Source organism: Microvirgula sp. AG722, assembly GCF_003269145.1.
GTDB classification, from domain to species: domain Bacteria; phylum Pseudomonadota; class Gammaproteobacteria; order Burkholderiales; family Aquaspirillaceae; genus Microvirgula; species Microvirgula aerodenitrificans.
This window is the reverse complement of the sequence record NZ_QLTJ01000005.1, coordinates 1-55,941: the sequence shown is the minus strand read 5'-3', so window position 1 is coordinate 55,941 and position 55,941 is coordinate 1. Positions and strand designations below refer to the sequence as shown.

55 protein-coding genes are annotated in these 55,941 nt (G+C 65.7%); 28 read left to right on the top strand and 27 right to left on the bottom strand.

Going from position 1 to position 55,941, the window contains the following annotated elements; genetic code table 11:
* Positions 1–47: 47 nt before the first annotated feature.
* Positions 48–1,562, top strand: a complete 1,515-nt coding sequence (gene hutH / locus DFO50_RS09170) for a histidine ammonia-lyase (RefSeq protein ID WP_112692379.1) — start codon at positions 48–50, stop codon at positions 1,560–1,562.
* On the opposite strand, the gene DFO50_RS09165 is transcribed toward hutH, so the two are convergent.
* A complete protein-coding gene (locus DFO50_RS09165; RefSeq protein WP_199489788.1) occupies positions 1,559–2,362 on the bottom strand; it encodes a glycine betaine/L-proline ABC transporter ATP-binding protein in 804 nt (267 codons plus the stop codon). The genes hutH and DFO50_RS09165 overlap by 4 nt on opposite strands.
* A 126-nt stretch (positions 2,363–2,488) precedes the next feature.
* Between DFO50_RS09165 and hutC the strand changes: the two genes are divergently transcribed.
* From hutC to DFO50_RS09130, 7 genes are all read left to right on the top strand, one after another.
* On the top strand, positions 2,489–3,202 hold the full coding sequence (gene hutC / locus DFO50_RS09160; protein WP_112692427.1) for a histidine utilization repressor: 714 nt from the start codon (positions 2,489–2,491) through the stop codon (positions 3,200–3,202).
* Between the two features lie 79 nt (positions 3,203–3,281).
* Positions 3,282–3,749: a hypothetical protein gene (locus DFO50_RS09155; RefSeq protein ID WP_051528760.1), complete on the top strand. Its 468-nt coding sequence runs from the start codon at positions 3,282–3,284 to the stop codon at positions 3,747–3,749.
* Positions 3,746–4,552, top strand: a complete 807-nt coding sequence (locus DFO50_RS09150) for a DUF2145 domain-containing protein (RefSeq protein WP_112692377.1) — start codon at positions 3,746–3,748, stop codon at positions 4,550–4,552. Before DFO50_RS09155 ends, DFO50_RS09150 begins: the two co-directional genes overlap by 4 nt.
* A gap of 203 nt (positions 4,553–4,755) precedes the next feature.
* The gene (hutU, locus tag DFO50_RS09145; RefSeq protein WP_112692376.1) at positions 4,756–6,444 is read left to right on the top strand and encodes a urocanate hydratase; all 1,689 of its coding nucleotides are present in this window, start codon (positions 4,756–4,758) and stop codon (positions 6,442–6,444) included.
* A 15-nt stretch (positions 6,445–6,459) separates the two neighbouring features.
* On the top strand, positions 6,460–7,683 hold the full coding sequence (gene hutI / locus DFO50_RS09140; RefSeq protein ID WP_112692375.1) for an imidazolonepropionase: 1,224 nt from the start codon (positions 6,460–6,462) through the stop codon (positions 7,681–7,683).
* Positions 7,667–8,587, top strand: coding sequence for a formimidoylglutamase (gene hutG / locus DFO50_RS09135; protein WP_112692374.1), 921 nt, complete (start codon positions 7,667–7,669; stop codon positions 8,585–8,587). The genes hutI and hutG overlap by 17 nt, the downstream gene beginning before the upstream one ends.
* Before the next feature lie 58 nt (positions 8,588–8,645).
* Positions 8,646–9,959: an MFS transporter gene (locus DFO50_RS09130; protein WP_028498854.1), complete on the top strand. Its 1,314-nt coding sequence runs from the start codon at positions 8,646–8,648 to the stop codon at positions 9,957–9,959.
* Between the two features lie 15 nt (positions 9,960–9,974).
* Here DFO50_RS09130 and DFO50_RS09125 read toward each other — a convergent pair whose 3' ends face one another.
* The gene (locus tag DFO50_RS09125) at positions 9,975–11,789 is read right to left on the bottom strand and encodes an extracellular solute-binding protein (protein WP_308418256.1); all 1,815 of its coding nucleotides are present in this window, start codon (positions 11,787–11,789) and stop codon (positions 9,975–9,977) included.
* Between the two features lie 93 nt (positions 11,790–11,882).
* Here DFO50_RS09125 and fabI point away from each other — a divergent pair, with 93 nt between their 5' ends.
* Both fabI and DFO50_RS09115 read left to right on the top strand, forming a co-directional pair.
* Positions 11,883–12,677 carry an enoyl-ACP reductase FabI gene (fabI, locus tag DFO50_RS09120; protein WP_028498855.1) on the top strand — a complete coding sequence of 265 codons (795 nt, stop codon included), beginning with the start codon at positions 11,883–11,885 and terminating at the stop codon, positions 12,675–12,677.
* 198 nt (positions 12,678–12,875) lie between these two features.
* Positions 12,876–14,525 (top strand): methyl-accepting chemotaxis protein, encoded by a 1,650-nt coding sequence (locus DFO50_RS09115; RefSeq protein ID WP_158537428.1) that lies wholly within the window; start codon positions 12,876–12,878, stop codon positions 14,523–14,525.
* On the opposite strand, the gene DFO50_RS09110 is transcribed toward DFO50_RS09115, so the two are convergent.
* From DFO50_RS09110 to DFO50_RS09100, 3 genes are all read right to left on the bottom strand, one after another.
* Positions 14,522–14,962 (bottom strand): DUF411 domain-containing protein, encoded by a 441-nt coding sequence (locus DFO50_RS09110; RefSeq protein ID WP_051528763.1) that lies wholly within the window; start codon positions 14,960–14,962, stop codon positions 14,522–14,524. The genes DFO50_RS09115 and DFO50_RS09110 overlap by 4 nt on opposite strands.
* 94 nt (positions 14,963–15,056) lie before the next feature.
* Positions 15,057–15,380, bottom strand: coding sequence for a hypothetical protein (locus tag DFO50_RS09105; protein WP_112692371.1), 324 nt, complete (start codon positions 15,378–15,380; stop codon positions 15,057–15,059).
* Positions 15,381–15,382: 2 nt separating this feature from the next.
* Positions 15,383–17,212, bottom strand: coding sequence for a methyl-accepting chemotaxis protein (locus DFO50_RS09100; protein WP_028498858.1), 1,830 nt, complete (start codon positions 17,210–17,212; stop codon positions 15,383–15,385).
* Between the two features lie 166 nt (positions 17,213–17,378).
* On the opposite strand from DFO50_RS09100, the gene DFO50_RS09095 reads away from it, so the two are divergent.
* The gene (locus tag DFO50_RS09095; RefSeq protein WP_028498859.1) at positions 17,379–17,735 is read left to right on the top strand and encodes a DUF423 domain-containing protein; all 357 of its coding nucleotides are present in this window, start codon (positions 17,379–17,381) and stop codon (positions 17,733–17,735) included.
* Positions 17,736–17,824: 89 nt separating this feature from the next.
* On the opposite strand, the gene rpmE is transcribed toward DFO50_RS09095, so the two are convergent.
* From rpmE to DFO50_RS09070, 5 genes are all read right to left on the bottom strand, one after another.
* Positions 17,825–18,040, bottom strand: coding sequence for a 50S ribosomal protein L31 (gene rpmE / locus DFO50_RS09090; protein ID WP_028498860.1), 216 nt, complete (start codon positions 18,038–18,040; stop codon positions 17,825–17,827).
* 121 nt (positions 18,041–18,161) lie between these two features.
* The gene (gene cysS / locus DFO50_RS09085; protein WP_028498861.1) at positions 18,162–19,535 is read right to left on the bottom strand and encodes a cysteine--tRNA ligase; all 1,374 of its coding nucleotides are present in this window, start codon (positions 19,533–19,535) and stop codon (positions 18,162–18,164) included.
* A gap of 60 nt (positions 19,536–19,595) precedes the next feature.
* Positions 19,596–19,802: a SlyX family protein gene (locus DFO50_RS09080; protein ID WP_028498862.1), complete on the bottom strand. Its 207-nt coding sequence runs from the start codon at positions 19,800–19,802 to the stop codon at positions 19,596–19,598.
* A 116-nt stretch (positions 19,803–19,918) separates the two neighbouring features.
* Entirely contained in the window at positions 19,919–20,842 is a 924-nt protein-coding gene (locus tag DFO50_RS09075) for a glycerophosphodiester phosphodiesterase family protein (RefSeq protein WP_107889701.1), read from the bottom strand.
* Between the two features lie 153 nt (positions 20,843–20,995).
* Entirely contained in the window at positions 20,996–21,541 is a 546-nt protein-coding gene (locus tag DFO50_RS09070) for a YfaZ family outer membrane protein (RefSeq protein ID WP_051528764.1), read from the bottom strand.
* 307 nt (positions 21,542–21,848) lie between these two features.
* Between DFO50_RS09070 and prpB the strand changes: the two genes are divergently transcribed.
* The 3 genes from prpB to DFO50_RS09055 all read left to right on the top strand — a co-directional run bounded on the left by prpB (position 21,849) and on the right by DFO50_RS09055 (position 25,487).
* Positions 21,849–22,727, top strand: coding sequence for a methylisocitrate lyase (gene prpB, locus DFO50_RS09065; protein ID WP_028498864.1), 879 nt, complete (start codon positions 21,849–21,851; stop codon positions 22,725–22,727).
* A 70-nt stretch (positions 22,728–22,797) separates the two neighbouring features.
* Entirely contained in the window at positions 22,798–23,946 is a 1,149-nt protein-coding gene (gene prpC, locus DFO50_RS09060; RefSeq protein WP_028498865.1) for a 2-methylcitrate synthase, read from the top strand.
* Between the two features lie 89 nt (positions 23,947–24,035).
* The gene (locus tag DFO50_RS09055) at positions 24,036–25,487 is read left to right on the top strand and encodes a bifunctional 2-methylcitrate dehydratase/aconitate hydratase (RefSeq protein ID WP_028498866.1); all 1,452 of its coding nucleotides are present in this window, start codon (positions 24,036–24,038) and stop codon (positions 25,485–25,487) included.
* 64 nt (positions 25,488–25,551) lie between these two features.
* Here DFO50_RS09055 and DFO50_RS09050 read toward each other — a convergent pair whose 3' ends face one another.
* Positions 25,552–26,133, bottom strand: a complete 582-nt coding sequence (locus DFO50_RS09050) for a helix-turn-helix domain-containing protein (protein ID WP_028498867.1) — start codon at positions 26,131–26,133, stop codon at positions 25,552–25,554.
* Between the two features lie 133 nt (positions 26,134–26,266).
* Between DFO50_RS09050 and DFO50_RS09045 the strand changes: the two genes are divergently transcribed.
* A complete protein-coding gene (locus tag DFO50_RS09045; protein WP_028498868.1) occupies positions 26,267–27,181 on the top strand; it encodes a DMT family transporter in 915 nt (304 codons plus the stop codon).
* A 176-nt stretch (positions 27,182–27,357) separates the two neighbouring features.
* On the top strand, positions 27,358–28,122 hold the full coding sequence (locus tag DFO50_RS09040; RefSeq protein WP_199489787.1) for a hypothetical protein: 765 nt from the start codon (positions 27,358–27,360) through the stop codon (positions 28,120–28,122).
* Between the two features lie 83 nt (positions 28,123–28,205).
* Here the strand turns inward: DFO50_RS09040 and mmuM are convergent, their stop codons facing one another.
* Positions 28,206–29,159 carry a homocysteine S-methyltransferase gene (mmuM, locus tag DFO50_RS09035; protein ID WP_036385624.1) on the bottom strand — a complete coding sequence of 318 codons (954 nt, stop codon included), beginning with the start codon at positions 29,157–29,159 and terminating at the stop codon, positions 28,206–28,208.
* 286 nt (positions 29,160–29,445) lie between these two features.
* Between mmuM and DFO50_RS09030 the strand changes: the two genes are divergently transcribed.
* From DFO50_RS09030 to DFO50_RS09005, 6 genes are all read left to right on the top strand, one after another.
* On the top strand, positions 29,446–29,982 hold the full coding sequence (locus tag DFO50_RS09030) for a septation protein A (RefSeq protein WP_028498870.1): 537 nt from the start codon (positions 29,446–29,448) through the stop codon (positions 29,980–29,982).
* On the top strand, positions 29,982–30,278 hold the full coding sequence (locus DFO50_RS09025) for a YciI family protein (RefSeq protein WP_028498871.1): 297 nt from the start codon (positions 29,982–29,984) through the stop codon (positions 30,276–30,278). The genes DFO50_RS09030 and DFO50_RS09025 overlap by 1 nt, the downstream gene beginning before the upstream one ends.
* A 2-nt stretch (positions 30,279–30,280) precedes the next feature.
* Positions 30,281–30,541 carry a BolA family transcriptional regulator gene (locus DFO50_RS09020; RefSeq protein ID WP_028498872.1) on the top strand — a complete coding sequence of 87 codons (261 nt, stop codon included), beginning with the start codon at positions 30,281–30,283 and terminating at the stop codon, positions 30,539–30,541.
* 23 nt (positions 30,542–30,564) lie between these two features.
* The gene (locus tag DFO50_RS09015; RefSeq protein ID WP_028498873.1) at positions 30,565–31,353 is read left to right on the top strand and encodes a peptidylprolyl isomerase; all 789 of its coding nucleotides are present in this window, start codon (positions 30,565–30,567) and stop codon (positions 31,351–31,353) included.
* Between the two features lie 79 nt (positions 31,354–31,432).
* Complete coding sequence (locus tag DFO50_RS09010) at positions 31,433–32,206, top strand: peptidylprolyl isomerase (RefSeq protein ID WP_028498874.1); 774 nt, start codon at positions 31,433–31,435, stop codon at positions 32,204–32,206.
* Between the two features lie 320 nt (positions 32,207–32,526).
* Positions 32,527–34,314: a DEAD/DEAH box helicase gene (locus tag DFO50_RS09005; RefSeq protein WP_107889700.1), complete on the top strand. Its 1,788-nt coding sequence runs from the start codon at positions 32,527–32,529 to the stop codon at positions 34,312–34,314.
* 94 nt (positions 34,315–34,408) lie between these two features.
* Here the strand turns inward: DFO50_RS09005 and DFO50_RS09000 are convergent, their stop codons facing one another.
* The 3 genes from DFO50_RS09000 to DFO50_RS08990 are packed head-to-tail and all read right to left on the bottom strand — an operon-like array spanning position 34,409 to position 36,537.
* On the bottom strand, positions 34,409–35,599 hold the full coding sequence (locus tag DFO50_RS09000; protein WP_107889699.1) for a sugar transporter: 1,191 nt from the start codon (positions 35,597–35,599) through the stop codon (positions 34,409–34,411).
* A gap of 46 nt (positions 35,600–35,645) precedes the next feature.
* Entirely contained in the window at positions 35,646–35,987 is a 342-nt protein-coding gene (locus tag DFO50_RS08995) for a DUF6616 family protein (RefSeq protein WP_112692370.1), read from the bottom strand.
* A 16-nt stretch (positions 35,988–36,003) separates the two neighbouring features.
* Positions 36,004–36,537, bottom strand: coding sequence for a MarR family winged helix-turn-helix transcriptional regulator (locus tag DFO50_RS08990; RefSeq protein ID WP_107889698.1), 534 nt, complete (start codon positions 36,535–36,537; stop codon positions 36,004–36,006).
* A gap of 259 nt (positions 36,538–36,796) precedes the next feature.
* Between DFO50_RS08990 and alaS the strand changes: the two genes are divergently transcribed.
* Positions 36,797–39,430, top strand: coding sequence for an alanine--tRNA ligase (gene alaS / locus DFO50_RS08985; RefSeq protein WP_028498879.1), 2,634 nt, complete (start codon positions 36,797–36,799; stop codon positions 39,428–39,430).
* A gap of 162 nt (positions 39,431–39,592) precedes the next feature.
* Here the strand turns inward: alaS and speA are convergent, their stop codons facing one another.
* On the bottom strand, positions 39,593–41,479 hold the full coding sequence (speA, locus tag DFO50_RS08980) for an arginine decarboxylase (protein ID WP_028498880.1): 1,887 nt from the start codon (positions 41,477–41,479) through the stop codon (positions 39,593–39,595).
* A 566-nt stretch (positions 41,480–42,045) separates the two neighbouring features.
* On the opposite strand from speA, the gene DFO50_RS08975 reads away from it, so the two are divergent.
* Positions 42,046–42,192: a DUF3149 domain-containing protein gene (locus tag DFO50_RS08975; RefSeq protein WP_084299955.1), complete on the top strand. Its 147-nt coding sequence runs from the start codon at positions 42,046–42,048 to the stop codon at positions 42,190–42,192.
* Positions 42,193–42,330: 138 nt separating this feature from the next.
* Here the strand turns inward: DFO50_RS08975 and DFO50_RS08970 are convergent, their stop codons facing one another.
* Entirely contained in the window at positions 42,331–44,220 is a 1,890-nt protein-coding gene (locus tag DFO50_RS08970) for a diguanylate cyclase (protein WP_112692369.1), read from the bottom strand.
* Positions 44,221–44,320: 100 nt separating this feature from the next.
* Positions 44,321–45,007, bottom strand: coding sequence for a Crp/Fnr family transcriptional regulator (locus DFO50_RS08965; protein ID WP_028498882.1), 687 nt, complete (start codon positions 45,005–45,007; stop codon positions 44,321–44,323).
* A 346-nt stretch (positions 45,008–45,353) separates the two neighbouring features.
* Between DFO50_RS08965 and DFO50_RS08960 the strand changes: the two genes are divergently transcribed.
* On the top strand, positions 45,354–46,529 hold the full coding sequence (locus DFO50_RS08960; protein ID WP_233495226.1) for an NnrS family protein: 1,176 nt from the start codon (positions 45,354–45,356) through the stop codon (positions 46,527–46,529).
* A 47-nt stretch (positions 46,530–46,576) separates the two neighbouring features.
* On the opposite strand, the gene DFO50_RS08955 is transcribed toward DFO50_RS08960, so the two are convergent.
* On the bottom strand, positions 46,577–46,759 hold the full coding sequence (locus DFO50_RS08955) for a hypothetical protein (RefSeq protein WP_112692368.1): 183 nt from the start codon (positions 46,757–46,759) through the stop codon (positions 46,577–46,579).
* A 31-nt stretch (positions 46,760–46,790) separates the two neighbouring features.
* Here DFO50_RS08955 and DFO50_RS08950 point away from each other — a divergent pair, with 31 nt between their 5' ends.
* Together DFO50_RS08950 and DFO50_RS08945 are read left to right on the top strand one after the other, a co-directional pair.
* Positions 46,791–46,973, top strand: coding sequence for an NfeD family protein (locus DFO50_RS08950; RefSeq protein ID WP_112692367.1), 183 nt, complete (start codon positions 46,791–46,793; stop codon positions 46,971–46,973).
* Positions 46,974–46,985: 12 nt separating this feature from the next.
* A complete protein-coding gene (locus tag DFO50_RS08945; RefSeq protein WP_028498884.1) occupies positions 46,986–47,957 on the top strand; it encodes an SPFH domain-containing protein in 972 nt (323 codons plus the stop codon).
* Position 47,958: 1 nt separating this feature from the next.
* On the opposite strand, the gene DFO50_RS08940 is transcribed toward DFO50_RS08945, so the two are convergent.
* Positions 47,959–49,443 (bottom strand): MFS transporter, encoded by a 1,485-nt coding sequence (locus tag DFO50_RS08940; RefSeq protein WP_112692366.1) that lies wholly within the window; start codon positions 49,441–49,443, stop codon positions 47,959–47,961.
* Positions 49,444–49,533: 90 nt separating this feature from the next.
* Between DFO50_RS08940 and DFO50_RS18840 the strand changes: the two genes are divergently transcribed.
* Positions 49,534–50,460, top strand: a complete 927-nt coding sequence (locus DFO50_RS18840) for a LysR family transcriptional regulator (RefSeq protein ID WP_158537427.1) — start codon at positions 49,534–49,536, stop codon at positions 50,458–50,460.
* A 70-nt stretch (positions 50,461–50,530) separates the two neighbouring features.
* On the opposite strand, the gene accD is transcribed toward DFO50_RS18840, so the two are convergent.
* From accD to DFO50_RS19150, 7 genes are all read right to left on the bottom strand, one after another.
* Complete coding sequence (gene accD, locus DFO50_RS08925; protein WP_028498885.1) at positions 50,531–51,394, bottom strand: acetyl-CoA carboxylase, carboxyltransferase subunit beta; 864 nt, start codon at positions 51,392–51,394, stop codon at positions 50,531–50,533.
* Positions 51,395–51,468: 74 nt separating this feature from the next.
* Positions 51,469–52,266, bottom strand: a complete 798-nt coding sequence (gene trpA / locus DFO50_RS08920; protein ID WP_028498886.1) for a tryptophan synthase subunit alpha — start codon at positions 52,264–52,266, stop codon at positions 51,469–51,471.
* 8 nt (positions 52,267–52,274) lie between these two features.
* Positions 52,275–53,477, bottom strand: coding sequence for a tryptophan synthase subunit beta (gene trpB / locus DFO50_RS08915; RefSeq protein WP_028498887.1), 1,203 nt, complete (start codon positions 53,475–53,477; stop codon positions 52,275–52,277).
* Complete coding sequence (locus tag DFO50_RS08910) at positions 53,464–54,093, bottom strand: phosphoribosylanthranilate isomerase (RefSeq protein ID WP_112692364.1); 630 nt, start codon at positions 54,091–54,093, stop codon at positions 53,464–53,466. The genes trpB and DFO50_RS08910 overlap by 14 nt, the downstream gene beginning before the upstream one ends.
* Before the next feature lie 8 nt (positions 54,094–54,101).
* Entirely contained in the window at positions 54,102–54,878 is a 777-nt protein-coding gene (truA, locus tag DFO50_RS08905) for a tRNA pseudouridine(38-40) synthase TruA (protein ID WP_028498889.1), read from the bottom strand.
* Entirely contained in the window at positions 54,875–55,507 is a 633-nt protein-coding gene (locus DFO50_RS08900) for a CbiQ family ECF transporter T component (RefSeq protein ID WP_051528768.1), read from the bottom strand. Before DFO50_RS08900 ends, truA begins: the two co-directional genes overlap by 4 nt.
* A gap of 72 nt (positions 55,508–55,579) precedes the next feature.
* Positions 55,580–55,941 (bottom strand): hypothetical protein (locus tag DFO50_RS19150; protein WP_158537426.1); only part of this gene is annotated, 362 nt, incomplete at its 5' end.

Genomic DNA, 55,941 nt, shown 5'->3' with positions numbered 1-55,941 from the left:
TATACATTACACTCATCCGCACTCCGACCCGCTCACAGGATGACTGTATGCTCACGCTCACTCCCGGCGCCCTGACCCTGGCGCAACTGCGTCTTGTCGACCGTGACGCGCCCCCGCTGGAACTCGATCCGGCCGCCGCTGCCGCCATCGACGCCTGCGCCGATACCGTGGCACGCATTGCCGCCCGGGGTGCGCCGGCCTATGGCATCAACACCGGCTTCGGCCGGCTGGCCAGCACGCACATCCCGCACGATCAGCTCGAACTGCTGCAGCGCAATCTGGTGCTGTCGCATGCGGTCGGCGTCGGCGAGCCGATGCCGGCGCCGGTAGTCCGGCTGATGATCGCCCTGAAGCTGTCCAGCCTCGGCCGGGGACATTCCGGCGTCCGCCGCGTGGCCATGGACGCCCTGATTGCGCTGTACAACGCCGACGTGCTGCCGCTGATTCCGGTCAAGGGTTCGGTCGGCGCTTCCGGCGACCTGGCACCGCTGGCGCACCTGTCCGCCGCGCTGCTCGGTGTCGGCGAGGTATTCATCGCCGGCCGGCGCGCGCCGGCGGCGGAAGGGCTGACCGCGGCCGGCCTGCAACCGATGACCCTGGCGGCCAAGGAAGGGCTGGCCTTGCTGAACGGCACCCAGGCGTCGACGGCGCTGGCGCTGCACAATCTGTTCGCGATCGAGGATCTGTTCCGTACCGCGCTGGTGGCCGGCAGTCTGTCGGTGGATGCCGCCGCCGGCTCGACGGCGCCGTTCGATCCGCGCATCCACGCGCTGCGCGGCCAGGCCGGCCAGATCGACGCCGCCGCGGCTTACCGCACGCTGCTGGAAGGCTCGGCCATCAACCTGTCACACAGCGACTGCGGCAAGGTGCAGGACCCTTACAGCCTGCGCTGCCAGCCCCAGGTCATGGGCGCCTGCCTCGACCAGATGCGTCATGCCGCCTCGGTGCTGCTGATCGAGGCCAACGCCGTATCCGACAACCCGCTGATTTTCCCGGACAGCGACGAAGTGCTGTCCGGCGGCAATTTCCACGCCGAACCGGTCGCCTTCGCCGCCGACAACCTGGCGCTGGCCGTCGCCGAGATCGGCTCGATCGCCGAGCGGCGCATTGCGCTGCTGATCGACGCCACGCTGTCCGGCCTGCCACCGTTCCTGGTCAGGGATGGCGGCGTCAATTCCGGCTTCATGATTGCCCATGTCACCGCCGCCGCGCTGGCCAGCGAAAACAAGACCCTGGCCCATCCGGCCTCGGTCGACTCGCTGCCAACCTCGGCCAACCAGGAAGACCATGTGTCGATGGCGACTTTTGCCGCGCGCAAGCTGGCCGATCTGGCCGACAATACCGCGGCCATTCTCGCCATCGAGCTGCTGGCGGCGGCACAGGGCATCGACCTGCGCGGCCCGCACGTCACCAGCCCGCGCCTGCGCGAGGTCATGTCGCTGCTGCGCCGCCATGTGCCGCATTGCGATATCGACCGCTATTTCGCCCCCGACATTGCCGCCGTGACCGCCCTGGTCCGCGAGGGCGCGTTCGCTGCGCACAGCCCGCTGGCTTTCGACTAGCGCCGGTCGACAAAGCGCCGCACGTAGTCGTCGACCGGCCGGTTGACGATATCGTCGGCGTCGCCGACCTGGACCAGCCGGCCATCGCGCAACACGGCGATGCGCTGGCCGAGCCGCAATGCCTCGTCGATATCGTGGGTGATAAAGACAATGGTCTTGTGCAGTGTCGCCTGCAGCTCAAGCAACTGGTCCTGCATTTCCCGTCGGATCAGCGGGTCCAGTGCGGAAAAGGCCTCGTCCATCAGCAGGATGTCGGTATCGGCGGTCAGCGCCCGCGCCAGCCCGACCCGCTGGCGCATGCCGCCGGACAGCGCATCCGGCCGCATGGCCTCGTAGCCGGCCAGGCCGACCTTGTCGATCCAGTGTCGTGCCGCCTCGCGCGCGCGCGCAGGTCTCTCGCCGCGCACCACCAGCCCGTAGGCCACGTTGTCGAGCACGCTCTTGTGCGGCAGCAGGCCAAAGTGCTGGAACACCATGCTGACCGAGCGCCGGCGCAAGGCGCGCAACCCGGCAGCATCCAGTTGCAGGATGTCTTCGCCATCGATCAGGATTTCACCGGCGGTCGGGTCGATCAGCCGGTTGAAATGGCGCACCAGCGTCGACTTGCCGGAACCGGACAGCCCCATGATCACGAACACCTGCCCGGCGTCGATCTCCAGCGACACATCGTCGAGGCCGACCGTGCAGCCGGTCGCGGCCAGCACCTCGGCCTTGGCCGCCCCCTGGCGCAGCATGGCCAGTGCCCGCTCACTGCCGTGGCCGAAGATTTTGACAATGTGCCTGGCGACGATTCTGGGCATGTCGCTCACTCCCCGCATGACTGGATTCCCGACCAGCATACCGCAGCGTCCCGGCGCCGTCCGCCGCGCCCGGTTGGCTATACAAGCCATGCTATAGTGCCGGCCATTCCGTCGCCGGCCCTGCCCATGCCCAGCCCCGTCCAGCCCAAACCCGTTCCCGCCTATGCCCAGATCAAGGCCTATGTCCGCCGCCAGATCGAGCAGGGCATCTGGCAGACCGGCGAGCAGATTCCGTCCGAGCACGAACTGCTCAAGCAGTTCGCCGTGTCGCGGATGACCGTGCACCGTGCCTTGCGCGAGCTGACCGCAGAACAGGTACTGACCCGGATCCAGGGCGCCGGCACCTTTGTCGCCGGGCAGAAGTACCAGTCCACGCTGGTGCAGATCCGGAATATCGCCGACGAAATCGCCAGCCGCGGCCATCACCACCACTGCGAGGTGCTGCTGCTGGAACGGACCCGCGACCGCGCGGCACTGCAGGCGCTGGAACTCGATCTGGGCGACGAAGCATTCCACTCGCGCCTGCTCCACTTCGACAATGACGTGCCGATCCAGCTCGAGGACCGCTTCGTGAATCCGCAGCTGTATCCGCACTATCTGGAGCAGGACTTCCGCACCCTGACGCCGAACGCCTACATGACGCGCGAAGCGCCGATGCAGCGGGCCGAATACCTGATCATCGCGCGGATGCCGGACGCGACCGCACGGCACCGGCTGCGGATGGACATCGGCGACCCGTGCCTGGTCCTGCAGCGTCGCACCTGGGCGCACGGGCGCATCGCCACCGATGTCACGCTGTGGCATCCGGGATCGCGCTTCCAGTTTGCCGGCGCATTCTGAGTGGGCACGATGGCCAGCCATGACATAAGCACATGACGTATCGGCTACAATGCGCCTTCGTCATAGCCATGGTCCCATCATGCACGTCAAGAAAACCACGATTGCCCTGTTCCTGTCCTGCGCTGCCAGCCTGATGCCGGCAGCCGCCTTCGCCAAGGGCGCATCCGAAACCGCCAGCCTGGGCGGGATGTCCGTTGCCGCCTCGCCGCTGCTGTCGGTAACCGGCCATCCGCTCCAGGGCTCGGTCGCCGGGGCGTTCGGTTCGGGCCTGGTCGTGGTGTCGCTGGTCGAAGGATCGGCCGACACCTTCCGCGTCGTGCTGGAAAAAGCGGCCGACGGCAGCAAGGCCACGGTGGCCATGTCCGCCTCCGCCGTGCGCGCCGCCGGGCTGTCCGTCGGCAAGACAGTCAATGTCGTGTCCGAGGCCACCGGTCACTCGCTGGTCTATATGGGCAAGCTGCTGGCCTTTATCCCGAACACAGCCGGCGAAGCGCTGCTGCACCGCAGCCGGGTCGACCAGGAAGCCGCACCGGCGCTGCAGCCATGAGCGCGCGCCGCCTTGCCTGCCTGCTGCCGCTGCTGACGGCGATGCTGGCTGCCCTGCCCGCCCATGCCGGCCAGACCTGCCACGAAACCCCGCTGGAACCGGCCACCGTGCGCAGCGCGTTCCGCAGCGGGCTGGCCCTGCAGCAGCAGCTCGACCAGTTGTCGCCCGACGTGGCCGTGATTGCACGGGTCGGCCAGGATCTGTCCGAGTACGGGCTGCACTACTCCCACGCCGCCTTTGTCACCCGCGATGCCCCCGGCCAGCCGTGGCGGGTCAGCCACCTGCTGAACGACTGCGGCCAGGCCACCTCGGTGCTGTGGCGCGAGGGGCTGGCCAATTTCTTCCTCGACGACATGTTCTCGTACGAGTCGCTGGTCGTGATTCCCGACGCACAGACCCAGGCCCGCCTGCGCCTGCTGCTGCGCAATCCGGCCTCGCTGGAGCAGATGCACGCGTCCCGCTACAACATGCTGGCCTACCCGTACTCGACCCAGTACCAGAACTCCAACCAGTGGGTGCTGGAAGTGCTGTCGGAAGCGCTGGCCGGTCGCCAGTTTGCCCGTCGTGCCGACGCGCAGGCCTGGCTGCAGTCGGCCGGCTATCAGCCCGGCACGCTGCAGATCGGCGCGATGAAGCGGCTGGGCGGGCGGATGTTCCGTGCCAATGTGGCGTTCGACGACCATCCGACCCAGCGCCGGATGGCCGGCCAGATCGACACCATCACCGTCGAGTCCGTGATCGAGATGCTGAAACGGAGCAGCCCGGGAACGCAGCTCAAACCGGTCCCGGCACCCGCCGCCTGATCTTCCGCTCCCTCGCCCGTGCTTTGTCGCGGGGTGCGGAGACAGCCCAGACCGCCCTCGTGGCGGTTTCTTTTTGCGGCGCACGTGCGCCACAACTTGTCTATACAAATTCTCCGCACTACACTCGGTGACAGTTGCCGGCCACGGCGTGCGCGCCCCGCATGTCGGACAGCCTGACATGCACACACTGCGGAGATTTTCCCATGCCCCACTCGTCCCCGACCGACCCGCGCCTTGATCCGTCCCGCGAGATACACGCGCCGCGCGGCACCACGCTGTCGTGCAAGAACTGGCTGATCGAGGCCGCCTACCGGATGATCCAGAACAATCTCGACCCCGAGGTGGCGGAGCATCCGCAGGCGCTGGTCGTCTATGGCGGCATCGGCCGCGCCGCGCGCGACTGGGCGTGTTTCGACCAGATTCTCGCCTCACTGCGGGCGCTGGACGAGGACGAGACGCTGCTGATCCAGTCCGGCAAGCCGGTCGGCGTGTTCCGCACCCACGCCGATGCGCCGCGGGTGCTGATTGCCAACTCGAACCTGGTCCCGCACTGGGCCACCTGGGAGCACTTCAACGCGCTGGATCGCAAGGGGCTGATGATGTATGGCCAGATGACGGCCGGCAGCTGGATCTACATCGGCACCCAGGGCATCGTCCAGGGCACGTATGAAACCTTTTTTGCCGTCGCCCGCCAGCACTTCGACGGCCAGCCGGCCGGGCGCTGGATCCTGACCGGCGGGCTGGGCGGCATGGGCGGCGCACAGCCGCTGGCCGCCACCATGGCCGGCTTTTCGATGATCGCGGTCGAATGCGACGCCTCGAGAATCGATTTCCGCCTGCGTACCCGCTACCTCGACCGCAAGGCCGACACGCTGGACCAGGCGCTGGAGATGATCGAAACCGCCCGCCGTGATGGCCGGCCACTGTCGATCGGCCTGCTTGGCAATGCCGCCGACGTCTTCAGCGAGCTGGTGGCGCGCGGCATCACCCCGGACGTGGTCACCGACCAGACCAGCGCCCATGACCCGGTCAACGGCTACCTGCCGCAGGGCTGGGATATCGACCGCTGGCACGAGGCCCGGCGCCGCGATCCGCAGTCGGTCATCCTGCCGGCCAGACAGTCGATGGCCGTTCAGGTCCGCGCCATGCTGGCGCTGCAGGCACGCGGTGCGGCAACGCTGGACTACGGCAACAACATCCGCCAGGTGGCGCTGGAGATGGGTGTCGACCGGGCGTTCGATTTCCCCGGCTTCGTGCCGGCCTATATCCGGCCGCTGTTCTGCGAGGGCAAGGGCCCGTTCCGCTGGGTCGCGCTGTCCGGCGACCCGGAGGACATCTACCGTACCGACAGCAAGGTCAGGGAGCTGATCCCGGACGATGCCCACCTGCACCACTGGCTGGACATGGCGCGCGAGCGCATCGCCTTCCAGGGGCTGCCGGCACGCATCTGCTGGGTCGGCGTCCACGACCGCTACCGGCTCGGCCTGGCTTTCAACGAGATGGTGCGCAACGGCGAACTGAAAGCGCCGGTGGTCATCGGTCGCGATCATCTCGATACCGGCTCGGTCGCCAGCCCGAACCGCGAGACCGAGGCCATGGCCGACGGCTCGGACGCGGTGTCGGACTGGCCATTGCTGAATGCGCTGCTGAGCACCGCCGGTGGTGCCACCTGGGTATCGCTGCATCACGGCGGCGGGGTCGGCATGGGCTTCAGCCAGCATGCCGGCATGGTCATCGTCTGCGATGGCAGCGAGGCGGCCGACCGCCGGCTGAAGCGGGTGCTGTTCAATGACCCGGCCAGCGGCGTGATGCGGCACGCGGATGCCGGCTATCCGCTGGCCCGGCAAACCGCGCGTGACGCCGGCCTGCAATTGCCTATGCTGGATCACTGACCTGATGGAGGCGCCATGCAAGCCGATCTGCTGATCCGCCGCGTACATCTCGCCGGTGTCGAAGGCGGCGCTGGCAGTTACGGCGAATGCCGGGATGCCGCACTGAGCATCCGCGATGGCCGCATCGACTGGCTCGGCGCCGACAGCGCCGTGCCGGCCGGGCTGGCCGCACGGCGGGAAATCGACGGCCATGGCGGCTGGCTGACGCCCGGGCTGATCGACTGCCACACCCACCTGGTATACGCCGGCAACCGTGCCCGCGAGTTCGACCTGCGCCTGAACGGCGCCAGCTATGCCGATATCGCCCGCGCCGGTGGCGGCATCCGCTCGACCGTGCGCGACACCCGCGCCGCCGACGACAACAGCCTGTATCTCAGCGCAAGAAAACGGCTGGCCGCGCTGATCGGCGAGGGCACGACCACGGTCGAGATCAAGTCCGGCTACGGCCTCGATCTCGACACCGAACGCCGGATGCTGCACGTCGCCCATCGCCTCGCGGCCGAAGGCGTCACCGTCCGCACCACTTTTCTCGGCGCGCACGCCGTGCCGCCGGAGTATGCCGACCGCGCCGACGACTATATCGACCATCTGGTCGAGGTCGTACTGCCGGCGCTGGACGACGAAGGACTGATCGACGCCGTCGATGCGTTCTGCGAGCAGGTCGGTTTCACCCCGGCCCAGGTCGGCCGGCTGTTCACGGCCGCGCGCGAACGCGGCATCGCCTGCAAGCTGCATGCCGAGCAGTTGTCCGACCAGGGCGGTGCGACGCTGGCCGCCGGGTTCGGCGCCCTGTCGGCCGATCATCTTGAATGGCTGTCGACCGACGGCATCGCGGCCATGCGCCGCGCCGGCACCATCGCCGTGCTGCTGCCGGGCGCCTTTCACTTCCTGCGCGAAACCCGGCTGCCGCCGGTCGCCGCGCTGCGCGACGCCGGCGTGCCGATGGCACTGGCAACCGACTGCAATCCGGGCACCTCTCCGCTGACCTCGCTGCTGACCACCATGAATTTCGGCTGCACCCTGTTCCGCCTGACGCCGGCCGAGGCCCTGGCCGGCGTGACCCGCCATGCAGCGGCCGCGCTTGGCCTCGCCGACCGCGGCCGGCTGGCCATCGGCCTGCGCGCCGATCTGGCGCTGTGGGAGATCGGGCATCCGGCCGAGCTGTCCTACCATCTGGGCTACAACCCGCTGGCCCAGCGCATCTTCAACGGGATACCCGATCATGTTCCTTCCGTTTGACCCGTCCATCTGGCATGGCCGCATCGACAGCGAGGAAGGCCCGCTGGGCCGGCGCTGGCACCAGCAGGTCCTCTCCCCGCGCGCCGATGCCCCCGGCACGGCGCTGATCGGCTTCGCCTGCGATGCCGGCGTTGCCCGCAATCACGGCCGCATCGGTGCGGCCGGCGGGCCGGCAGCGATCCGCAGCGCGCTGGCCGGACTGGCCTGGCATGGCGAGCGGCCGCTGTACGACGCCGGCGACGTGCGCTGCGACGGTGACGCCCTGGAGGCCGCCCAGCAGGAGCTCGGCGAACAAGTGGCGACACTGCTCGATGCCGGACACCGCCCGCTGGTGCTCGGCGGCGGCCACGAGGTGGCTTTCGGTTCCTGGCAGGGGCTGGCGGCGCACTGCGCCCGCCAGTCGCGGCCACCGGTCATCGGCATCATCAATCTCGATGCCCACTTCGATCTGCGCGCCGGTGACCGCGCGACCTCCGGCACGCCGTTCCGCCAGATCGCCGACGACTGCGCCGCCCGGGGCTGGCCATTCCACTATGCATGCCTCGGTGTCGCCGCGCCGTCCAATACCGCCGCGCTGTTCGCCCGCGCCCGCGAACTCGGTGTGCAGTGGGTGGACGACCAGTCGATGCGGGACTGGCATCCGGCCATCCTCGGCGATTTCATCGACCGGGTGGACGTCATCCATTTGAGCATCGATCTGGATGTGCTGCCGGCCAGCGTCGCACCCGGCGTGTCGGCGCCGGCGGCGTTCGGGGTCGAGCTGGCGGTCATCGAGCGCATCGCAGCCCAGGTCCGCGCCAGTGGCAAGCTCCGGCTGGCCGAACTGGCCGAACTGAACCCGCGCCACGATATCGACAGCCACACCGCGCGGATTGCCGCCCGGCTGGTCTTCCAGTTGCTGTAACTCGCCGGGGCCAGGCGCTTGCGGGTATCCTTTCGCCCTCCGTATCCGAAAGGCTGCTGTGGCCTCGTCCTTTGCCTTCTTCCCGACCCGTCGTTTCCTGCCGCTTTTCTGCACCCAGTTTCTGGGCGCGCTGAACGACAACCTGCTGAAAACCGCCTTCCTGGTGCTGGTCAGCTATGCCGGGCTGTCCTTCGCCGGCCTGCCGCCGGCGCAGATCGTCAACATGGCCGCCGGCGTGTTCATCCTGCCGTTCTTCCTGTTTTCGGCCACGGCCGGCCGGCTGGCGGAGAAAATCGACAAATCGCGGGTCGCGCACTGGGTCAAGATTGCCGAAGTCGCCATCATGCTGCTGGCCGCCTGGGGCTTCTATACCCACACCGTCGGCGCCCTGCTGACCGCGCTGTTCCTGATGGGCGCCCATTCGACTTTTTTCGGCCCGGTCAAATACGCGGTCCTGCCGCAGCATCTGCGCGAGCACGAGCTGATCGGCGGTAACGGCCTGATCGAAATGGGAACCTTTGTCGCCATTCTGGTCGGCCAGATCGGCGGCGCGCTGATGGTCCAGTCCGGCTCGCACACCACGGTCGGGATTCTGGTCGCGGTCGCCCTCGCCGGCCTGCTGGCCAGCCTGCTGATTCCGGCCGCCCCGGCCCCCGCTCCGAAGCTGCGCCTGTCAGCCAATATCGCCGGCGATACCTGGGTGCTGCTGCGCCGGGTGCGCCGCTATCCGGATGTCGGCTCGGCCATCATGGGCATTTCCTGGTTCTGGCTGCTCGGCGCGGTCTATACCACCCAGTTGCCGACGTTTACCCGGCTGCACCTCGGCGGCGACGCCAATGTGTATACGCTGATTCTGGCGCTGTTCTCGATCGGCATTGCCAGCGGATCGATCCTGTGCGCAAAGCTGTCGGCTGGCCGGCTCCAGCTCGGTCTGGTGCTGCTGGGCGGCGCCGGCATGACCCTGTTCGGCATCGATCTGTTCCTGTCCACCCATGCTCCGTGGCAGGGCCCGCTGCTGTCGATGGCCACTTTCCTGACCAGCCCGGCGCACTGGCGCGACATGGCCGACCTGTTTCTGCTCGGCGTGTCCGGCGGCTTCTTCACCGTGCCGCTGTACACCTGGCTGCAGACCGCCGCACCGGAGGATTTCCGTGCCCAGGCCATTGCGGCGAACAATATCGTCAACGGTCTGTACATGGTGGCCGCTACCGTCGCCAGCGCCGTGGTGCTGGCGCTGACCGACAGTATCTCGCTGCTGTTCCTGCTGGTGTCGCTCGGCAATCTGCTCGCCATGCTGCTGCTGTGCCGCCGGGCACCGAGGATCTGGCGCGAACGGCTGGCGTGGATTGGCGGGGCCAGGCAGGCGCCCTGACGCGGCAGGCACGGGTCAGCCGGCGCGCCCCGCCCCGTCGTCCGCGTCGGCATCCCGCGTTGCCGGCCGCACTTCCCACCAGGTGCGGATCACCCAGTCCAGCGGCTGGTAGTAGCGCGGCAGAGTCTTCGGGTAGCCAAAGCGGTTCCAGTAGGCAATGCGGTGCCTGGCCAGGTGCCAGTTCGGCACCATCAGGTAGTCGGCACGCAGCACGCGGTCGAGCGCATGGCTGGCCGTGACCAGCTGTTCGCGATTCTGGAAACGGGTGAACTCGCCGAGCAGGTGATCAACCACCGGGCTCTTCAAGCCGACGGTATTGGTCGACCCGCGCGATTCGGCAGTTTTCGAGCCGAAGAACTCGAACATCTCGTTGCCCGGCGACAGCGACATCGGATAGACGGCCACAGTCATGTCGAAATCGAAATCATCACTGCGCTGCTGGTAGATCGCCGGATCGACCGTCCGCACGCTGAGCAGGATGCCGAGCCGGGCCAGGTTTCGCGCATACGGCGCGATGATGCGCTCGTAGGCCTTGGAAAAAGTCAGAAACTCCAGTTCCAGCGGCCGGCCGCGCGCATCGACCCGCTGCGCGCCGCGCATCGGGTAACCGGCCTCGGTCAGCAGCGCCGCCGCCCGGCGCAGATTGGCGCGCAGCGCCGCCGGCGAGCCATTGTCCGGTGCCATGACTGCCGGGCCAAAGACCGCTGGCGGCAGTTGCCCGCGATACGGTTCCAGCAGTTTCAGCTCGGCCGCCGACGGCATGCCCTGCGCCGCCAGCTCGCTGTTGGAAAAGTAGCTATTACTGCGCGAGTACTGGTCATAGAACAGCTTGTGGTTGGCCCACTCGAAATCGAAGGCCAGCACCATGGCCTCGCGCACGCGACGGTCCTGGAACGGCGCCCGGCGCAGATTCATCGCGAAGCCCTGCATTCCCTGCGGGTTCTGGTGCGGAAAGGTCGCCTTGACGATGCGGCCATCGTCGAAGCGCTCGCCACGGTAGCCGCGCGCCCACTGCTTGGCGATATTTTCCGACGACACATCGTATTCGCCAGCCTTGAACGATTCCAGTCGCACCGTGTCGTCACGCAGATAGCGGAACACCACCTGGTCGAAATTGAACATGCCGCGCCGGACCGGCAGGTCACGGGCCCAGTAGTCATCACGGCGCTCGAACACGCTCTGCCGGCCAAGCTGATAGCTTTTCAGCCGGTACGGACCGCTGCCGATCGGCGCGATCAGCGTCCGTTCGCCGAGTGGCTTGCCATTGCCCCACTTGCGCGAAAAAATCGGCAGCTCGGCAATGATCATGTGCAGCTCGGCATTGCGCTCGCGAAAGTCGAACCGCACCGTCAGCGGGCCGACCGCCACCGCGCGGGTAATGTCGGCCCAGTAGAAGCGGTAACGCGGGTGGGCCGACTTGTCACGGGTCAGGGCATTGAACGACGCGACCACATCGGCCGCCAGGACCGGGTCGCCATTGCTGAAGCGGGCGCGCGGATTCAGGTGAAAGGTCACCGACTTGCCGTTCGGCGCCAGCCGCATGTCGTCCGCAAGCAGCCCGTACAGCGAGAATGGCTCGTCCAGCGATTTTTCCGCCAGCGTATCGAACATCAGCGCGGCGACGCCAGCCTCCTTGTCGCCCTTCAGCGTAAACGGATTCAGTGTGTCGAAGCTGCCCAGCGCAGGCAGTCGCAGACGCCCTCCCCTGGGCGCGTCGCCGTTCACGTAATCGAACTGGCGGAAGCCGGCCGGGTATTTGGGCGTATAGCCGAGCGCCACCGATGAGGAGGCCATGGCGGCGGGTACGACGCAGGCGAGAGCCACCGTCATCAGGACTGCAGGGAGTAGGCGCATCGGGACCAGGCAGCGGGTTGTGGTCTGACACGCTATAATCGCGCAATTCCAACCGAGAAGGATAGCCAAATGGGATTTCTGCAGGGCAAGAAGATCCTGATCACCGGACTGCTCTCCAACCGTTCCATCGCCTACGGCATCGCCGAAGCCTGTAAGCGTGAAGGCGCTGAACTGGCCTTTACCTATGTGAGCGACAAGCTCAAGGATCGCGTGGCCGATCTGGCGAAGAACGATTTCGGCAGCGAACTGGTGCTGAAGTGCGACGTCACCGTGGACGAGGACATCGACCAGTTGTTTGTCGAGCTCGGCCAGCACTGGGACGGCCTTGACGGTCTGGTCCATGCCATCGCCTTTGCACCGCGCGAATCGCTGGAAGGCAACTTCCTCGACAGCCTGTCGCGCGAGGCGTTCCGCGTCGCGCACGACGTGTCGTCGTACAGCTTCCCGGCGCTGGCCAAGGCCGCGCGTCCGATGATGCAGGGGCGCAATGGTGCACTGCTCGCACTGACCTACCTCGGCGCCGTGCGCGCCGTGCCGCACTACAATGTGATGGGCCTGGCCAAGGCCAGCCTGGAAGCCAGCGTGCGCTTTACCGCGTCGGCAGTCGGCCGTGACGGGATCCGTGCCAACGGCATTTCCGCCGGTCCGATCAAGACCCTCGCCGCTTCCGGCATTTCCGGCTTCTCCAAGTTGCTGAAAATGGCTGCATCCAACTCGCCGCTGCACCGCAACGTGACGATCGAGGAAGTCGGCAACACGGCCGCTTTCCTGCTGTCCGATCTGTCGTCGGGCATTACCGGCGAAATCACCTATGTGGATGCCGGCTATTCGATCAACGCGTTGAACGCGCCTGACGAAGAATAAGTCGCCAGCCCCCGGAAAGGACGCCAGCCCCACAGGCTGGCGTCCTTTGTTTTGTCTGCGGCCGGCTTGAATCTCCATCCCGCCGGCAAAAACTGTTGTCCTTGTTTCAAGCGCGCGTTCCCTGTTTCGATGCCACTCCGGGCCGATATCATCGCGGGCATCGAATTTGCCCGTCAGCACCAAACAGAGGACCCTCCCTTGAACAGATTCAGGATTGGCCACCGCCTGGCCATCGCATTCGGCGCCATTACCTTGTTGCTGATCAGCATGGCCATGCTGGTTATTTTCGGCGTCAGACAAATCGAGCAGGATACGTTGGGCGTTTCCGACAACAGCCTGCCGATGCTGGAAAATGCCTCCCAGCTGGAGATTCTCCAGTTGCGGGAACGCATCCTGCTGCGTGACCTGGTATTGACCAGCGACCCGATATTAATGGTCAGCTACAGCCAGGAATTGAAGCAGTTGCAGGCGGACATGATGAGCCTGTTCAATAAACAGCAAAAACTGCTGGCCCGCTTCGACCGAAGCAGTCCCATTCATGCGCTGGCAGCCAGCATCCGCGACCGGTACCAGGCACTCAAGCCGGCCCAGCTGGACATTCTCAGGCTCGGGCTGGCCAATCGCCATGACGAGGCCACCGCGGCACTGATCAGGCAGAAGCCGCGCCATCTGGAATTGATGCAATTGCTCGAGCAGCTGAATCACCAGTCCTCCGTGCTCGCCAACCAGGGGGCGCTGAATGCCGAGCAGACGGCAGAAGGACTGTTCAGTATTGCCGCCGGCATCTCCGCATTCTGCCTGCTGCTGACGCTGATCATCGCCATCGCCATTACCCGTTCCATCACCCGGCCACTGGCCCAGGCCGTTGCCAGTGCCGATCGTGTCGCGTCCGGCGACCTGCGCCCGACGGCTGTCGAGGCCGGCCATGATGAAATCGCCGTACTGCTGCACAGGCTGGACAGCATGCGCCTCTCGCTGGTCAAGGCGATCGGCAGCGTGCACCACGGCGTCAGCCGGACCAGCGAACTGGCCGGCAGCCTGTCCACCTCATCCACCCGGGTCGAAACCGCTTCCCATGCCCAGAACGAGGCGGCGGCGGCGGCGACAGCTTCCATCGAGCAACTGACCGTCAGCATCAGCCAGGTCGCGGATACCGCAGCCGACCTGCACCATCATGCACACTCCAGCCATGACACGGCCGGTATCGGCAAGATGCGCCTGCAGGCGCTGATCACGGAGATGGCCGGCGTCACCGGGTCGGTGGATGCGGTATCCAGCACGGTGCTGGCCTTTATCAGCGATACCCGCCGGATCGCCAGCATGACCGGAGAAGTTCGCGATATCGCCGACCAGACCAATCTGCTGGCGCTGAATGCGGCCATCGAGGCCGCACGCGCCGGGGAAAGTGGTCGCGGCTTCGCCGTGGTCGCCGATGAAGTGCGCAAGCTGGCGGAAAAGTCGGCCCACTCGGCCAATGCCATCGCCGCGGTCACGCAGCAACTGGAGCAGCGCTCCAGCCAGCTGGAATCCGCACTGGACAACAGCCGGAACGCGCTTGCCCGCAGTGTGCAGGGCATCGGCCAGGTCGAGACCGCGTTCGACGACTGCGAAGCCGCCGTCAGCGCCACCAGCCGCAGCGCCGATCTGATTGCCGCCTCGGTGCACGAGCAGAAAGTCGCCAGCACGGAGATCGCCCACCACATGGAGCAGGTCGCGCAGATGGCAGAAGAAAACACCGCCATCGTTCATACCGTATCGGGCAACACGCAGGATATGGAGCGTCTTGCCCTCGATCTGAACGAGGCGGTGGCCTGGTTTACCCTGCCGGGCAAGCCGGCATCGGCTTAGCGCTGCGCGTAGACGCGGGTCTTGCCATCAGCGGTAAAGGCAATTACCGCATACGGATGGTTGCCCGGCAGATCCATGCCGGGCGCGCTCTGCGGCATGCCGGGTGCAGCCAGCCCGGCCAGCTTCGGCTTTTCCTTCAGCACGCGGCTCACCAGATCGGCCGGTACGTGTCCTTCGAACACATAGCCGCCGATCTGCGCGGTGTGGCATGAACGCAATGCCACCGGCACATGGTTCTTTTCCTTGACCGGCGTGACGTCATCGAGGGCAACGCTCTTGACCCGGAAACCATTTTTTTCCAGATGCTGCGCCCATTTGTCGCAGCACAGGCAGCCCTGGTTCTTGTACATGGTCACATCGCGCACCGCGGCCTGGGTCAGCGGAGAGGCAAGCAGGAACAGCACCGCCAGCGTGGCGGCAGAGGAAGGGTATTTCATTGGGTGAACTCCTGTTCGGGCGGCATGGCCGGCCCGTTTGTGGCAAGCGCCGGTGCGGTCAGCTGACCGTCCGGCAATCGGCTGGCACGGGAGTTCAGGCCCGGGGCGGGCGCTCGGGCGGTGCCCAGGTACGGCCGGCAGGCAGCGCCGCCACGGCCGCGACCACAGGCGGCAGCAGTGGCATGACCGTCCCCGGCATGGCGGCCGGCAAGGCCGGCAATGAAGGCGAACAGCAGTCGGGCTGCGCCGGCGTACGATTCGGACAAGGGGCCGATCCGCATTTCCTGTCATCCATGCCGTCCATGCCGGCATGGGCCGACAGGCCGGCTGCCACGACCGGCATGCGCATCGATGCCGCGTGCACCGGCGCCAGCGCCAGGGCAACGATCAGGCAGAACATGCGCAGCAGGGTCGTCATGATCAGGCTTTTGCGGTCTTCATTTCAGCCGCGCTCTGGTCGAGCAGGCTCTGTGCATCGAAGCCGACCCGCAGGGCGCCCCACGGGCGGCCACCAACCGTCACCGGCAGCGCCAGCTCGGACAGGATTTCGCCGGTGTCGCGCATGTAGGTCTGCAGCAGGAACGGCTGCCGGTTGCGCGCGGAACGCAGCCCGGTCGGGTCGTTGAACATGCGCTTGTCGCGACTGGCCTGCAGGTCGACGGCAGGGTCACCGGTCAGCGGTTGCGAGTTGCGGCTGATATGGGTCGGTGCATAGCCGTTTTCGTCGACCAGCAGCGCAAAGCGGCCACCAGCCACCTCGGCGGTCAGCGCATCGTAGACGACCTGCAGTTCCCGCTCGACGCGGGCGTCGTAGCTGGTGTGGAATTTCTGCGGATTGGTGCCGGCAATCGGCTGGTAGTGGCGGTCGAACAGGTTCAGGCCCTGGGCCTGCCATTCGTTCAGCCGCGCTTCCAGTGCGTCGCGCTGCTGGCGCGACAGCTGCAGGGTGCGGTCGAACTCGCCCTCGCCGATCACGAAGCGGCTGACCAGCTCCTGCACCTGCTCGGTTGCGCTCGACAGGTCGCGCGACACCGCCGCCGAATGCGTGAGCTTGTCGCGCACGCCGGACGACAGTTCGCGGATCTCGCACACATTGGCATTGACCTGGGAATTGTTGCCGGCAAACGTGTGCATGGTGCTGGCAATGTCGGCCAGGCTGGCCGACGTGTGCTCGAAATCGTCGACCATGGTGACGAAGTGATGCGATGCACGGTCGACCACTTCGGTCGCGAACTGGGTGTCGGCAGTGATTTCCAGCGTTTCCTGCTGCGTGGTGACCACCAGCCCGACCATGGTTTCGATATTGCCGGAGATTTCATCGGTGGCGCCGCGCACGCGCTCGGCCAGCTTGCGCACCTCGTCGGCGACCACGGCGAAACCGCGGCCGGATTCGCCGGCGCGCGCGGCCTCGATGGCGGCGTTCAGCGCCAGCAGATTGGTCTGCTCGGCAATTTCCTTGATCAGGTTGAGGATTTCCTTGATCGACGTCGAACGCTGGTTCAGTTCGCTGACGGTCACATTGAAGTGGGCGATGCGTTCGCTGACCGCACCGATCCGCCTGGCCACCTCGTCCAGTTCGACCCGGGTTTCGCGGGCCAGATTCAGGTTGGCCGCCGTGGTATCGGCAATGCGCAGCGTTTCGCCGGACACCTCGTTGATGCCGGAGGTGTTCTGCTCGCTGGCCGAACCGACCTGGGTGGCCAGCGTCTCCTGCTTTTCCGCCGAGCCGAGCGATTCGTTGACGTTCTTCAGCGAACGCGCCGATTCCATCGCGATGCGGACCGACATCAGCCGCACCTGGCTGATGATTTCGCGGATTTTCTTCAGGAAGCGGTTGTAGGCCTCGGACAGGTCGCGGATTTCGTCATAGGTCATGGCCGGAATGGTGCGCGACAGGTCACCGACGCCTTCGCCGATATCATTGAAGATATCGATGATCATGCGGATCGGCCGTACGATCAGGAAGCGCAGGTACCAGAACATGAAGCCGATAAAGGCGAACGACATCACCCACAGTGCGACGGCGCCATACAGCGCCTGGTCCAGCAGCGACTGGACATCGGCACGGGTGGCGACGGACAGCTGTGCATCCTGCGTCAGCGCGGTACGAATGCCGTCACTGGTGTGCCACACCAGCAACACAAAGCCGAGTTGCAGCACCGAGATGAGGAACAGGCTGCCCAGTTTTCGCGACAGCGAATTCCAGAACGTCTTTTCGACAAAGCGGTATGCCTGCAGGAAACCGTCCATTCTTCCTCCCCCTGCTGTTTTTACTTTGAGAAGCTATTTGACGCATGAATATATAGGATTGTGCTGTTTGCCGCTCGCACAATCCATTCCGCATGGACAAAACTTGCGGGCGGGTTGACCGGCGGCAAGCCCGGCGGCAAGCTTCGGCCTTTTGCAGGGGTATTACATGCGGGCAACCGTTCTGGCAGGCATGGTACTGATGTTCTTCGGCGTGGCTTTCGGCGCATTTGGCGCCCATGCACTCGCCCCGCAGTTGTCGCCACAACAGGCCGGCTGGTGGCATACCGCGGTCCAGTACCAGTTCTGGCATGCCGCCGCCCTGATCGCGCTTGCCGGGCTCGGGCGGCCGCAACTGGCACAGGCGGCCGGCGTGCTGCTGATCGGTACGCTGCTGTTCTGCGGCACCCTGTACGCGATGGCGCTCGGCGCCCCGCTCTGGCTCGGCATGGTCACCCCGGTCGGCGGCACGCTGCTGCTGATCGGCTGGGCACTGGCGATCTGGACCTACCTGCGCTGCCGCTGATCCCGGAACGACAACGCCCCGCGCCAAAGCGCGGGGCGTGAAAAAAGACAGCCGGGGCTGTCTTTTCCGATCGGGGCGATCGCCGTCGATTACGAACGGGCGAACTTGCCGAACTTTTGCTTGAACTTGTCGATGCGGCCTGCCGTGTCCATCACCTTTTGCTTGCCGGTGTAGAACGGGTGGCATTCCGAGCAGACTTCAACGTGGAAGCTGTCTTTGCCCAGCGTGGAACGGGTCTTGAACTTGTTGCCGCAGGAGCAGTTCACTTCCAGGTCGGTGTAATCCGGGTGAATATCGGTCTTCATGATTTTTCCTTGGTGTCGGGTGCAGGGGTTTTGCCTGCACTGCTTTACGAAAGGGGCGCATTGTAGCGGTTTTCGGCCCGCCCGGATAGTCCCCTGGCCAGGCCGTCGCTGCACTGCCGGCCTATGCACGTCTCCATGTGGTGCCTTGCGGGCCATCTTCAAGCACGACATGGTCCGCCGCCAGCTGATCGCGGATACGGTCGGACTCGGCCCAGTTGCGTGCGGCACGGGCCTCGCGGCGCGCGGCGATCAGCGCGTCGATCTGCCCGGCGGACAGCGCGCCTTCCAGCGTCCCGCCCTGCAGGAACTCGCTCGGCTCGCGCTGCAGCAGGCCGAGCACGCCACCCAGCGCCCGCAGCAGGCCGGCATCGGCAGCCGATTTGCTGCGGTTCACCTCGTTGGCCAGCTCGAACAGCACCGCGCTGGCCTCGGCGGTATTGAAGTCGTCATCCATCGCCGCCTTGAAGCGTCGGGCGAAATCGTTGCCGGTCCAGTCGATGTCGACCTGGTCGGCGCCAACCAGCCGCAGCGCGGTATACAGCCGCGACAGCGCCCCTTTGGCGTCTTCCAGGTGGGCATCCGAGTAGTTCAGCGGGCTGCGGTAGTGTGCACGCAGGATGAAGAAGCGCACCACTTCGGCATCGAATTTCTGCAGCACTTCACGGATGGTGAAGAAATTGCCAAGCGACTTCGACATCTTCTCGTTGTCGACGCGGATAAAGCCGTTGTGCATCCAGTAGTTGACGAAGGTGTGATCGTGCGCGCCCTCGCTCTGGGCAATCTCGTTCTCGTGGTGCGGGAACTGCAGGTCGGCGCCGCCGCCATGAATGTCGAAATGGTCGCCGAAATAGTGCTCGTTCATCGCCGAGCACTCGATGTGCCAGCCCGGACGGCCCTGCCCCCACGGACTCGGCCAGGCCGGCTCGCCGGGTTTGGCCGCCTTCCACAGCACGAAGTCCATCGGATCGCGCTTGTTCGGATCGACTTCGACGCGCTCGCCGGCGCGCAGGTCGTCCAGCGACTTGCCGGACAGCTTGCCGTAGCCGGGAAACTCGCGCACCGCGTAGTACACGTCGCCATTCGGCGCCGGGTAGGCACGGCCCTTGTCGATCAGGGTCTCGATCATCGCCTGCATGTCCGGCACGAACTGGGTGGCACGCGGTTCGAAATCCGGCTTGCGCACGCCGAGTGCGGCGGCGTCCTCGTCCATCGCGTCGATAAAGCGCTGGGTCAGGACATTGATCGGTTCCTGGTTCTCGGCCGCGCGGCGGATGATCTTGTCGTCGATGTCGGTGATGTTGCGCACATAGGTCAGGTCATAGCCTTCGGCCCGCAGCCAGCGCGCCACCATGTCGAATACCACCATCACCCGCGCGTGCCCGAGGTGACAGTAGTCGTAGACGGTCATCCCGCAGACGTACATGTTGACCTTGCCCGGGTGGATCGGCTTGAAAACTTCCTTTTGACGGGAAAGGGTGTTGTAAAGGTGGAGCATGGTGGGTTCCATCACAGTCGATCGGATCATTGTAACAAAGCTGTCAAGCCCGGCCGGCGGCTAATAATGCGGCGGCACGTCGTCCAGCAGCGAACGCGCCGGGGCATCCGACGGCGATTGCGTGCGCATTTGCTGGTACAGCAGGCGCAGCTGTTGCTGCAGCTGGTCGATCTGCTGTTGCTGGCGGGCCACGCTCAGGTTGAGCGCATCGAGCAGCTCGTCCTGAAACGCGATCCGGACTTCGAGTTCGGACAGGCGGGATTCCATCGGGACACTCCTCGGGAACAGCGGCAGGGAGCGCGATTGTAACGCAGCGCGTCAGCCTGCTGGCAGGGCAGACCGCCGCCGGGTCGCGGCGGGAAGCGCACGGCCCCGCCCCTGCGTCAGTTGCCGGTCCCCGGCACGCCGCGCATCGCCCGTGGCGAATCCACCATGACCGCATCGACGCCAAGGGCGGCTGCGGCACGATAGTCGTCGGCCGTATTGACGCCGATGGCGAGAATCCGCACCGGCGCCACGCTGCGGAAGCAGGCCACCGAGGCCGGCGTCCACAGTGTGGCCCGTACCGGGCTGCGCCCTTCCCCCAGCGTGAACTTTTCCACCACGTCGAGCGCGCGCCGGTACTCGAATGCCGCCCATACCGGTCTGGCCGGTGCATCCACGCACTGCTGCTGCAGCGCGACCTGCGCCAGCCGGCCGCGCGTCGCGTCGCGCGACTCGAACAGCCTGGCCCGTGGATAGGCTGCGAAGGCCTGCTGATACGCGGCCTCGGTCGAGTACAGCGTGGCCCGGTCCCAGGCATGGGCGTGATCCAGCACCCGGGCCACCGCGTCGGCCTGCGGACCGGCCGGCAGTGCCTTCATGTCCAGCATGACCGGCATGCCGGGCGGCAGGCTGGCCAGCGCTTCGCGCAGCGTGGGGATCGGTACCGGCCGGTCACGATAAGGATAGGTGATGGCGCCCTGGCTGTCGGTGGCCCGGAACTGCCAGCCGGCATTCAGCTGCTGCAGCTGCTCGACGGTCTTGTCGGCCACCGGGCCACTGCCATCGGTATTGGCGGCCAGATCGGCCGGGCGATACAGTACCGGCACGCCATCACGGCTCAGCTGCACGCTCAGCCACATCGCGTCGGCGCCATTGCGCAATGCCGTGCGAATGGCGACCAGGGTGTTTTCCGGCGCGTCGGCCGCGCCGGCGCGGTGAGCCACCAGCAGCGGGCGGGAGCCGGCAGCAGCCGGCGGCGCTTGCGGCGAGCTGCAGGCGCCGAGGCCGATGGCGAGGGCACACAGGGCAATATTGCGATACATCGGGGCGTCCTTTTCATTCAGGATGATGAAGCCCCGAGTGTGACCCGTCCGGCATGCCGGCAACGACTGCAGTACGCTGCCGGCCGGCCGAACTGGCTTTTTTGCAACACCTCCCACCCGCACTTGCCAGCTACTGCATAGCCCGCCGGCGTATCAGAAGCGCAGTGCGGCGCCGATGTACGGGCCGTCAGCCAGCGTGCGGTTGTCACGGCCGTTGTCGAACTCGACCCGGTTGTAGCGATAACCGACGGTCAGTGCCAGCGGCTTGATCGGTACGAAGCGCGCGCCGATTTCGCTGTCGACATAGCTGTGCAGCGTGCCGGACGCCATGCCGCCGCTGGCGCCATAGGCCTGGGCAAAGACGCCGAACGAATTGCCGAGGCCGAGGTCGACCCGGCCACCGATCGGCAGCGCCCACTCGTCATGCCCGGCGACATCGATGTACTCGGCTTTGGCGCCGGCCGTCAGCAGCGCGCTGCCCAGCGGCAGGGAAAAGGTCAGGCCAAGCCCGGCCGTCTGGTCGTCGTCGTCGTGCCGCGAGCTGTGCAGCCAGTCGCCGGTCAGGCCAAAGCCGCCGCTGGTCGGCACGTAGTAGGCGGACTGGAACTCATTGCCGAACTGCGCACCCAATTCCGAAGCCTGGGCTGCGCCCCCGGCCAGGGCCGTACAGAGAATGGCCAGCGTGCTGATCCTGTTCATGACTGATTCCTCGTCGTTGTCGATTGTCGGTTTCCTGATGGATTGCCCGGGCGTCTGTGCACCCGGTGCGGTGGCAATTTTAACGTATCACAGTGTATGTATGTGTTTCCAGGCAGCAGGAAATGCTGCGGAAAATGTAACAAAGCGGATGGCATGCCACGTCCGGCACAAAACGGCATTGGCAACACCATCATGGCAATCCGGCTGTCCGACAGTTTGCGAACAAACCAAGCACTTGCTAGAATCACCCCCACACCAGTCACAGCAACGGTCCGGACAGACCGGTGCGCCAAGGAGAAACGACACTATGCCTACCCCCGGTCAACGCTTCCGCGACGCTGTCGCCAACGAGAAACCGCTGCAGGTCGTCGGCGCCATCAACGCCTACGCCGCGCGGCTGGCTGAACACAGCGGCTTCAAGGCGCTCTATCTGTCCGGCGGCGGGGTGGCAGCCGGCTCGTGCGGCATTCCCGACCTCGGCATCACCACACTGGAAGACGTGCTGATCGACGTCCGTCGCATCACCGACACCACGGATCTGCCGCTGCTGGTCGACATCGATACCGGCTGGGGCGGCGCGTTCAATATCGCCCGCGCCATCCGCTCGCTGGAAAAGGCCGGTGCCGCCGCCGTGCATATCGAAGACCAGGTGCAGCAGAAGCGCTGCGGCCACCGCCCGAACAAGGCCATCGTGCCGCAGGACGAGATGGTCGACCGCGTCAAGGCCGCCGTCGACGCCCGCATCGATCCGTCCTTCGTGATCATGGCCCGCACCGACGCCCTGGCAGTCGAGGGGCTGGAAGCAGCCATTGACCGTGCCCGCGCCTGCGTCGAAGCTGGAGCCGACATGATCTTCCCGGAAGCCATCACCGAGCTGTCGATGTACCGCCAGTTCGCCGAAGCGGTCGGCGTGCCGGTGCTCGCCAATATCACCGAATTCGGCGCCACGCCGCTGTACACCACCAGCGAACTTGCCGCCAATGGCGTCAGCATGGTGCTGTACCCGCTGTCGGCCTTCCGTGCCATGAGCCAGGCCGCCCTGTCGGTCTACGGTGCGATCCGCCGCGACGGCACCCAGCAGAATGTCGTCGACCTGATGCAGAGCCGTGCCGACCTGTACCAGCATCTCGGCTACCACAGCTACGAGCAGAAGCTCGACGCGCTGTTCGCCTCCGGCCGGCAATAACACTTCGCCCGGCGGGCGCCCCGTTCAAACAACATCCGCCCGCCCCGCCCGTCTACAAAGGAGAACCGTCATGTCCGAAGTCGTCATCACCGGCAAGCCGAAGAAGTCGGTCGCCCTGTCCGGCGTCGCCGCCGGCAATACCGCACTGTGCACCGTCGGCCGCAGCGGCAACGACCTGCACTATCGCGGCTACGACATCCTCGATATCGCCACGGCCTGCGAGTTCGAGGAAATCGCCTACCTGCTGGTCCACGGCAAGCTGCCGAACATCGCCGAGCTGGCCGGCTACAAGAAAAAACTGAAAGCCCTGCGCGGCCTGCCGGCCAGCGTCAAGGCCGTGCTCGAAGCCCTGCCGGCCGCCAGCCACCCGATGGACGTGATGCGTACCGCCGTGTCGGCGCTCGGCTGCACGCTGCCGGAAAAGGACGACCACAACGCCCCCGGCGCCCGTGATATCGCCGACCGCCTGATCGCCTCGCTCGGCTCCGCGCTGCTGTACTGGTACCACTTCGCCACCAACGGCAAGCGCATCGACGTGGAAACCGACGACGACACGGTTGGCGGCCACTTCCTGCACCTGCTGCACGGCGAGAAACCGTCGGCACTGTGGGTACGCGCAATGCACACCTCGCTGGTGCTGTACGCCGAGCACGAATTCAACGCCTCGACCTTTACCGGCCGCGTCATTGCCGGTACCGGGTCCGACATGTACTCGGCCATTACCGGTGCCATCGGCGCGCTGCGCGGCCCGAAGCACGGCGGCGCGAACGAAGTCGCCTTCGAGGTGCAGAAGCGCTACGAAAGCCCGGACGAGGCGGAAGCCGACATCCGCGCCCGCGTCGAACGCAAGGAAGTCGTGATCGGCTTCGGCCACCCGGTGTACACGCTGTCCGACCCGCGCAACAAGGTCATCAAGGAAGTCGCGCGCGAGCTGTCGGTCGAAGCCGGCGACCTGAAGATGTTCTCGATCGCCGAACGGCTCGAGAGCGTGATGTGGGACATCAAGAAGATGTTCCCGAACCTCGACTGGTTCAGCGCCGTCAGCTACCACATGATGGGCGTGCCGACCGCCATGTTCACCCCGCTGTTCGTCATCGCCCGCACGACCGGCTGGGCTGCACACGTGATCGAACAGCGTGAAGATGGCAAGATCATCCGTCCGAGCGCCAACTACTTCGGTCCGGAAGACCTCACCTTCGTACCGATCGAGCAGCGCTGAGCTGCTCCGGCCCCGCCCCCGTGGCGGGGTCTGCATACCGACACGACCGGCCCCCGCGCCGGCACCACGATTCACTGCAAGGGAAAAACATGTCCGCCCACATCTCCAACGTCCGCCCCGATCCGGATCAGGTCCTCGTCGACATCGCCAACTACGTCGCCGATGTGGCCATCGAATCGCCGGAAGCCTGGAACACTGCCCGCCTGTGTCTGATGGACACGCTCGGCTGCGGCCTCGAAGCCCTGTCCTACCCGGCCTGCACCAAGCTGATGGGCCCGATCGTTCCCGGCACGCTGGTGCCGAACGGCGCCAAGGTGCCGGGCACCCAGTTCCAGCTCGATCCGGTCCAGGCCGCGTTCAACATCGGCGCAATGATCCGCTGGCTGGACTTCAACGACACCTGGCTCGCTGCCGAGTGGGGCCACCCGTCCGACAACCTTGGCGGCATTCTTGCCACGGCCGACTGGGTGTCGCGTGAACGCGTATCCCGTGGCCAGGCGCCGCTGACCATGCGCGACGTGCTCGAAGCCATGATCAAGGCGCATGAAATCCAGGGCTGCATCGCCATCGAGAACAGCTTCAACAAGGTCGGTCTCGACCACGTGGTACTGGTCAAGGTCGCATCCGCCGCCGTCTGCGCCAAGCTGATGGGCGCCAGCAAGGAAGAAATCGTCAATGCCGTGTCGCAGGCCTTCGTCGATGGCCAGAGCCTGCGCACCTATCGCCACGCCCCGAATACCGGTTCGCGCAAGAGCTGGGCCGCCGGCGACGCGACCAGCCGCGCCGTGCGCCTGGCCCTGTTCACCATGAAGGGCGAAATGGGCATCCCGGGCGTGCTGTCGGCCAAGACCTGGGGCTTCTACGACGTGCTGTTCAAGGGCAACCCGTTCAAGTTCCAGCGCGGCTATGGCAGCTACGTGATGGAAAAGGTGCTGTTCAAGATCTCGTTCCCGGCCGAATTCCACAGCCAGACCGCCGTCGAATGCGCAATGACGCTGAATGCCAGACTCGCTGCCGCCGGCAAGTCCGCCGCCGACATCCGGAAGGTCACCATCCGTACCCATGAAGCGTGCATCCGCATCATCGACAAGAAGGGCCCGCTGTCGAACCCGGCTGACCGCGACCATTGCATCCAGTACATGGTTGCCGTGCCGCTGCTGTTCGGTCGCCTGACTGCCGCCGACTACGAAGACGTGATCGCCGCCGATCCGCGCATCGACGTGCTGCGCGACAAGATCGTCTGCGTGGAAGACCCGCAATTCACCCGCGACTACCACGATCCGGAAAAGCGCAGCATCGCCAACGCGCTGACGGTCGAACTCAACGACGGCACCACGCTGGACGAAGTGGTCTGCGAATACCCGATCGGCCACCAGCGCCGCCGCACCGACGGCATCCCGCTGCTGGAAGCCAAGTTCCGCACCAACCTGGCCCGCCGCTTCCCGCAAAAGCAGCAGGAAGCGATCTTTGCCCTGTGCAATGACGCGAAGACCCTGCTCGACACGCCGGTGAATGCCTTCACCGACCTGTGGGTCATCTGACCTTCCTGTCTTCAGGCCAAAAACCCCGGATCTTGCGATCCGGGGTTTTTTGTTGGCCGGGTGCCTATGAGTGCTCGATCAGCATGACGGCCATGGTGTCCGCTTCCAGTGCCTCGAACACGTGCGCCGTGTCCGCCGAGTAACTGATGTAGTCACCGGCCGCCAGTTCGACCGGCTGTTCCACCGGGCCGATCCGCGCCCGCCCGGCGCCAACGATCACGTGCTCGATGGTGCCGGGCAGATGCGGACCGGACAGCCGGGGCGCACCGGGCTGGACCCTGATCCGGTAGAGATCGCGCTGCGTCCCGGCCGGGCACGCGGCCAGCAGCGTTGCCGCATAGTTGCCCTGCTCGGAGACGGTTGCCGCTCCCTCGCCGGCACGGATCACCTGCACATGCCGGCGCGGCTGGCCGATCAGCCGGGTGACCTGGACATCAAGCGCCATGGCCAGCGACCACAGCGTTTCCAGGCTCGGGTTGCCGATACCGGCTTCAAGCTGTGACAGCGTCGACTTGGCAATGCCGGCCCGTCTGGCCAGTTCGGTCACCGACAGACCCAGCCGCTCGCGCTCGCGGCGGATCGATGCAGACAGCAGTCCGATCGGGGTATGCGCTTTCAGCGCGGCAGCATCCGGGGAATCCTTCATTCGTTCACCATGTCATTCATTTGTTCGACTTGACGAACGATAGCCGATAATTCAGCATATCGGTCAATCGTTCGGTTTAACGGATTGTAGCCGCAGGCAGCACCGCGGCCAATCGTCGACAAAGGAATTCTGCATGAACCCCAGGACTCGTGGCGCACTGGAAATGACAGCGGCCATGACCATCTCCGGCACGGTCGGCTGGCTGGTCATCGAAACCGGGCAGACAGCCCCGACCGTGGTGTTCTGGCGCTGCGTATTCGGCGCCGTGGCCATGCTGGTTGCCTGTGCGCTGCGCGGCCAGCTGCGGCCGGGCATGCTCAGCGCACGCCAGCTGGGCATCGTGCTGCTCGGAGGGGTCGCGCTGGTGCTGAACTGGACGCTGCTGTTCGCTGCCTACCCGCTGGCTTCGATCTCGGTCGCCACGGTCACCTATCACACCCAGCCGTTCATGCTGACCGCACTGGGCGTGCTGCTGTTCGGTGAGCGGCTGACGGGAGACAAGGCTGGCTGGCTGCTGATCGCCTTTGCCGGCATGGTGCTGATCGTCACCGGCGGGCAGACCGCCGGCGGAACCGGCTCGAACTATCTCGCCGGCATCGGCATGGCGCTGGGGGCGGCATTCTTCTATGCCATTGCAGCAGCGATCGCCAAGCAGCTGAAAACCGTTTCGCCCTATCTGATCGTGCTGGTGCAGATGCTCGTCGGCTCGGTGCTGCTGGCGCCGTTCGCCGGTCTTGCCACCCTGCCGGCAGACAGCGGGGCCTGGGCGCTGCTGGTCACGATCGGCGTGGTCCATACCGGCCTGATGTCGACCCTGCTGTATGCCGCGATCCAGAAGATTCCGACCAGCCTGGTCGGGGCGCTGTCCTTCATCTATCCGGTGGTCGCCATCCTGGTGGACCGGGCGGTATTCGGCCACCGGCTGGACCTGATCCAGTGGCTCGGCACGGCCGCCATCCTGGCTGCGGCAGCAGGCATGAACTTCGGCTGGAAGCTGCTGCCGGGCAGGCGTTTCCCGCGTGACCGGCACCGGTCTCCCCCGGCCTGAAAACAGCTGCAACAATCTGCAACAGCCGGCCCTGTCCGCACGACAAGGGCCTACTATTCAGCGTGAAGGCACCGGCGCATGAACGGTGCCATGACCTCAAGGTCATCGTGCCCAGGCCCCCGGGACCCGATGACGCTCCCCCCGGCGGCACCTCATGAATCAAAGGAGAGCCGCTGATGCGCTATCTGCTTGTCGCCCTGTCACTGATGCTTGGCCCCGCTGCCTGTACCCAGGCCCGGATCGGCATCGGCGTTGCCACGCCAGGGCTTGCCATCGGCATCGACATCCCGGTGTACCCGGATCTGGTCCGGGTGCCGGGCTATCCGGTCTACTACTACCCGGACGCCGGCACCAACTACTTCTTCTACGACGGACTGTACTGGGTATTCCAGGGCGACAACTGGTACCGGAGCAACAGGTACAACGGCCCCTGGCAGTGGGTCGGGCCCGAATACGTGCCGCTGTATGTGCTGCAGGTACCGGTGCGCTACTACCGCTATCCGCCACCGTACTTCCGCGGCTGGCATGCCGACCAGCCGCCACGCTGGGGCGACCGCTGGGGACACGACTGGGAAGCCCGCCGTCCGGGACGGGATCACCGGGAGCCGTACGCAGCCCCGGCGCCGTTGCCATCCTATCCGCAGCCATACCAGGGGAACCGCGCTCCCCGCTCGACGGAACAACAGTACGGAATCCGGTCACAGCCCGCGCCGCGTCCGCCGGGGCCTCCGCAAGGCCGGTACCCGGATCAGCCGCGCGCAGCGGACGGCATGCCGCACGGCCCGCGGGGGCAGCAGGACGGAGAAGACGGGCGTCCGCATGACGGGCCGGACGGGCAGCGGCAGCAACATCAGAGGCCACGGCAGGACTACCCCGGGCATCAGCAGGGAGAATCGCATCAACGGGGCGCGAGGCAGTCGTTCCCCGACCCGCAGCCGTAAGGCCGATACCCTCTGTTCCGGCGCCAGCGGGTTGAGTGGAAGGCACACTGGCCAAGGCCGGTGTGCCGGGATCACCGGCGCGGCTACTGCGTCAGCGTGTCTGCCCACGCCGCCACCGCACGGATATCGTCCGGCGTGGTCCGGCAGCAACCGCCGATCAGCCGGGCGCCGGCCGCATGCCAGCCCCGCGCCGACTCGGCAAAGCGACTGGCGTCAGCCTGGCCGTGCCAGCACTTGTGTTCGGGATCATAGTCCTCGCCCGAGTTCGGATAGACCAGGACCGGCTTGCGGGTGGTGGCCGCCGCTGCGGCCACCAGTGACGGAATATGCGCCGGCGCGGTGCAGTTGATGCCGACCGCAACCACTTGCGCAAAGCCGTCCAGCGCCGCCACGCACTCGGCCAGCGGCGTGCCGTCGCTGACATGTGCGTCATCGCGGCAGCTGAAGCTGATCCATGCCCGTGCAGCGGGGAAGGATTCCGCCAGCAGGCGGGCAATGGCCAGCGCCTCGTCCAGGCATGGCAGGGTTTCGCAGGCCAGCAGGTCCGGTTCCGCCGCCAGCAGCTCGACCAGCCGCGGCCGGTGGAAAGCCATCAGCGCGTCGATATCCAGCCCGTAGTGGCCGCGGTACTCGGAGCCGTCGGCCAGCATGGCGCCGTACGGGCCGACCGACGCCGCCACCAGCGGCCGCGAACGGCCAGCATGGTGTTCTGCCCGGGCCCAGAATGCGTCACGCGCCTCGCGGGCCAGTTCGACCGAACGGCGCATCAGCGTGCCGGCAGCGGCAGCGTCCAGCCCGCGCCGGGCAAAGCCCTCGAACGTGGCCTGATAGCTGGCGGTGGTGGCGACATCGGCACCGGCAGCGTAATAGTCTTCATGCACCTGACGAATCAGCGCCGGTGCTTCCATCAGCACCCGGGCGGACCACAGCGGATCGTTCAGGTCACAACCGCGGCGTTCAAGTTCGGTGGCCAGGGCACCATCGAGAATCATCAGCGGTCGGGCAGCCAGCAGGGCCGCGATCGGGTCGGTCGTCATGGTCAAGCTTTCCTTAATGCGGAAACGGTACAAGGGAGGGCTCCAGCATAACGGAGCGCCGCGCGCGACGCGATGCTTGCCGACAGCCCCCAGCGGCGTAAACTTCCGGGATGGCTACATCAGGCGGGCATGCATGATTGCCGTGGCGCCGAATGCGCCGACGGATACCCATTTTGTCCGGTGCGGTAATACGCTGCCGGAAAACAGACCGGTTTTTTCCATTGTCGACGGCAACGGACCGCACTCCGGTTGCCGCCAGCCCCACCCCCCTGCATAATCTCCCGCCATGAAATTCCTTTCCGACCTGCTTCCGGTCCTGCTGTTCTTCGTCGCCTACTACATTACGCGCGACATGTTTGTCGCGACCGGCGTGGCCATCGCCTCCACCGCCATCCAGGTCGGTCTGGCCTGGTACCGCCATCGCAAGATCGAAACCATGCAATGGGTATCGCTCGGTCTGATTGTCGTACTCGGCGGTCTGACGTTGCTGCTGCACGACAAGCGCTTCATCATGTGGAAGCCGACCGCGCTGTACTGGGCCATGGCCATCGGCATCGCCGTCAGTGAATGGATCTTCAGGAAGAGCCCGCTGAAAGCCATGATGGGCGCGCAGATGACGCTGCCCGAGCCGGTATGGCGCAAACTGGCGCTGGCCTGGGTTGCCTTTTTCGCCGCCATGGGCGCACTCAATCTTTTCGTCGCCTGGACCTTCAGCGAAGAAGTCTGGGTCAATTTCAAACTCTTTGGCGGGATGGGCCTGATGTTCGCCTTTGTGCTGGCACAGGGCTTCGCACTCTCCCGCTACATCGAGGACAAATCCTGATGCTATACGCCCTTATCGGCCAGGATCGCCCCGGCTCGCTCGACGCGCGCCTGGCCGCCCGCCCGGCTCATCTGGAACGCCTGCAGGCCCTGCAGAACGAAGGCCGTCTGGTGCTGGCCGGCCCCTGCCCGGCCATCGACAGCCCGGACCCGGGCCCGGCCGGCTTTACCGGCAGTGTCGTCGTCGCCGAGTTCCCGTCGCTGGCCGAGGCACGCGCCTGGGCCGATGCCGACCCGTATGTCGCCGCCGGCGTCTATGCGCAGGTCGACATCAAGCCGTTCAAGCGGGTGTTCTAGGCGTGAGCCTCGAACAACTGATCGCCGAGCGGCTCGCGTCGCTCGAACCGGAAAGCCTCATGCTGGATGATGAGTCCTCGCAGCACGCCGGCCATGCCGGCAACAGCGGCGGCGGACACTATCATCTGACTCTCGTCAGCGCGGCATTCACGGGCCTCAATGCCGTGGCCCGCCATCGTCTCGTCTACGGTCGCCTGAGCGACCTCATTCCGCACCGGATTCACGCCCTCTCGATCAAGGCTTACGCCCCGGACGAGTTGTGAACCGTCAACTGGAGAATCACCCCATGCGCATTCGTCATTCGCTTACCGCCATCGCCTTCTCGCTGCTCGCCGCCGGCGCCATTGCCGCCCCGGTCGCCGTCGTCAACGGCACCCAGATCCAGCAGTCGTCGCTGGACGAAGCCGCCACCGCCGTCGTCCGTGCCAGCAACGGCAAGGTCAAGGACACCCCGGAACTGCGCAATGAGCTGAAGCAGCAACTGATCAACCGCGAAATCATCCAGCAGGAAGCCACCCGCCGCGGTCTGGACAAGAGCGCGCAGTTCAAGCAACGCCTGGACGCCATCCGTGGCGACCTGCTGCAACAGTCGCTGTTCGAAGACATCGCCAAGCAAAGCCCGGTCAGCGACGCACAGATCCGCGCCGAATACGACAAGATCAAGGCCGCTGCCGCCGGCCAGAAGGAAGTCCACGCCCGCCAGATCACCGTGGGCACGGAAGCCGATGCGCAAGCCGTCATCGCCCAGCTGAAGAAGGGCGGCAGCTTCGAGGCACTGGCCAAGCAGAAGTCCAAGGACCCGGCTGCCAAGCAGAACGGTGGCGACATGGGCTGGGGCAACCTCGGCATGATGGCCAAGCCGCTGGCCGACGTGCTGAAGCCGCTGGGCAAGGGTCAGTACACCACGACCCCGTTCAAGACCGACCTCGGCTGGATGGTGTTCAAGGTTGAAGACACCCGCACCGCCAAGTTCCCGACCTTCGAAGAAGCGAAGGGCCAGCTGGGTCGCCAGATGCAGAATGCCGCAATCGAAAAGACCATTGCCGATCTGCGTGCCAAGGCCAAGATCCAGTAATATGGCTTTCCGGCGCCGCCGGTCTCCGGACCGGCGGCTTTTGACATCAGAAACTCTAAATCGACTGCACGACCATCACATGCGCAAACTTCTCACGCTGAGTCTGCTCGCCGCCACGCTCGCCGCGCCGGCCTTCTCCGCCCAGGGTATCCAGGTCAACGGCACGCTGGTGCCGCAGGCCCGTGTCGACGCCTTCGTCAAACAGATGACCGCCCAGGGTCAGCCGGACAGCCCCGAGCTGCGCAATGCCGCCCGTGACCGCGTGGTCATGACCGAGCTGCTGCGCCAGGAAGCCGTCAAGAAGGGCCTCGACAAGAGCCCCGAGTACAAGTCCGAGCTGGAAAACGTGCAGTCCGCGTTGCTGGCCAATCTGTATGTCCGCGATTACATGAAGTCGCATCCGATCAGCGAGGCCGAACTCAAGGCCGAGTATGAGCAGATGAAGTCGCAGATGCACCAGAAGACCTACCACGCCCGTCATATCCTGGTGAAGACCGAAGCCGAAGCCAGGGCCGTCATCGACCAGCTGAAGAAAGGCAAGAAGTTCGAGGACCTGGCCCGCGCCAGGTCGCTGGACACCGGCAGCAAGGACAATGGCGGCGACCTCGGTTTTGTCGATCCGGCACAGCTGGTGCCCGAATTCGCCAATGTGATGACCAAGCTGGCCAAGGGCCAGATCACCCAGACCCCGGTCAAGAGCCAGTTCGGCTGGCACGTGATCCAGCTGGTCGACAGCAAGGACGCCGATTTCCCGCCGTTCGACCAGGTCAAGGCCCAGCTCGAACAGCAGGTGCAGGGCAAGCGCTTCGATGCGTTCCTGAACCAGCTCAAGACGCAGGCCAAGGTCCAGTAATCACGGCCCTGCTCCTGCATCCCGAAAAGCCGCCTCCGGGCGGTTTTTTCTTGCCCATCCTTGCCGCCCGCAGGAAAAATTTGCCGCCTGTGGCAACAGTGTGTATAGTGCGGCGCTTCGCTTAGCAAGCGCCTGATCACTGCAACTGGTGTGGTCAGGCTGCATCGAATCCCGGCCCCCGCCTGCTTCTGTTGATACGGCACCACGGTCTGTCTTCGATGTCTCGTGGTTTCCGTCGTCCCGCCGCCTCCTGCGAGCGGGTCTCAACGTCCGTATCCCGAACAGGCTGAGCGTCGTTTTGTTACCCAACAAGGATTCGCATGCAAGATCAAAACATTATCGCCGATACCGCCATCACCGCTGATACCGCCGCCGTTGACACCGTCAACGTCGCTGCTGCCGAAGCCGTTGAAGCCGTCACCGTCACCGTTGACAGCGCCGACGCCGGCAACGTGTTCGAGGCACTCGGCCTCGACGCCCGCCTGATCACGGCACTGGACAATCTGGGCATCAAGACCCCGACCCCGGTCCAGGCCGAAGCCATTCCCCTGCTGCTGAACAACCGTGACCTGATGGCCTCCGCCCAGACCGGTACCGGCAAGACCGCCGCCTTCCTGCTGCCGGCGCTGTCGCGTCTGCTGGAAGCCCCGGTCGGCCGCAGCCGTGGCCCGCGCATCCTGGTGCTGGCTCCGACCCGTGAACTGGTTCAGCAAGTGGCCAAGGCCGCTGAACAGTTCTCGACCAAGATTCCGCGCGTCAACGTCGTCAGCATCATCGGCGGCACCTCGTTCCGCATCCAGAACCAGATGCTGACCCGCCCGATCGAAGTGATGGTTGCCACCCCGGGCCGCCTGATCGATCAGATGAAGTCCGGCCGCATCGACTTCTCGCGCCTGGAAATGCTGATCCTCGACGAAGCCGACCGCATGCTGGACATGGGCTTCTCCGAAGACGTGCTGGAAATATCCAGCCAGCTGCCGCGCAACCGTCAGACCGCCTTCTTCACCGCGACCATGACCCGCCGCGTGCTCGACTTCGCTGACGAATTGCTGCGCAATCCGGAAACGATCGAAATCGCCGCGCAAACCGCTCGCCACGAAAACATCGACCAGCAAGCGATCTACGTTGACGACCTCGACCACAAGCGTCGCATCGTCCGTCACCTGCTGGCCCAGGACAACGTGACCCAGGCCATCGTGTTCGTCGCCACCAAGCGCGACTGCGACACCCTGGCCGACGAACTGAACGTCGACGGCCTGCGCGCCGATCCGCTGCATGGCGACATGCAACAGCGCGACCGCAGCCGCACGCTGACCCGCCTGCGCAACGGCCAGACCGAAGTGCTGGTTGCCACCGACGTGGCCGCTCGCGGCATCGACGTCGCCGGCATCAGCCACGTGATCAACTTCGACCTGCCGCGCTTCGCCGAAGACTACGTTCACCGCGTGGGCCGTACCGGCCGCGCCGGCCAGACCGGCATCGCCGTGTCGCTGGTGGGCCGCAACGACCTGTTCCCGCTGAAGAAGATCGAACGCTTCACCGGCCAGAAACTGAACGTGACCGAAGTCGCCGGCATGGAAGCCCGCTTCAAGCCGCAAGACCGCCGCGAAGGCAGCGGTGGTGGCCGTGGCGGCTACGGTGGCAAGGGTGGCCGTCCGGGCCAGGGCCAGGGTCGCGGTGGTTACGGCGATCGCAACCGTGGTTTCGCTCCGCGTGACGGTGCTGCGCCGCAACGTCGCGAAGGCGGTTTCGCCCCGCGTGATGGTGGTGCCCCGCAACGTCGCGAAGGTGGCTTTGCCCCGCGTGACGGCGCCGCGCCGCAACGCCGCGAAGGTGGCTTTGCCCCGCGTGACGGTGGTGCCCCGCAACGTCGCGAAGGCGGCTACCCGCCGCGTGACGGCCAGGGCCAGCGCCGCGAAGGCGGTTTCGGCAACTCCCGTTTCGGCGGCCAGCGTGACGGCGAACCGCGTCGCGAAGGCGGCTTCAGCCAGGAAGGTCGTCGTGACGACAACCGCGAACGCCAGTGGGGTCAGCGTGATGACCGTCGCCCGAGCACCGGCAACACCGGTGGCAACGGCCGCCGCTACCCGGGCAACAGCGAGTATTGATAGCTGCCGCGCGGGTTGATACCCGCCGACAGTCAAAAAATCCCGCTCCACCTTTACGGTGGGCGGGATTTTTCATTGCCGGCCGGCAGGACAGCTATTGCGGCTGCGGAACGGGGTGGCGGGAAAAGTGCCAGATGGCGCCGCCGCACAGCACCAGCCCGCCCACGGCCAGCAGCCCGCCGACAAGGCCGACATGGGCCAGCCCCAGCTGACGGCTGACCACGCTGCCGAGCAGGGCGCCGGCGCCGATGCCGATATTGTAGATACCGGAATACAGTGACATTGCCACATCGGTCGCATCCGGCGCCTGGGACATCACTTTTGACTGCATCACCAGACTGAAGCTCATGATGGCCACCCCCCATGCCGCACTCAGTCCGCCCAGTGCCACGGCGCTGCCGGACAGCGGCAGCAGCAACAGCAGGCACAGCGCCAGCCCGCCGATGCTCACCAGCACAAAGCCCTTCGGAAAGCGGTTGCTGTAGCGGCTGAACAGTACCGAGCCCAGAATGCCGGCACCACCGAACAGCAGCAGCAGGACCGTGGTCATGTCGCCGCTCAGCTGCGCCACGGTCTGCGCAAACGGTTCGACATAGCTGTAGGCGGTGAATTGTGCGCTGATGACCAGCACGGTCAGCAGATAGAACACGACCAGCCTTGGCCGGCGGAACAGGATCGGCAGGCTGGCGAGCGAACCCGCATTGCGACTGGGCAGCAGCGGCAGCGCTTTCATCAGGCACAGCAGGGTCAGCCCGGCCAGGGCCCCGATCAGCAGGAAGGTCGAGCGCCAGCCAAGCGCCTCGCCGATCACCCGCCCGAGCGGGATGCCGAGCACCATGGCCAGCGAAGTGCCGGTAGCCAGCAGCCCCAGCGCCTGGACCCGCTTGCCCTCCGGCGCCACGCGCACCGCAAGCGACGCGGTAATCGACCAGAACACGGCATGGGAAATGGCAATGCCGATCCGGCTCAGCAGCAGGATGGCAAAATTCCAGGCAATACCGGACAGCAGATGACTGCCGATAAACAGCAGGAAAACCAGCAGCAGCAGGCGACGACGTTCGATATTGCGGGTCAGCAGCATCAGCGGCAGCGAAGCCAGCGCCACCATCCACGCATAGATCGTCATCATCAGCCCGACCGTGGCGACCGGCATGTCGAAACTCCGGCCGATATCGCTCAATAGCGCGACCGGTACGAACTCGGTGGTGTTGAAGATAAAGGCGGCCAGCGCCAGGGCGACAACACCGAGCCAGCGACCGGCTCGCGCATCCACGGGAAGAGTCATTTAACGGCGTTCAGGGTAAAACGCCATTTTCGCGCGTCGTGTCCTTTCACGCCACGGCGGCAAGCTGGGCCAGATGCCCGCCCAGGTCCGTGCCACGGCCGCCGGCATTGACGGTATCGAAGTAGTCATGCCAGCCCGAGGCGGCAATGCCGCCCAGCAGCGCATCGAGCGCGGCCTGATCGGCCAGCCGCCACAGGGCGAAGAAACGCTGCGGCGCGGGATGCAGGCTGCCGGCCTCCACCTCGCCCATGGCGAGTACCTCGACCCCGAGGGCCATCAGCACCCCCATGCCGGCGCCCACGCCGTCGAAGAACCGCTGTCGGCCAGCCGGGTCCAGTGCCAGCCAGGCCGGTTTCGGTGAATAGAGTTCAGCCAGATAGTGCGCCATGGGATTTTTCCTTGTTTCAGGTGGGTGAGAACGGGGTGGCCGGCGGCGGCTGGCCGTCACGGCCGGCATCGGTCCGCAGCCAGATACGCTGCAGCAGGCGGCTCAGCTGTTGCTGCTCCGCCGCGGTCACATCGGCGAACAGCGTCGCGATCCAGCGCGAATGCTCGTCGGCCAGCATGGCGGCCGTCTCCCGGCCGGCGGCCGTCAGCCGGACCGTGACCCGGCGCCGGTCAAGCGGATCGGCGGCACGGACGACAAAGCCGTCGCGCTCCAGCCCGTCGAGCAGGCCGGTAATGGTGGCGCGCGTCACCCCGGCCCGTTCGGCCAGTTGATGCGGCGACAGACCGTCCCCGGCGTCGAGCAGCAGAAACAGCAGCACGAACTTCCCTTCCGACAGCCGGTGACGCCCGAGCCGGGTCGCACAGTCGCGGTCAATGGCCGCGCCCAGCGCCAGCAGCTCGAAGCACAGCCGCACCTTGTCCAGATCCGGCTGTTGCCGGCGCCCCGCCCCGTCGAGCAGGGCCAGATGTTTTTGTTCAAGCCAGTTCATAAGCCGACTTATAATATGGCACCTAATCATTTGTCAAACCCGAACCGCCGCCGATCCCCTGCCCGGCCGGCAGGCATTTGCCCACCCGGCGCCCGCGCGCATTGCATCCTGCCCGCGTTCATAAGAAAATCGGGACGTTCACCGAAGCATGACAATGCCCGGCCATTACGCCGGGCATTGCTACTGCTACCCCAACTCAAGCGGTTTCACGACGGTTGCGAGACAAGCGTCCTGAAACCGCTGCAAATGAATACGAGACATGAAAGCCTCCGAAATCCGTCAGAAGTATCTCGACTTCTTCGCGAGCAAAGGTCACCAGGTGGTTGCTTCCAGTTCGCTGGTACCGTGGGAAGACCCGACGCTGCTGTTCACCAATGCCGGCATGAACCAGTTCAAGGACGTGTTCCTCGGCTTTGACAAGCGCCCGTACACCCGCGCCACCACGTCGCAGAAGTGTGTCCGCGCCGGCGGCAAGCACAACGACCTCGAAAACGTCGGCTACACCGCGCGTCACCACACTTTCTTCGAAATGCTGGGCAACTTCAGCTTCGGCGACTACTTCAAGCGCGACGCCATCCACTACGCGTGGGAATTCCTCACCTCGTCCGACTGGCTGAATCTGCCGAAGGACAAGCTGATGGTGACCGTGTACGCATCGGATGACGAAGCGTTCGACATCTGGAACAAGGACATCGGCGTCCCGGCCGACAAGATCGTCCGCATCGGCGACAACAAGGGTGCCCCGTACGCCTCGGACAACTTCTGGCAGATGGGTGACACCGGCCCGTGCGGCCCGTGTACCGAGATTTTCTATGACCACGGCGCCGATATCTGGGGTGGCCCTCCGGGAAGCCCGGAAGAAGACGGTGACCGCTTCATCGAGATCTGGAACAACGTGTTCATGCAGTTCAACCGCGATGAAAGCGGCACCATGAACCCGCTGCCGAAGCCGTCGGTCGACACCGGCATGGGCCTGGAACGCATCTCGGCCGTGCTGCAGCATGTGCACTCGAACTACGAGATCGACCTGTTCCAGAACCTGATCCATGCCGCCGCCCGTGAAACCGGCGTGCCGTTCAGCATGGAAGAGCCGTCGCTGAAGGTCATCGCCGACCATATCCGCGCCTGCAGCTTCCTGGTTGCCGACGGCGTGATGCCGAGCAATGACGGCCGCGGCTATGTGCTGCGCCGCATCATCCGCCGTGCCATCCGCCACGGCTACAAGCTCGGCCAGAAGGGCCTGTTCTTCCACAAGCTGGTGCAGGACCTGACCGACGAGATGGGCGATGCCTATCCGGAACTGCGCCAGAAGCAGAGCGTGATCGAAGACGCGCTGCGCCAGGAAGAAATCAAGTTCGCCGAAACGCTGGACAAGGGCATGGCGCTGCTGGAACAGGCGCTGGCCAATGGCGACAAGGTGCTGGACGGCAAGACCGCCTTCCAGCTGTACGATACCTTCGGTTTCCCGCTCGACCTGACCGCCGACATCTGCCGCGAGCGCGGACTGAGCGTCGACCAGGCCGGCTTCGATGCCGCCATGGACACCCAGCGCGCCCAGTCGCGGGCGGCCAGCACGTTCAAGATGGGCGGCAAGCTCGACTACGACGGCGCCGACACCTGCTTCGAAGGCTATACCGAGTCCAGCAGCGAAGGCCGCGTGCTGGCGCTGTACAAGGACGGTCATCCGGTTGACAGCCTGGCGGCCGGCGATGACGGCGTGGTCGTGCTCGACCGCACGCCGTTCTACGCCGAAGGCGGTGGCCAGGTTGGCGACGTCGGCACCCTGTCGGCCGGCGGCGGCGTGGCCGCGCTGTTCGACGTGCTCGAAACCAGCAAGATCACTGCGACCTCGTTCGGTCACCGCGGCAAGCTGGTGCGCGGCGGCCTGAAGGTCGGCGACAGCGTGACGGCGACCATCGACCTGCACGTGCGCCTCGCCACCCAGCGCAACCACTCGGCGACCCACCTGATGCATGCCGCCCTGCACGAAGTGCTGGGCAAGCATGTCGCCCAGAAGGGTTCGCTGGTCAATGCCGAACGTACCCGCTTCGACTTCTCGCACGGCCAGCCGGTCACGGCAGCGGAAATCGCCGAGATCGAACGCGTGGTCAATCATGTCATCGCGGCCAACTACGAAGTGACCGCGACGCTGATGCCGCACGACGAAGCGCTGAAGACCGGTGCCATGGCACTGTTTGGCGAGAAGTACGGCGATGTGGTCCGGGTACTGAAAATGGGCGACTTCTCGACCGAGCTGTGCGGCGGTACCCACGTCAAGCGCACCGGCGATATCGGCCTGTTCAAGATCGTGGCCGAATCCGGCGTCGCCGCCGGCATCCGCCGCATCGAGGCCTTCACCGGCGAAGGTGCGCTGCGCTACATCCAGGCGCAGGACGCACTGGTGCAACAGGCCAGCGCCGCGCTGAAGGCACAAAGCCATGAGGAAGTGGTCAGCAAGATCGCCGGCCTGCAGGACCATGTCCGCACGCTGGAGAAGGAAGTCGGCCGGCTGAAGGGCAAGCTGGCGGCCAGCGCCGGTGACGAACTGGCGGCCGGTGCGGTCGACGTGGCCGGCGTCAAGGTGCTGGCAGTCGAACTCGACGGCGCCGATGTCGCCACGCTGCGCGACACGCTGCAGACACTGAAGGACAAGCTCGGCAGCGCCATCATCGTGCTTGGCAGCCACAGCGACGGCAAGGTGCAGCTGGCCGCCGGCGTGACCGCCAACCTGACCGGCAAGGTCAAGGCCGGCGAACTGGTCAACCACGTTGCCGCCCAGGTCGGCGGCAAGGGGGGCGGCAAGCCGGATACGGCCATGGCCGGCGGCACCGAACCGGGCAAGCTGGCCGGCGCACTGGCCAGCGTGCAGGGCTGGGTCGCCACCAGGCTGTAAGCCGCCGGCAAAGCAGGAAAAAGGCGACGGGGTATCGTACCCCGCCGCCTTTTTTTCCCCTGCTTCTGCTGCCGGAGATTCTGTCCGGCAATGAAAAACGGCGCCAGGGTTTCCCCCGGCGCCGCTGTCATGTCCGGCCGCAACGGCCGGTCAGGCGTCCTGTCACACCATCAGGTACGACGACTGGGTCAGCCCGTGGCGGAAGGCGCCAAGGTACTCGCCGCGCTCGGCATCGCTGAGCGGCGCACCGGCCAGCTTGTCGTGGTAGCGGCGCATCAGCTCGTCCGGCGACAGGTGGACGTAACGCAGCATGTCCTCGATGGTGTCGTGCTCCTCAATCCCGCCCCAGTTGATGCGGCCGGCGTCATCGGCATAGACGTTCACGCTGTCGGTATCACCGAACAGGTTGTGCATGTCGCCGAGAATCTCCTGGTAGGCACCGACCAGGAACACGCCCAGCAGGTAGTCGTCGCCCGCCTTCACTTCATGCACCGGCATGGTCGATTCGATCGACTGCTGGTCGACATACTGCGTGACCTTGCCGTCGGAGTCGCAGGTCAGATCCTGCAGCACGGCGCGACGGGTCGGCTGTTCGGTCAGGCGGTGGATCGGCGCGATCGGCAGCAACTGGCCGATGGCCCAGGTATCCGGCAGCGACTGGAACACCGAGAAATTGCAGAAGTACTTGTCGGCCAGCTTCTCGCTCAGTTCGTCGAACACCGGGCGGTGCGCACGCTGCAGCGTGTTCAGGTCACGATAGATCCGGCGGCCCAGCGCGGCGTAGCACTGTTCGGCAAATGCCTTCTCGCGCAGACCGGCCACGCCTTCGACATACATGTCAGCCACGGTCGACACATACTGGCCGGCACGGAAATAGGTTTCCGTCATGGTCAGGATGTCTTCGCTGGAGGCCAGTTCGTACAGTTTTTCCAGTGCGGTCGGCAGCTCTTCGATATCGGCCAGCGACTTGATGTCCGGCATGTCGTCGTTGCGGCGCTCGACGTCGGTCACGTTCATCACCAGCACCGCGTGATGGGCGGTCAGCGCACGGCCGGACTCGCTCATCAGGTGCGGGCAGCGGATGCCCTGCTCTTCGCAGAAGTTCTTGGTCATCGACACAATGGTCTCGGCGTATTCGCCGATGGTGTAGTTGACCGAACTGGCATTGCGCGAGTGGGTGCCGTCATAGTCGACGCCCAGACCGCCGCCGACGTCCATGTGATCGAGCGGCAGGCCGAGGCGCGCCAGTTCGCCGAGGTAGCGCAGCGCTTCGCGGAAGCCCTGGCGGTAGTCGGCGATGTTCGCAATCTGCGAACCCATGTGGAAGTGCAGCAGCCGCACCGAATCCTTCAGGCCGGCAGCGATAAAGCGGTCGGCCACCGTCAGCAGCTGTGCGGCGGACAGGCCGAACTTGGCCTTGTCGCCGCCGGTATCGGCCCACTGGCCGGTGCCCTGCGACAGGCGCACGCGCAGGCCGACATTCGGCACCACGCCGAGCTTCTGCGCTTCCTCGATCACATACTGGACCTCGATTTCCTTCTCGATCACGATGAAAACTTCGTGGCCGAGTTTCTGCCCGATCAGCGCCAGGCGCACGAACTCGCGGTCCTTGTAGCCATTGCAGGTGATCTTGCCGCCCGGATGCGCGAGCGCCAGCACGGCCATCAGCTCGGGCTTGGAGCCTGCTTCGAGGCCGATCGGCAGCGTTTCGTCGGCGATGATCGCCTTGATCACCGCTTCCTGCTGGTTGACCTTGATCGGGTACAGCAGCGTGTAGCCTGCCGGATATTCCCAGTCCTTTCGGGCCTGGTCGAAGCCGTCGATGATGCGGCGGGCACGCTGCTCCAGAATGTCGGGGAAACGGACCAGCAGCGGCAGTTGCAGGCCGCTGGCGCGCAATTCGCCAACCAGTTTGTGCAGATCGATCGGGTGGCCATCCTTGCCGTGCGGGCGCACGACGACACTGCCGTTGTCCCCCACGTCGTAGAAGTGACTTCCCCAGTGCCGGATCCCGTAGAGATTCCGGCTGTCATTGACAGTCCAAGCCATGAAACGTTGTCCTTTAACGCACGGCGCACGAGTGCTCAGGTGATGCACGCCAGATTAAAAAACCCGTCCTCCGTTTCACGGCTTTGGGCCGAATAGCGCCTAGAGAGTCTTCAAGCGGGATGGCGCCGCCTGTCGGGAACACGGGGCGGGCTACACCCCGTGTCCTCCCAGAATCGCGTTGGAGCCGCGACTCTTTTGTTGCGGGGACGTTCGGAAAGGCGCGAATTCTAACAACAATGTTTTTGCGATGCGGAATTAATTTTCCGTGTCAAGGCGAACGGTCAAAATATTGAACACCAGCAGCAGGTAAGCGCTTGTTCGCCCAGCAGAAAAACGGTCCATAGTCAGCCACATGGGCGCAACGCCGCTCACCCGCCGCCGCGGGGTGTTTAAGATATTTTGTGCAGGGGTTTCCGGGATGGCGGGCATGTCGGCCGGGTTGTCACCACGACAGGAGGAAGACCACCGGGTTTGACGTCAATCAATTGTCATTACCCGACTTCGTCAGACAATAGCTATCAAAGCCCGGTCACCCCGACGGGGACATCCACAGGAGCGCTTCCGCCATGGAACTCATGCTTGATCTCTTTTCGTCCGATGTCGGCATCCTGAGCCTGCTCGTCATCCTCATCACGCTGGGCATCGTCTGCACCTGTATCGTTTACTTCATCCGCAAGTCGCACGAAGCGCCGCCGGAAGACGCAAAGCAGTAACAGGCAGCACCGGACCCGGCGCCGCCGCAGGGAAACCCCGTTTCGCGCGGCCGTTCTGCGTGGACAGGGGACATGGACAGTCTGAAACGGCGGCGACCCGGTGGGCTCGCCGCCGTTTGCCGTTGATGCCGGCGGCCGTCAGTCGGCGACTTCGACCCGGTCGCGGCCGTTGTTCTTGGCCGCATACAGCGCCAGGTCGGCGCGGATCAGCATGGCGGCAAAGGTTTCCGGCCGGGCGGGGTCATGGCTGGCCACGCCGATGCTGACCGTCAGGTGCAACGGCGCAATGCCATCCAGCAAGATCGCCTGCTTGCCGATGGCGACGCGCAGCCGTTCGGCCACCAGCACCGCATCGGTCAGGCCGGTTTCCGGCATGACGATGGCAAATTCCTCGCCGCCAAGCCGCCCCGGCACGTCGCTGGCCCGCAGGGTGTCGATGCAGCAGCGCACCGTGGCCCGGATGGCCTCGTCGCCGATATGGTGCCCATGGCTGTCATTGATGCGCTTGAAATGATCGATGTCGAGCATCAGCACCGACAATGGCCGCTGATGGCGCATGGCCAGCTGCAGCAGGCCCTCGCCACGCTCCAGCAGGCTGCCGCGATTGGCGATGCCGGTCAGCGTATCGGTGGTCGCCAGCACCTGCAGGCGCTCTTCCAGCGCCCGCCGGGCCGTAATGTCGTTGATGCCGATCAGCAGCGCCGGCCCGTCGTCGAACAGGATCGCGCTGGCCGAGACCAGTACCCACATGGCCTCGCCGTCAGGTCGCACCAGCGGCATTTCCCGGCCGGACACATCGCCGGCCTCGTCGACCTTCTCCACCAGCCAGACCCGCTCGACCTCATCCAGCCGCAACTGGCGCTGATCCGGATCGTCATCACCGGGGGCCAGCAGTTCCGCCGATGGCGGGTTGGCGAACAGCACCCGGCGCGCGTCCGGCCGGGTGACGATAACCGGTGTCGGCATCGCATTGACCAGGCGGCGGAAGCGGGCCTCGCTGGCGCGCAGCCGCTTCTGGTGCTCGAGCAGGGCCGCATGCCGGCGGCGGTCGCGGCGGTACAGCAGGAAAATCCCCGAACCGAGTACGGCCAGGATCGCCCCGGCGGCACCGGCCACCAGGATGCGTCCATGCCAGTCGGTCAGATAGTCGCGTTCGGACAGGCCGACCGCCAGCACATAGGGCATGCCCGGCAGCCAGCCCCAGCTGTACAGGCGCATTTCGCCATCATTGATCGAGCGGAAGCGGACCACCCCGCCGGGCTGACCGGTAGCCATCTGCTCGGCCATCGGATGGTTGCCCGGCGTCCCCGGGACCCGCGCAGCCGGATAACGGGCCACAACATCCAGCGCCGTGTCGCGCAGCGCCACGACACCATGCGGGCCGTAATCGGTGCCCGACAGCATGTCCTCGATATAGCTGATGCCGACATCGCTGAGCAGCAGACCGGCAAAGTGGCCGTCGGCAGTATGGATCCGGCGGACGATGGTCACGACATGCCGCTTGTCGATCCGGCTGTACATGGGCCGCGAGTAATACACCTTGATCGACGGGTCATCGCGCATGATGCGCAGGTAGTCGCGGTCGGACACGTCCGCCGTCCAGGCCTTGCCGTAATGGTCGAGCGCCAGCAGCCGTCCATCCGGGCTGACCACGCCGACCTGACCGGCCTGCGGCAGACGGCCGCTGTAATAGCGCAGCACCTGTTCCAGCCTGGCCCGGTCGGCCGGGTCCCGGGCCGACAAGTGCTCGACCCAGCGCGTATTGACCCCGCCCTCGACGGCGATCAGCACCAGTTCCACTTCCCGGAACATGCCGACCAGGCGCGATTCGAGCAGACGGCGCAGATTGCCGGCACTGGCTTCCGCCCGGCTGACTTCATCATGCCGAGACTGGTAGAGCTCGATGGCCTGGAAACCGCACAGCAATACGCCGAACAGCAGGGCCAGCAGCGGAACAATGCTGGAGAAGGCGGCCGACTCCCCGATCAGACCGGGCGAGCGAAGACGGCGACGGCGGGGACGAGGCAAGGGGAAAAGATCCGGTAGGTCATTTTAGACCCGCGATTGTAATCGCAACTTCATGCCGCGCCCTAACTCATGAAGCATAATTTCTACCGGATGACATGGATTATGCCGGTTGCAGCAGCTGACTCAGCCGCTCGCTGTCGAGAATTTCGATTTCGCGCCCGTTGACGCTGATCAGTTGCTGGGTGACCAGCTGGTGCAGCGTGCGTGACAAGGTTTCCGGGGTCAGGTTCAGCCGCGACGCGATCAGGTTCTTGTTGACCGGCAGCACCACGCAATAGCCCTGGGTATCCTCGTCGGCCACGCATTGCAGCAGGAAGGCGATCACGCGCTGAACCGCATTCTGCATCGAATACGACTCCACATCGCGAATCAGCCCGTGCAGCCGGGTCGACAGCCCGGCCAGCATCGAGCGGGCAAAACGCGGGTCGGCCTCGATGGCACCGACGATAGCGCGCTTCTCCACCATCAGCAGGAAGGAATCCTCCAGCGCCTGGGCCATGACCGGATAGCTGCGATCGAGGAACATGACCGCCTCGCCGAAGCTCTGCCCGGGCCGGATCAGTTCGACGATCTTCTCGTTGCCCTGCGGTGCCGTGACCGACAATTTGACCATCCCGGTGATCAGCAGATGGACGCCGTCACAGACGTCGCCTCGCTGGAACAGCACCTGGCCACGCGGATAGCGCAGTTCATGCACGTGCGGCAGCAGACCACCGATATCGGTTTCTGACAGCGCCCCGAACAACGGGTGGTGACGCAGGCAGCCGCGCAAATCTAACTGTGACATTCCGGACTCCATGACAAACCGATCAGCCGCGATTGTGCCGCTTTCCGGCCCGGTTGAGGAATCCTTCTACCTGACTATGGACAGCCGGGAAGGATTACCTTGATGCGTCTCAAGGACGCTGCCCCGGCGGGACCGTGACACTGTGTGTCGGGCCACGGTGCATGCCCCCCGCCCCGCGGGCGGAAGGACTGGAAAAAAGTGTCGGTTTCCCGCCCGCTGGCCCATACCGGAGAAGCCGGTGCCCCCCGTCGGCCATGGGGACAGCTTGCCGATGGCCTTGATCCACGTCAATGACGCACAATCCACCGGCAACCGACACTTTCCCACCTTCAATCCGGTATCCGTCATGGCCCTGTTCTCCGCCCCCCACCGTTCCCTGTTCCTCTGCGGCGCGCTCGCAGCCATCGCCACGATGGCCTGGTGGTGGATGGTCCACTTTTCGGCCGCGCCGCCGGCGCTGAGCGTGGTACCGAGCCAGGCGCACGGCTGGCTGATGCTGTATGGGATCTTTCCGTTCTTCATGTCCGGCTTCATCCTGACCGCGGGCCCCAAATGGCTGGCGGTACCGCCGCCGCGGCCGCCGCGCTGGCTGGCCGTGGTCGCGCTGATGGCGGCCGGTCTGCTGACCGTGCTGGCCGGCACCCGGCTGTCCGCACCGGTCGTACTGGCCGGGATGGCGCTGTATACCCTGGGTTTTGCCGGCCTGACCCTGATCTGGTTCGACCGGATTCGCGCCAGTCGCGCGCCGGACCGGCTGCATGCCTGGATGGTGCTGTGCGCATTCGTGCTCGGCGTGATCGGCCTGCTGTGCGGGCTGGCCTGGATCGCGGCCGGTGATGCGCGCCTGTGGCTTGCCACCCGCAGCCTGGCGCTGTGGGGGTTCCTGCTGCCGGTGTTCCTGACCGTCTGTCACCGGATGGTGCCGTTCTTTACCGGCAATGTGCTGCAGCCCTACACGGTCTGGCGGCCACGCTGGTTGCTGTTCGCCATGCTGGCCGGCAGTGCGCTGCACGGACTGACCGAGCTGACCGGCGTCACGTCGTTCCCGGTCGATGTCGCCGCCGCGCTGCTGCAGTGGTACGTATGCTGGCGCTGGCAGGTCTGGCGCACCTTCCGCGTGCCACTGCTCGGCATGCTGCACGCGGCCTTTCTCTGGTGCGCCATCGCCTTCAGCCTGTATGCACTGCAGTCCGGGCTGGCGCTGGCCGGCATCTGGGTCGGCGGGTATGCGCCGCTGCACGCGATGACCGCCGGCTTCTTCGCCACCATGCTGCTGGGCTTCGCCACCCGCGTCACGCTGGGCCACAGCGGTCGCCCGCTTCAGGTCGGCCGGGTGCTGATCCTGGTCTATCTCGGCATGCACCTGGTCGCCCTTTCCCGCGTGCTGTCCGATTTCCTGCCGGCGGCACGCGGCCCGCTGCAGATGGCGGCGGCGATCGGCTGGCTGCTGGTACTGGCCGTGTGGGCCTGGAAAGTGGTTCCGATCTACCTGAAACGCCGCGCCGACGGTCAGCCGGGATAAGGGGCCTGCCGCCCGCAGGCGGCGTCCGGCGGACCACGTGTTATCCTTCAGGCATGGATACCTGGATGCAGTGGCTGGTCGTCGCGCTGTTGGCGCTGGCGATGGAACTCTTCTCCGGCAGTTTCTTTCTGCTGGTGCTTGCCGTCGGCCTGGCGGTCGCCGCCCTGCTGGCCTTTCTCGGCCTTGATGCGGCGGTCCAGGCCGCACGGCTGGAGCCTGCTGTGGCGCAAACGCCGCAGTCTGCGCCCATCCTCTCCCCCGATGTCCCTCGATGCCGGCGCCCCGGTCCAGCTGTTGGCCTGGACCGGCCCGACCCAGTGTCGCGTCCGCTACCGCGGCGCGGAATGGGAGGCCGAACTGATCGGCCCGCGCCATCCGGACGAACGCTACGTGGTCGCCCGCCTCGACGGCAATACCCTCGAAATCACCGCAGACAATGCGTAAGAAAGGACGGTAATGGAAGCCGCCATCGTTTTTCTGGTTCTGGTCATCATTTTCGTTTCCCGCGGCATCCGCATCGTGCCGCAGCAAAGCGCCTTCGTCATCGAGCGGCTCGGCCGCTATCACGCCACGCTGTCGCCGGGCCTGAACCTGATCATTCCGTTCGTCGACCGCCTCGCCTATCGCCACAGCCTGAAGGAAGTCCCGCTCGATGTCCCGAGCCAGGTCTGCATTACCCGCGACAATACCCAGCTGACCGTCGACGGCATTCTGTACTTCCAGGTGACCGACCCGCACCGTGCGTCATACGGTTCCAGCAATTACATCATCGCCATTACCCAGCTCGCCCAGACCACACTGCGTTCGGTAATCGGCCGCATGGAGCTGGACAAGACCTTCGAGGAGCGCGACGAGATCAACCGCGCCGTGGTCGCCGCTCTCGACGAAGCCGCGTTCACCTGGGGCGTCAAGGTCCTGCGCTACGAGATCAAGGATCTGGTGCCGCCGCAGGAGATCCTGCACTCGATGCAGCAGCAGATCACCGCCGAGCGCGAAAAGCGCGCCCGCATCGCCCAGAGTGAAGGCCTGAAGATCGAGCAGATCAATATCGCTACCGGTCAGCGCGAAGCTGCGATCAAGAAATCCGAGGGCGAGCAGCAGTCGCTGATCAACCAGTCGACCGGCGAAAAGCAGGCAGCCATCAATCGCGCCGAGGGCGAAGCCGCTGCACTGCGTCTGGTCGCCGATGCCAATGCCCAGGCCATCAGTCTGGTTGCCGCCGCCATCCAGAAACAGGGCGGCAATGATGCCGTGAACCTGAAGGTCGCCGAGCAGTACATCGAAGCATTCGGCAAGCTGGCCAAGACCAGCAACACCATGCTGCTGCCGGCCAATGCAGCCGATGTGGCCGGCATGGTCGGTACCGCGCTGTCGATGCTGAAGCAGACCCAGCAGGTCAGCGCAGCGCCGACGTCCGGCAACCGCTAGGCTAACGCAGCGTCTTCTGCCACAGCACCGCCACCAGCCCGACCCCGCACAGCAGCGCCAGCCAGATGAATACCTGGTCGGCGCTGAGCAGTACCGCCTGCCGTTCCACCATGCCGGCCAGCCCGGCCAGGCTGGCGGCCGAATCGACGTATCCCCCCTCGACCATCAGCGGATTGAAACCGTCCAGCTTCGCCACCAGTGAAGTGTGGTTGCTGGCCAGCGCATCCAGCCAGAACAGATTGCCGATGCCGGAACCGACCGTGATCGCAATCTGGCGCATGACATTCTTGAACGCGTAGGCGTGGATGAAATCCTGATGCGGGATTTCACGAAAGGTCAGCCCGGCGACCTGGATCACCGTCAGCAGCGGAAACAGGCCCTTCAGGGCAAACACGGGAAACAGCGCATCGGCCGGCGTTGCGCCGGTCGCCGAGGCCGACAGCCAGACCAGCGTCAGCGCGCACAGCGCAAAACCGGCGGCAATGACCTTGCGCCGGTCCGTCATCCATGGTGCCAGGCGGTAGTAGACCGGCAGTGCCAGCGCCGTGCACACCCCGCTGGTACTGAGGATCAACCCGGTCGTGGCGATATTGAATCCTTCTCCGGCCTGCAGGTACTGCGGCGCCAGGAAGGAAATGGCGCCATTCAGCAGATAGTAGAACGCGTAGAAGCCGAGCCCGGCCAGGTAGCGGCGGCTGACCACCCGCCTGACGTGCAGCCACGGGTCGTCATGCACCAGCAGGTGCCGGCCGACATAGATCAGCAGCAGCAGCGCGGCCGAACCGGTCAGCACCAGGGTCGGTGACAGCCGGGTATAGCGGTAGTCCTGGACCGTGTGCAGCAGCAACAGTACGCCCAGGCTCAGCGCCAGCAGGGCCAGCCAGTCGATATTGCCGGCGGCACGCGGCAGGTGTGCTTCCTTCGGCAGCAGGCGCCAGCACAGCAGCAGGACCAGCGTGCCGAAGGTCGCCTGCATGACGAACACCGCCTGCCAGTTGCAGGCCTGCACCAGCACGCCGGTCAGCCACGGCACCAGCGCCATGCAGCCGAACAGACCGAGCATGAAGAGTCGCAGCTGCCTGCCCCGCTGCTCGGGCCGCAGAACCTGCTGCAGCATGATGCGCGAGCCGCTGAACAGCGGTCCGCCACCGATGCCCTGAATGACCCGCGCCAGCACCAGCATGCCGAACGAGGTACTCACGGACGACAGCAGCGCGCCGGCGATGAACACCGCCAGACAGCCCGTCAACAGGGTGCGGAAGCGCATGAGCCGGGTAAAGCGTTCCAGCAGCAGGATCATGGTAGTGCCGGATGCGGCATAGGCACTCAGCAACCACAGGAAATCTTCGGGCGCGGCATGCAGGCCACCCCGGATATGGGCGCTGGCGGTCACCACGCTGGCGGTGGACATGAAATCCACACAGGTGATCAGGCCGGCCAGCAGACCGATGTAGCGCCGACGGTGCAGGAAACGATATCTGGGCATGCAGGCAATCTCTTGGGAGAGGCCAGCATAAGAGATATTTTCGCGACAATAATCGGGAAAAACGAGTTAGATTGTTGCTATATTGGAACAATGAACTGTCTTGACGACCTGAACCTGTTTGTCGCCGTGGCCGAAGCGGCCAGCTTTACCGCTGCGGCCGGCCGGCTGGGCATGCCGAAATCCAGTGTCAGCCGCGCCGTGACACGGCTGGAGGCCGCGCTGGGCAACCGCCTGTTCGAGCGCAGCACCCGGCATCTGCGCCTGACCGAAGCGGGTGAACAGCTGTGGACACAAAGTGCCCCGCTGCTGCAGCGGCTGGAAAACGTGCTCGAGCTGTCGATGGCCCACAACGAAGCACCGCGGGGGCTGCTGAAGATCGCCTCACCGTATGAACTCGGCATTCTGCGGCTGGGTACTGTCGTCAACCGGGTGCTGGCGCAGCATCCGGCGCTGGAAGCCCAGGTCGAGCTGACTTCGCGTCATCATGATCCGCGAGCCGAGGATTTCGATATCGTGTTCCGGCTGCAGGCGGCGCCACTGCCCGATTCCGGCCAGATTGCACGGCGCATCTACGACGTGCCACGCCGGCTGTACGCTTCGCCGGCCCTGCGCGACCAGTTGCGGCTGGAGACGCTGGTCCACCCGGGCGAGCTGGCAACCCTGCCCTGTCTGATGAGCCCGGCCGAGCCGGAGTGGCAGCTGTGCGCGCCGGATGGCCAGATTGTCACCATCCAGCCTCGCGGCCGGCTGCGCGCCTACAACGTCAGCCTGCTGCTGCAGGGCGTGATCGCCGGTCTCGGCATCGGCCTGCTGTCGGACAGTTACTGCAGCGAGGCGGTGAAACGCGGCGAAATTGTCCCCCTCCTGCCCGATTACCCGCCGTTGCCGCTGCGCGTGTATGCGCTGCTGCCGGGCCGGCGGCTGATGCCGGCCAAGGTCCGGGTCTTTCTCGATGCGGTGGCAGAGGAGCTGGGGCGCAGCGCCCCCGACAGTGTGGCACCGCACCCGGTCGGGTAAAAACAGACGGCCCGCCGCCCCTCCCGGGCAAACGGAGGGGACGACGGGCCGTCGGCGGACGGGCGCGGACTCAGACGGCGGCGGGTTGCCGCATCAGCAGCGTCAGCATGCCGGCCACCTTCTCGCGCATCTCGCGCCGGTCGATGATCTGGTCGAGCGCGCCCTTCTCCAGCAGGAACTCGGCACGCTGGAAGCCTTCCGGCAGCGTTTCGCGTACGGTCTGTTCGATAACCCGCGGACCGGCAAAGCCGATCAGCGCACCCGGTTCGCCAATCACCACGTCGCCGAGGAAGGCGAAGCTGGCCGAGACGCCGCCCATGGTCGGGTCGGTCAGAATGGAGATGAACGGCAGCTTGCGGTCGGTCAGCAGTTGCAGCGCAGCACTGGTCTTGGCCATCTGCATCAGCGAACTCAGGCCTTCCTGCATCCGCGCGCCACCGGAGGCCGCCACGCATATGAACGGGCAGTCGGCCTCGACGGCGGCACGCACGCCGCGCACGAAGCGCTCGCCGACCACCGACCCCATCGAGCCACCGATAAACTTGAACTCGAAGGCGGCCACGACCACCGGCAGGCTGAGGATCGCGCCCTGCATGACCACCATGGCGTCGTCTTCGCCGGTCTGCTCGTGGGCGGCAACCAGCCGGTCCGGGTATTTCTTGCTGTCCTTGAATTTCAGGATGTCGACCGGGCGGACTTCCGCACCAATCTCGGCCCGCCCTTCGGCATCAAGCAGGACATCCAGCCGCGCACGCGCATTCAGCGGGTGATGGTGCCCACACTTCGGACATACATGGAGATTGTTCTCCAGGTCCGTGTGGTACAGCACCGCCTCGCAGGCAACGCATTTGGCCCACAACCCTTCGGGCACGCCCGACGGTCGCTTGTTGTCCTTCTTGATCTTCGGCGGCAGGAGCTTGTTCAACCAGCTCATGGCAACTCCGTGGAATGCAGCAAACCCGCGAGTTTACCTCGCGGGCGCAAAATTGTCAGACATCGATCGCCGGATCAGGCGTCCAGCGCGGTACGGATCTCGCGCAGCAGCGCTTCCAGCCGGGCGGGCGCAGCAGCCGGGCCGGCGGCCTCGATCTCCTGCACCAGCCGCGAACCGATCACCACCGCGTCGGCCACCGCGCCGATGCGGCGCGCCGTTTCGCCATCGCGAATGCCGAACCCGACCCCGATCGGCAGCTTGATGTACTGTCTCAGCGCCGTGACGCGGGCCGACACCTCGGCCGGGTCCAGCGTGGCAGCACCGGTCACGCCCTTCAGCGACACGTAGTACACATAGCCGCTGGCCAGCGCCCCGACGGCCTCGACCCGGTTCAGCGGCGTGGTCGGCGCAATCAGGAACACCGTCGCCAGACCGGCGGCCTTCAGCACCCCGGCGTATTCGGCGCTTTCTTCCGGCGGGCAGTCGACGGTCAGCACGCCATCGACACCAGCGGCCGCGGCCGCCGTGGCGAAGGCCTCGTAGCCCATTGCCTCGATCGGGTTCAGGTAGCCCATCAGCACGACCGGCGTGGTGCTGTCGTCGCGACGGAAATCCGCGACCAGGCCAAGTACGGTGCGCAGGCTGACGCCATGCGCCAGCGCCCTCTCGCTGGCGAGCTGGATCACCGGGCCATCGGCCATCGGGTCGGAAAACGGGATGCCGAGTTCGATGACATCGGCGCCGCCGCGCACCAGCGCATGCATCAGGCCGACGGTGGCCGACGGGGTCGGGTCACCGGCGGTAATGAACGGAATCAGGGCCTTCTTGCCATCGCGGGCCACGGCGGCCAGCCGGGTGTCGATACGATTCATAGCTGTGCTCACAATTCGATGCCGGCGAGACCCGCCACGGTATTGATGTCCTTGTCGCCACGACCGGACAGCGACACCAGGATGCTCTGCTCCGCGCTCATGCCGGCGGCAAGCTTCATCGCGTAGGCGACGGCATGGCTCGACTCCAGTGCCGGAATGATGCCTTCCAGCCGGCACAGCGCATGGAACGCTTCCAGCGCCTCGTCATCGGATACGGCAACATACTCGGCACGGCCGATATCCTTCAGGTACGCATGCTCCGGGCCGACGCCGGGATAGTCGAGGCCGGCCGACACCGAGTGGGTCTCGGCGATCTGGCCATTCTCGTCCTGCATCAGGTAGGTGCGGTTGCCGTGCAGCACGCCAACCGGCGCATTGGCCGTCAGCGGCGCGGCATGCCGGCCGGTGGCGATGCCGTCGCCAGCCGCCTCGACACCGATGATGCGCACGCCCGGTTCGTCGATATACGGGTAGAACAGCCCGATCGCGTTCGAGCCGCCACCGACGCAGGCCACCACCGCATCCGGCTGCCCGCCGGTCATCTGCGGCATCTGGATCCGGGCTTCCTCGCCGATCACCTTCTGGAAATCGCGCACCAGCATCGGGTACGGGTGCGGGCCGGCGCAGGTGCCGATGATGTAATAGGTGCTGTCGATATTGGCAACCCAGTCGCGCATCGCCTCGTTCATCGCGTCCTTCAGCGTCCGCGAGCCGGATTCGACCGGCACCACGGTGGCGCCGAGCAGCTTCATGCGGAACACGTTCGGCGCCTGGCGCTTGACATCCTCGGCGCCCATGTAGACCACGCACTCCATGCCGTAGCGTGCCGCCACCGTCGCCGAGGCAACGCCATGCTGGCCGGCACCGGTCTCGGCGATCACCCGCTTCTTGCCCATGCGCCGGGCCAGCAGCGCCTGGCCGATGGTGTTGTTGACCTTGTGCGCGCCGGTATGGTTCAGATCCTCGCGCTTGAGGAAGATCCGCGCGCCGCCGGCAGCCTCGGACAGGCGGCTGGCAAAGTAGATCGGACTCGGCCGGCCGACGTAGTGCTTCAGCTCGTAGCGGTACTCTTCCATGAACGCGGGATCGTTCCTGGCCTTTTCGTACTCTGCCTTGAGTTCGTCGAGCGCGGACATCAGCGTCTCGGCGACGAATACCCCTCCGTGCCGGCCGAAGTGGCCCTGGGCATCGGGCATGTCATACGGATGCATCGTGAACTCCTGAGATGAATGCCGCGATTTTCGCGGCGTCCTTGATTCCCTTGGCGGCTTCGACGCCGCTCGAGACATCGACCGCCGCCGGCCGCACACGGCGGATGGCGTCGGTCACGTTTTCCGGGTCCAGTCCACCGGACAGGATCAGTGGCAATGGCAGCGCTGGCGGCAGCAGACGCCAGTCGAAGGTCGCGCCGGTGCCGCCGGCCTGGCCGGGGACAAAAGCGTCGCACAGCAGACCGCGGGCGCCGGCATGGCGGCCGGCATAGTCTAGCAAATCGAGCCCCGGCCGCACGCGTACCGCTTTCAGGTACGGACGCTGAAACGCGCGGCAGAAGTCCGGCGATTCGTCACCATGAAACTGCAGCATGTCCACCGGCACGGCGGCCAGCACCGCTTCAACCTGCGCCGGCGCCGGGTCGACGAACAGCGCGACCACGCTGACGAACGGCGGCAGCGCCGCAACCACGGCCCGGGCCTGCTCCAGTGTCACATGCCGCGGGCTGTCCGGGTAGAACACCAGGCCGATGGCATCGACGCCGAGCCGCGCGCAGTCATGGGCATCCTGCTCCCGGGTCAGGCCGCACACCTTGATGCGGGGCGTCTCGATCATGGCGACTTTCAGAAAAAGATCCGGCCGCCGGTCTGCGGCAGCCCGAAATGCGGTGGATAGGTCACGCCGGTCAGGTACAGCCCGTCCGGCATGAAGGTCGGCGGCGCGCGGCGACGGTCACGCTCGGCCAGCAGCGCCTCGATCCACGCCGGCGGGTAAGCCCCCTTGCCGACATAGACCAGCGCCCCGACCAGATTGCGCACCATGTGGTGCAGGAACGCATCGGCATTGAGATCGAAACGGATCAGGTCGCCATGCTGATGGATATCGAAGCGGGCCAGCGACTTGACCGGCGTGCGCGCCTGGCATTCGGCCGCGCGAAAGCTGGAAAAATCATGCGTGCCGAGCAGGCGTTGCGCGGCATCGCGCATGGCGTCGACATCGAGCGGCGAGTGGAACCAGCCGGCCCGGCCGGCTGCCAGTCCCGGGCGTACCGGGTGATTGAGCAGGTAATAGCTGTACGAGCGGGCAGACGCCGAGAAACGGGCATGGAAGTCGTCGCTGACCTCATGCGCCCACAGCACGGCGACGCCGGGCGGCAGGAAACGGTTCACGCCGCGCACCCAGGCTGTGGCCGGACGGCTCGCCTGCGTGTCGAAATGCACTACCTGTTCGGCCGCGTGCACGCCGGCATCGGTCCGGCCGGCGGCCAGCACCTTGACCGGATGGCTGGCGATCTCCGTCAGCGCCGCCTCCAGTGCATCCTGCACGGTCCGCCCGTCCGGCTGGGTCTGCCAGCCGCAGAAATGACGTCCGTCGTATTCGAGCCCGAGGGCAATCCTCATGCGATCCATACCAGCATGACCCCGAGCGCGGCAAGCGCCAGAACCACACCGTCCACAGGTTGAAAACGCGGACATTGTAGCGTCATTCCACACGCATCGGCCGGCACCGGCGCATCGGCCGCCAGTGCCGCCCAGACATCGGCCAGCGCAACCCGCCGCCGGTCCAGCCACTGCCGGGCCTCATCCAGCGCCAGCCACAGCAGCGTCGCCATCCGCTCCGGATCCAGCCGCAGCCGGCGCAGCGGAATCATCAGCGTGTACAGACCGGCCAGTTGCGCCGTATCCGGCGTCAGGAACAACACCACGCGAATCAGGCAGACCAGCACCAGCAGTCGCAGCGCATGCTCGCCGCCAACTTCCAGACCCTGCCAGGTCGGCGACCAGCTCATGCCCAGCACCGGGTCGCCGGGCACGGTCCAGGCGAACGCCACCATCAGGGTCAGCAGCAGCAAGCGGGTACGCCGCAGCGTCGAAGCCAGCACGGTCGGCGACAGGGCCAGCAGGATGGCGACGCCAAGCGCCGCCAGCGCACCCAGCCCTGCCAGCGGCAGGGCCGGCAACAGCAGGGCTACCGCGAGCCACAGCAGGAAACGCGTCGCGGGGTGCAGTCGGCAGAACAGTCGGGCCATAAGGGCAAAGTCAGGGAAATGCAGCTCGCATCGTAACATGCCCGCCACACCGGGCTGGCGTCCCCCCCGTTTTCAGAACACCCGCTGATAACGCGCGGTCACACCATGGTCGCCGCTGACCGCATCCCGACCGATATGGGCGCCAAGATCGAGGCGGCTGTCCCTGCCATGGAAGCCGAGACTCAACCGCCCGCCGTAACCAAAGCGTGCCCGGTCCGCCGGCAGGGTGAACCGCCCGCCACCCGGCAGGCTGGCGAAGCGGGCCTGCCGGGCGGCGGCCTGCCGGTACAGCACTGGCCGCCCCAGCAGTTCGGCGTCGACCCGCCAGCCGCGGCCGTGCCGCGCATCGACCGCCTCATGCCGGACCCGCAGCCCGAACACCCCCTCCACCGCGCTGGCACGGGCCGCCGACAGTCGCAGCGCATAGACGCCGG

Coding starts and splice junctions, on each gene's coding strand:
- hutH (WP_112692379.1), top strand. CDS start 48: ATGCTCACGCTCACTCCCGGCGCCCTGACCCTGGCGCAACTGCGTCTT.
- DFO50_RS09165 (WP_199489788.1), bottom strand. CDS start 2,362: ATGCCCAGAATCGTCGCCAGGCACATTGTCAAAATCTTCGGCCACGGC.
- hutC (WP_112692427.1), top strand. CDS start 2,489: ATGCCCAGCCCCGTCCAGCCCAAACCCGTTCCCGCCTATGCCCAGATC.
- DFO50_RS09155 (WP_051528760.1), top strand. CDS start 3,282: ATGCACGTCAAGAAAACCACGATTGCCCTGTTCCTGTCCTGCGCTGCC.
- DFO50_RS09150 (WP_112692377.1), top strand. CDS start 3,746: ATGAGCGCGCGCCGCCTTGCCTGCCTGCTGCCGCTGCTGACGGCGATG.
- hutU (WP_112692376.1), top strand. CDS start 4,756: ATGCCCCACTCGTCCCCGACCGACCCGCGCCTTGATCCGTCCCGCGAG.
- hutI (WP_112692375.1), top strand. CDS start 6,460: ATGCAAGCCGATCTGCTGATCCGCCGCGTACATCTCGCCGGTGTCGAA.
- hutG (WP_112692374.1), top strand. CDS start 7,667: ATGTTCCTTCCGTTTGACCCGTCCATCTGGCATGGCCGCATCGACAGC.
- DFO50_RS09125 (WP_308418256.1), bottom strand. CDS start 11,789: ATGACGGTGGCTCTCGCCTGCGTCGTACCCGCCGCCATGGCCTCCTCA.
- fabI (WP_028498855.1), top strand. CDS start 11,883: ATGGGATTTCTGCAGGGCAAGAAGATCCTGATCACCGGACTGCTCTCC.
- DFO50_RS09110 (WP_051528763.1), bottom strand. CDS start 14,962: ATGAAATACCCTTCCTCTGCCGCCACGCTGGCGGTGCTGTTCCTGCTT.
- DFO50_RS09105 (WP_112692371.1), bottom strand. CDS start 15,380: ATGACGACCCTGCTGCGCATGTTCTGCCTGATCGTTGCCCTGGCGCTG.
- DFO50_RS09100 (WP_028498858.1), bottom strand. CDS start 17,212: ATGGACGGTTTCCTGCAGGCATACCGCTTTGTCGAAAAGACGTTCTGG.
- DFO50_RS09095 (WP_028498859.1), top strand. CDS start 17,379: ATGCGGGCAACCGTTCTGGCAGGCATGGTACTGATGTTCTTCGGCGTG.
- rpmE (WP_028498860.1), bottom strand. CDS start 18,040: ATGAAGACCGATATTCACCCGGATTACACCGACCTGGAAGTGAACTGC.
- cysS (WP_028498861.1), bottom strand. CDS start 19,535: ATGCTCCACCTTTACAACACCCTTTCCCGTCAAAAGGAAGTTTTCAAG.
- DFO50_RS09080 (WP_028498862.1), bottom strand. CDS start 19,802: ATGGAATCCCGCCTGTCCGAACTCGAAGTCCGGATCGCGTTTCAGGAC.
- DFO50_RS09075 (WP_107889701.1), bottom strand. CDS start 20,842: ATGTATCGCAATATTGCCCTGTGTGCCCTCGCCATCGGCCTCGGCGCC.
- DFO50_RS09070 (WP_051528764.1), bottom strand. CDS start 21,541: ATGAACAGGATCAGCACGCTGGCCATTCTCTGTACGGCCCTGGCCGGG.
- prpB (WP_028498864.1), top strand. CDS start 21,849: ATGCCTACCCCCGGTCAACGCTTCCGCGACGCTGTCGCCAACGAGAAA.
- prpC (WP_028498865.1), top strand. CDS start 22,798: ATGTCCGAAGTCGTCATCACCGGCAAGCCGAAGAAGTCGGTCGCCCTG.
- DFO50_RS09055 (WP_028498866.1), top strand. CDS start 24,036: ATGTCCGCCCACATCTCCAACGTCCGCCCCGATCCGGATCAGGTCCTC.
- DFO50_RS09050 (WP_028498867.1), bottom strand. CDS start 26,133: ATGAAGGATTCCCCGGATGCTGCCGCGCTGAAAGCGCATACCCCGATC.
- DFO50_RS09045 (WP_028498868.1), top strand. CDS start 26,267: ATGAACCCCAGGACTCGTGGCGCACTGGAAATGACAGCGGCCATGACC.
- DFO50_RS09040 (WP_199489787.1), top strand. CDS start 27,358: ATGCGCTATCTGCTTGTCGCCCTGTCACTGATGCTTGGCCCCGCTGCC.
- mmuM (WP_036385624.1), bottom strand. CDS start 29,159: ATGACGACCGACCCGATCGCGGCCCTGCTGGCTGCCCGACCGCTGATG.
- DFO50_RS09030 (WP_028498870.1), top strand. CDS start 29,446: ATGAAATTCCTTTCCGACCTGCTTCCGGTCCTGCTGTTCTTCGTCGCC.
- DFO50_RS09025 (WP_028498871.1), top strand. CDS start 29,982: ATGCTATACGCCCTTATCGGCCAGGATCGCCCCGGCTCGCTCGACGCG.
- DFO50_RS09015 (WP_028498873.1), top strand. CDS start 30,565: ATGCGCATTCGTCATTCGCTTACCGCCATCGCCTTCTCGCTGCTCGCC.
- DFO50_RS09010 (WP_028498874.1), top strand. CDS start 31,433: ATGCGCAAACTTCTCACGCTGAGTCTGCTCGCCGCCACGCTCGCCGCG.
- DFO50_RS09005 (WP_107889700.1), top strand. CDS start 32,527: ATGCAAGATCAAAACATTATCGCCGATACCGCCATCACCGCTGATACC.
- DFO50_RS09000 (WP_107889699.1), bottom strand. CDS start 35,599: ATGACTCTTCCCGTGGATGCGCGAGCCGGTCGCTGGCTCGGTGTTGTC.
- DFO50_RS08995 (WP_112692370.1), bottom strand. CDS start 35,987: ATGGCGCACTATCTGGCTGAACTCTATTCACCGAAACCGGCCTGGCTG.
- DFO50_RS08990 (WP_107889698.1), bottom strand. CDS start 36,537: ATGAACTGGCTTGAACAAAAACATCTGGCCCTGCTCGACGGGGCGGGG.
- alaS (WP_028498879.1), top strand. CDS start 36,797: ATGAAAGCCTCCGAAATCCGTCAGAAGTATCTCGACTTCTTCGCGAGC.
- speA (WP_028498880.1), bottom strand. CDS start 41,479: ATGGCTTGGACTGTCAATGACAGCCGGAATCTCTACGGGATCCGGCAC.
- DFO50_RS08975 (WP_084299955.1), top strand. CDS start 42,046: ATGGAACTCATGCTTGATCTCTTTTCGTCCGATGTCGGCATCCTGAGC.
- DFO50_RS08965 (WP_028498882.1), bottom strand. CDS start 45,007: ATGTCACAGTTAGATTTGCGCGGCTGCCTGCGTCACCACCCGTTGTTC.
- DFO50_RS08960 (WP_233495226.1), top strand. CDS start 45,354: ATGGCCCTGTTCTCCGCCCCCCACCGTTCCCTGTTCCTCTGCGGCGCG.
- DFO50_RS08950 (WP_112692367.1), top strand. CDS start 46,791: ATGTCCCTCGATGCCGGCGCCCCGGTCCAGCTGTTGGCCTGGACCGGC.
- DFO50_RS08945 (WP_028498884.1), top strand. CDS start 46,986: ATGGAAGCCGCCATCGTTTTTCTGGTTCTGGTCATCATTTTCGTTTCC.
- DFO50_RS08940 (WP_112692366.1), bottom strand. CDS start 49,443: ATGCCCAGATATCGTTTCCTGCACCGTCGGCGCTACATCGGTCTGCTG.
- DFO50_RS18840 (WP_158537427.1), top strand. CDS start 49,534: ATGAACTGTCTTGACGACCTGAACCTGTTTGTCGCCGTGGCCGAAGCG.
- accD (WP_028498885.1), bottom strand. CDS start 51,394: ATGAGCTGGTTGAACAAGCTCCTGCCGCCGAAGATCAAGAAGGACAAC.
- trpA (WP_028498886.1), bottom strand. CDS start 52,266: ATGAATCGTATCGACACCCGGCTGGCCGCCGTGGCCCGCGATGGCAAG.
- trpB (WP_028498887.1), bottom strand. CDS start 53,477: ATGCATCCGTATGACATGCCCGATGCCCAGGGCCACTTCGGCCGGCAC.
- DFO50_RS08910 (WP_112692364.1), bottom strand. CDS start 54,093: ATGATCGAGACGCCCCGCATCAAGGTGTGCGGCCTGACCCGGGAGCAG.
- truA (WP_028498889.1), bottom strand. CDS start 54,878: ATGAGGATTGCCCTCGGGCTCGAATACGACGGACGTCATTTCTGCGGC.
- DFO50_RS08900 (WP_051528768.1), bottom strand. CDS start 55,507: ATGGCCCGACTGTTCTGCCGACTGCACCCCGCGACGCGTTTCCTGCTG.